Source organism: Exiguobacterium aurantiacum, assembly GCF_001766415.1.
Classification (GTDB): Bacteria; Bacillota; Bacilli; order Exiguobacteriales; family Exiguobacteriaceae; genus Exiguobacterium; species Exiguobacterium aurantiacum_A.
In genome coordinates, this window is record NZ_MKXO01000004.1 from 114,070 (window position 1) to 171,740 (window position 57,671).

Below are 57,671 nucleotides of genomic sequence, written 5' to 3' on the forward strand. Positions count from 1 at the left end.
CGTAACTCGAACGGCCACGTCATCCTGTTCGCCGACAAGATGACCGATTCAATGAAACGGGCGATCGGGGAGACCGACCGCCGTCGGACGATCCAGCAAGAATACAATGAAGAGCACGGCGTCACGCCGCAGACGATCCGCAAAGAAGTGCGCGGCGTCATTCGCGCGACCGTCGCTGCCGAAGAAGAAGTGCTCGAGTCGCTCAGCTCGATGAATCAAGACGAGCGCGAGGCGGCGATCGGCAAACTAGAAGAAGAAATGAAACAAGCGGCCCGCGACCTTCAGTTCGAGCGGGCGGCCGAATTGCGTGACTTAATCTTGGAGTTGAAGGTAGGGAATTAAATGGCTGAAAAGAAAAATGCGATCGTCATCAAAGGGGCGCGCGTCAACAACTTGAAAAACATTGATATCGATATCCCCCGTGACCAGCTCGTCGTCTTGACGGGTCTGTCGGGATCAGGGAAGTCATCGCTCGCATTCGATACGATCTACGCCGAAGGGCAACGCCGTTACGTCGAGAGCCTGTCGGCATACGCCCGTCAGTTCCTCGGACAGATGGACAAGCCGGACGTCGATACGATCGAAGGGTTGAGCCCGGCCATCTCGATCGACCAGAAGACGACGAGCCGGAACCCGCGCTCGACCGTCGGGACGGTGACGGAGATCTATGACTACTTACGACTCTTGTTCGCCCGCATCGGGAAACCCGTCTGCCCACGCCACGGCATCGAGATCTCAAGCCAGACGATCTCACAGATGGTCGACCAAGTGATGGAGCTCCCGGAGAAGACGCGCCTGCAAATCTTGGCGCCGATCGTGTCGGGACGGAAAGGCACGCACGTCAAAGTGTTCGACTCGCTCAAAAAAGAAGGGTTCGTCCGTGTCCGCGTCAACGGGGAAACGATCGAACTGACTGATGACATCGAGCTCGACAAGAACAAGAAACATTCGATTGAAGTCGTCGTCGACCGGCTCGTCGTCCGCGCTGACGTCGAAGGCCGCCTCGCCGATTCACTCGAGACGGCACTCCGCCTCGCGGACGGCCGCGCCATCATCGACAAGATGGACGGGACCGAGTTGTTGTTTAGCGAACACCATGCTTGCCCGATCTGTGGCTTCTCGATCGGTGAGCTCGAGCCGCGCATGTTCTCGTTCAACTCACCGTTCGGGGCCTGCCCGACGTGTGACGGTCTCGGTACGAAACTCGACGTCGACCCGGAGCTCGTCATCCCAGACCCGTCGAAGACGCTGAAAGAAGGAGCGGTCGTCGCATGGCAGCCGACGAGCTCGCAATATTATCCGCAGCTGCTCGCCTCGATGTGTCAGCATTTCGACATCGACATGGACGTGCCGTTCGAACGGCTGTCAAAACGTGACCAAGACCTCGTCTTGCACGGGACGGAAGAAGAATCGTTCTTGTTCCGCTACGAGAACGATTTCGGCCAAGTCCGGACGAACACGATCTTTTTTGAAGGGGTGCTCCGCAACATCGAGCGCCGCTATAAAGAGACGACGTCGGATTACATCCGGGAACAGATGGAGACGTATATGGCGACGCACGCCTGCCCGACGTGTGACGGCTATCGCTTGAAAGAAGAGACGCTCGCCGTCAAGATCACCGACCGCCACATCGGGGAAGTGACGACACTCTCGGTCGAGCATGCGCTCGCCTTGTTCGAGTCGCTCATGGACGAACTGAGCGAAAAAGATATCGCCATCGCCCGGCTCATCTTGCAAGAAATCAAAGAACGGCTCAGCTTCCTGAACAACGTCGGTCTCGACTACTTGACGTTGTCGCGGGCGGCCGGGACGTTATCAGGCGGGGAAGCACAGCGGATCCGTCTAGCCACGCAAATCGGATCGCGGCTGACCGGCGTCTTGTACGTCTTGGACGAGCCGTCGATCGGGTTGCACCAGCGTGACAACGACCGCTTGATCGCGACGCTCAAACAGATGCGCGACATCGGCAATACGCTCATCGTCGTCGAGCATGACGAGGACACGATGATGGCGGCCGACTACTTGATCGACATCGGACCTGGCGCCGGAGAGCACGGCGGAGAAGTCATCGCCGCTGGCACACCGAAACAGATTATGAAGAACCGAAAGTCGCTCACCGGTCAATACTTGTCCGGGAAACGGTTCATCCCGCTGCCGGCCGAGCGCAAAGTGCCGGACGAGCGTTTCATCAGGATCGTCAAAGCAGCAGAGAACAACTTGAAAGAGGTCGACGTATCGATCCCGCTCGGTATGTTCATCGCCGTCACCGGTGTCTCCGGCTCCGGGAAGTCGACGCTCATCAACGAGATCCTGTACAAGTCGCTCGCGCACCATATTAACCGCGCCAAAGCGAAGCCAGGGAAGCATAAGACGATCGAAGGGCTTGACCAGATCGATAAAGTCATCGATATCGACCAGTCGCCGATCGGACGGACGCCGCGGTCGAACCCGGCGACGTATACGGGTGTGTTCGATGACATTCGTGACGTGTTCGCGTCGACGAACGAGGCGAAGATGCGCGGTTACAAGAAAGGCCGCTTCAGTTTCAACGTCAAAGGCGGACGCTGTGAGGCGTGCCGCGGGGACGGGATCATCAAAATCGAGATGCACTTCCTTCCAGACGTTTACGTCCCGTGTGAGATCTGTCATGGCAAACGCTACAACCGGGAGACGCTCGAAGTGAAGTATAAAGGCAAGACGATCGCCGACGTGCTCGACATGACGATCGAGGAAGGACTCGACTTCTTTGACAAGATTCCGAAAATCAAGCGGAAGATCCAGACGATTTCTGACGTCGGCCTCGGCTACATGAAGCTCGGACAACCGGCGACCGAACTGTCGGGCGGGGAAGCGCAACGCGTCAAGCTCGCGTCTGAGCTGCACAAACGTTCGACCGGCAAGACGATCTACATCTTGGACGAGCCGACGACCGGTCTTCACGTCGACGATATCGCCCGGTTGTTAATCGTATTGCAGCGCCTCGTCGAGAACGGGGACACGGTGCTCGTCATCGAGCATAACTTAGACGTCATCAAGTCGGCCGACTACTTGATCGACCTCGGACCTGAAGGCGGGGACGGCGGCGGCGCGATCGTCGCGACCGGGACGCCGGAAGAAGTCGCCGAAGTCACGGCGTCGTACACCGGCAAGTATTTGAAACCGGTGCTCGAACGCGATGCGGCCCGGGCCAAACCGAAAGCAGGAAAAAAGAAATAAGTATAGAAATGTTTAGAAACGGGAACATGATTGACGTGTAACCAAATCGAAGGGGGAAACGAACGTGAAACAAGAAATGCGTGAACTGATTCTCCAGCAAGTGAAAGATGGCAAACTGACGATCGAGGAAGGGATGACCCAACTCGAACGGCTCGAGAAGTTGGAGCCGGAGCGTATCCAAGCGCTTGAAGAGCATCAAGAGACGGAGAAGGTCGATGCCTACTCGGTCGAGTCGCTCACGACGAAACTGACGTCAGCGGTCGATGGACTCGTGACGAAACTTCGCGACAGCGATTTCTCGTTCAGCTCGAACTTCGGGCCGGAAGTGACGTACTCGAAATCGTTCCCGTTCACCGGGAAAGACATTTTGCTCGACTTGTTCAACGCCTCGGCGACGATCGTCTCGTCGGACCACGACGAGTGTGAACTGATCGTCACCGGACGTCCGCTCCGGCAGCAAGACGCGGACAAAGCGCTCGAACAGCTCCAGTCGGCCGTCAAACATTCGGTCATCGGCGACCGTCTCGTCATCTCACTTCGTGACAAGCTCGTCCGGGCCCACGTCGAACTGTACGTCCCGCATCATCATTTCGACCACTTGAACGTCCAAACGTTGAACGGTGAAGTCCGTGCCGACGGGATCGACGTCGAGAGCTTCCGCGTCCAGACGGCGAACGGCCGCGTCGTGCTTCACGAGGTGCACGCTTCAGAGATCCTCGTCAACACGGGCAATGGTACGGTCGAGGTCGAAGCGACCGAGTCTGAGCTCGTCCACGTCCGGACCGGTAACGGTTCTGTCATCGTGAACGGGAAGTATGACAAGGCCTCGCTCAAGACCGGGAACGGCAACATCCGCGCCGAACTCGCGACGGCGCGTCCGGCCAAGTTCGAAATCGCTTCGCTCGCCGGGAACATCCGACTCGTCTTGCCGCACGGCGTCGAGATCGAAGGCGAGCTCGAGACGAACTTCGGTGGGCTCCACTGTAACTTGGACGACCTCGAGATCGTCCGCGACCGTAAAGACGTCGCCCAGCGTCGTCTCGAGTTCTTATCAGGCCGTGGTCAGACGCCGCGCATCGAAGTCGAGGCCGGTACGCGTACTGGTACGATCGACCTCGAGCACGGTTCACTCCACACGCCGTCGACGTTCCTCGAAGAAGACAAGCACGAACCGACGGAACCGAATGATCCGGTCGACCCGGTCAACCCGGTCAACCCGGCCGACTTGAACAACCCGTTCCATCAGCAATGACAATCAACCCCGAAGGCGAGCGCCTTCGGGGTTGTTTTTGTAAAGCGTGAATCATAAGAAGCCCGAAGGCGATTGCCTCCGGGCTTTGTCACGTCATAAATTCATTTCGTTCTCGAACTGTTCCCATTCCATCATCGGGGCGTCATACAACGTGAACGAGCCGATGATAAAGAGGATAAACAGAATCGGTCCAGCGATGAGTAGGAAGATCCCGAGGTTCCGCATTTTTTTCGAGCGGTTCCAGTAGAAGATGATGGCGACGATCATCGAAAGTAACGAGCCGGACAAGAAGACACCGACGATGTTCAGGATGAACAACAGGAGCACCGTCTCGTTCTTCGTCGTCGCATATTCGCGCCACATGTCGATGAGCGACTTGATCAGATAGACGAGCGCCGCGATCCCGACGATGAAAATAAAGACGATGGCAATCCAAAAGAGTGCGTCCATTTTGTTTCACCTCCTTATAAACTTCTATACCCGTTCTAAGCAATTGCCACAAATTAGTTTCATTCCTTTTGAATTGACAAGTTTTGGCTCACTTTTCATTAACGCTTCTCATGAGGAGCTATGATACAATAATGAGCGTGAAAGGGGCAGATACTTATGCAAAATATCGTACGCACGGCTCAACTCGTTGAGCGCTTCAAGCTTCAAGTCATTTCCGGGGAAGAAGGGCTTCACCGTCCTGTCGCCACACCGGACCTCAGTCGACCAGGACTCGTCCTCGCCGGCTACTATACGCACTATGCGAAGAATCGTCTCCAAGTGCTCGGCAAGACGGAGCTCACGTTTTACGCGAGCCTGTCTGAAGAAAGCCGGCGCGAGCGTGCCAAAATTCTTTGCACGGAGTCGACACCGGGCATTCTCATCACGCGCGGCTTCGACATCCCAATCGAGATCGAGGAAGAGGCCGAGGCGGCAAACGTTCCGCTCATGCGCACGAACGCGGTGACGACGTCGATCGAGTCACAGATCACGAACTTCCTCGAGATGGAACTCGCACCGATGACGGCGATGCACGGCGTCCTCGTCGACATTTACGGTGTCGGCGTCCTCATCAAAGGACAGAGCGGCGTCGGTAAATCCGAGACCGCGCTCGAGCTCGTCAAGCGGGGCCACCGTCTCGTCGCCGACGACTCGGTCGAGATCCGGCAGACGGGCGACCAGCTGCTCGTCGGGTCGGCACCAAAACTGATCCGCCACTTGCTCGAGATTCGCGGGATCGGCATCATCGACGTGATGACGCTGTTCGGAGCGGGCGCCGTCCGTTCGCACAAAAAGATCAGCTTGATCATCAACCTCGAGAACTGGGACGCCGGCAAAGTGTATGACCGCGTTGGGCTCGACCATAACACGATGAAGATCATCGACAGTGAAGTGCCGCTACTCACGATCCCGGTCCGTCCGGGACGCAACTTGGCCGTCATCGTCGAAGTCGCGGCGATGAACTATCGCCTGCAAAACATGGGCATCAACACGGCGGAAGAGTTCGCCGAACGACTCGCCAACGCGATCCACGATAACGAAGGGGACATGGAATGATGGTGGAGCCGACGTTTGACCGCGTAGCGTTCGAGATCGGGTCGCTCCCGATCTATTGGTACGGCATGATCATCGCCTTCGGAGCGATGCTCGGTCTCGTCCTCGCCTTGTTTGAGGCGAAGCGACTCAATTATGATTCGGAGCGGGTCGTCGACGTCATCATCTGGGCGATCCCGATCAGTATCGTCTTCGCCCGGATTTACTATGTCGTGTTCCAATGGGATTACTACAGCCAAAACCTCGGGCAGATCATCGATATCCGTCAAGGCGGGATCGCGATTCACGGGGCCATCTTCGGCGCCTTGCTCGTCGTCATCATCTACTCGATGCGTAAATCGATGTCGTTTTGGAAAGTGACCGACATCCTCGCGCCATCGCTCTTGCTCGGTCAAGCGATCGGCCGTTGGGGCAACTTCATGAACCAAGAGGCGCACGGGTCTGAGACGACGAGCCGGTTTTTGAAAGAGACGTTGTTGTTACCGGACTGGATCGTCAACCAGATGTATATCGACGGGGCGTACTACTTGCCGACGTTCTTGTTCGAGAGCGTCTGGAACATCCTCGGCGTCATCTTGCTCGTCGTTTGGCGCATGGTCGGCAATCCACCGCGCGGCTATATCTTCTTGTCGTACCTCGTCTGGTACTCGATCGGTCGCTTCTATATCGAGGGACTCCGTACGGACAGCCTCATGGCCGGTGATCTACGGACGGCACAGCTCGTCTCGATCGCGATGATCGTGTTCGGGATCGTGATGATGGTGTTGCGCCGGAAAGCGAAGCGGTACGATGACCCTTCTGAGAAAGGACTGTTTGATTGATGGATACGATTTTATTTGATTTAGATGGTACGTTGCTCGATACGAACCCGCTCATCCTTGCGAGTTTTCGTCATACGCTCGGGTATTACTTCCCGAACGAGACGTATCGGGACGAAGATATTTTCCCGTTCATCGGACCGACGCTCGAGAAGTCGTTCAAAGCGCTCAATGAACCGGAATGGAAAGAGATGCAGGCGTTCTATCGCAGCTTCAACATCGCCATGCACGACGCGCTCGTCGCCGAATATCCTGGCGTGATCGAAGGACTGCATCGTCTGCACACCAAAGGCTATAAGATGGGCATCGTCACATCGAAAGGCCGGCCGGTCGTCGAACACGGACTTCGCCTGTTCAACATCGACCACTTGTTTGGTGTCGTCGTCACGGCTGACGACGTCGAAAACGAGAAACCGCACGCCGAGCCGGTCGAGCAGGCGCTGCGCGCGCTCGGTTCGACACCGGAGCGGGCCGTCATGGTCGGGGACAACGACACGGACATCTTCAGCGGCAAAAACGCCGGCACGAAGACGGTCGCCGTCGGTTGGGCCTTGAAGGGCCGGGCGTTCTTAGAGACGCTCGAGCCTGACGTCATCATCGAGTCGATGGAGCACTTCGAGACGTGGCTCGACGAGGTCACGGTCAATGCGTAAGACGGAACGGTATCATCTGGACGGGCCCAACCCGCTCTGGCAGATGTATCGGACGATCCGCTTCTTGCGCGTCTTCAAAAATACGACGGTCGTCCTCGTCGGGCGTTACTTCCCGTCCGTCAAGGCGAAGCGTTGGCTGTACCGGAACTTCCTCGGGATGAAGATCGGGGAGTATAGCGCCCTCGCCCTCATGGTGACGCCTGACGTCATGTTCCCGGAGCGGATCACGATCGGACGCAACACGGTCATCGGCTTCAACACGACGATCCTCTGTCACGAATACCTCGTCGACGAGTATCGGATCGGTGACGTTCGGATCGGTGACGACGTCTTGATCGGGGCGAACGTGACGATCTTGCCGGGCATCACGATCGGTGACAAGGCGGTCGTCGGAGCCGGTGCCGTCGTGCATCGAGACGTTTTGCCTGGTGAACGCGTCGTCGGCGCCAAATTGCAAACCGTAGACACGAAATAGACACAATTTAGCGCGAAATCATTTCAAGCTGTTCGATTGGTCTTCGTGTGAAAAATACTTGAGCGGTATCACTTTATTTGAAGGTGATGCCGTTTTTTTGTGTCGTGTCGCGAGGTGAGCCGTCATGTATATTTTTGTCGAAAAACAATTGTCAGACCTAGTAAAATATATTCATTATAGAAGGAATATAGTCCCGATTTTTTTAAACTTTTTCGGTTGCCCTCATGGATTGAGTGCGGTATTCTTAATCCTGCAACTAAAAAAAGATACTAGAGACGATGTGGAGGATTTAGAATATGGAAGCGAACTATGAAGCACTAATGACGCTACCCGAACCAGAATCTCCGCTTGCTGCGGAGCTCCACTACTATAGAGGTCGTCGAGCGTTACGAGAAGGTCGCCTAGATGAAGCGACTTTTTTCATGGCTGAAGCAACTGCTGCGGCAGTCCATCGCGTCGATTACCACAAACAGTACGCTGAACTGTTATTCGAAGTAGGGGAGGTCTACCACGCCAACGATGTGTGGAAACGGGTATTAGAACTCGACCAAACGGCGACAGAGGCACTTTATCACCTCGCGAGCAACTGCGCCTATATCTCACAGTACGAAGAAGCGGCCACGTATGCGAGCCGCTATCTTGAACAGGAAGCGCACGGTCGTTACGCGGAATCGGTCCAATCCCTTCTCGAACTGATCGAGCTTGAACAAGAGCTCGAAGACGAAGAAGAGGACGAGTTGATCACGTGGCACACCGAGGCGCAGCAACACATCGACAAAGGTCGGCTCTTCGCCGCCAAGTCGACGCTCGAGCGCTTGATCGATCAATATCCGACGTTTTGGCCGGCGTTCAACAATTTGGCCATCGTCCACTTTTACCTCGGCAACGACGAATCGGCGTTCGAGACGCTCGAGTACGTCCTCGACCAAAATCCGGGCAACTTGCATGCGATCTTGAACACGATTCTTCTATTACATGAGGCCGGACAGTCGGAAGCGGCGCTGCAACTGTCGGTCCCGCTCACACGCGTCCGTCCGATCCAATTTGAATTGCGCTACAAGCTCGCTACGACGCTAGCTCTCGTCGGCCAGTACGACCATGCCTACGAAGAACTGCGTCTATTGAAAGAACGCGGCTTCCGTGGCGACTCACTGTTCGGGCATTGGCTCAGCGTATCCGCCTACAAGACAGGACGTTCTGAAGAAGCGGCTACCTATTTGAACAGTGACGAGTTGAAACAGTTTGAAGAGAAAAATCCGTTCGATATCCGCGACAACCTCGAGTTCCGCTCGGCGCTCGTCCAAGGTCTGCGCCAAGAGGAAGACACGGCCCGCATCGAGATCATTCGGATCATCTCCAAGCTCGCCGATGACGAAGCGTTCGAGGCGCTCGCCTTGACGAACGGATTGACCGATAACGAGACGGTGATCTCGTTCGCCGAAAAGTGTCGCGCTGAAATTTGCGGTTCTTCGTTCACGGGCGACGCCCGGATCGAACGAGGATACGCCGCCCTCGTCCTCGCCGAAACGGAAGTGACGGAAGCAGAACAGATGAGCCTCGACGGCGATTTCTATGAGCGCTTCTCGCGACTGCTGCTAGCGGGAGAAACGTTCGAAGACGTCACGGCATCGGCCGCGGCGCTCGTCTGGATGTTTTACGCGAAACGCGAATCACTCCTGCTCGAGGAATGCGCCGATACGTTCGGCGTCTCGGTCGACACGCTCACCGGGACGATCCGGACGTTCAAGCGGACACTCGAGCAAGCATAAAGATAGACGATACCTCCCTAGGTTTCTTATACTGAAGTCAATCAATTTCATGCAGAGGTGGAATCACTATGACAGAAGAAAAAATCTATGACGTCATTATCATCGGGGCCGGCCCAGCCGGAATGACGGCGGCACTTTACGCGTCGCGTGCCAATTTGTCGACACTTATGATCGAACGAGGCATCCCAGGTGGACAGATGGCGAACACGGAAGATATCGAAAACTATCCAGGTTACGACAGCATTCTCGGTCCTGACCTATCTCAAAAAATGTTTGACCACTCGAAAGCGTTCGGTGCGGAATACGCGTATGGCGATGTCCAAAGCATCTCGGACGAAACCGAATATAAAGTCGTCCACGCCCATAACCGTGACTACAAGGCACGCGCCATCATCCTTGCTTCAGGGGCGCAGTATAAAAAAATCGGCGTACCGGGCGAAGAAGAGCTCGGCGGTCGCGGTGTATCCTACTGTGCAGTCTGTGACGGTGCGTTCTTCAAAGGGAAAAACTTGTTCGTCATCGGCGGCGGCGACTCTGCTGTCGAAGAAGGCGTGTTCTTGACGCGCTTCGCGGACAAAGTGACGATCGTCCACCGTCGCGATGAGCTACGGGCGCAGAAGATCCTGCAAAAACGTGCGTTCGATAACCCGAAAGTCGACTTCATCTGGAACCATACGTTGAAAGAGATCGTAGAAGCAGACGGGAAAGTCGGCGGGGCCCGTCTCGTCAGCACGATCGACGGCACGGAGTCGGAGCATGAGATCGATGGCGTATTCATCTACATCGGGATGAACCCGATCACTGGATTCGTCAAAGACCTCGGCATCTTGAACGAGCAAGGCTATATCGTCACGAACGAAGCGATGGAGACGACGATCCCTGGGATTTTCGCCGCCGGAGACGTTCGCGACAAGACGCTCCGTCAAGTCGTCACAGCGACGAATGACGGGTCGATCGCCGCTCAAAACGCGCAACATTTCATCGAGGGTCTCCTCGAGAAATTACAAGAACAAAACGCGTGACCAAGGCAGAAGGGATTGCGGGCAACCGCAATCCCTTCTCTTTTTTTCGGGCGTTCGTTATACTGAGGATAAAAGAGAGCCGAACACACGGCTCGGTTGTCAAATTTAAGGGGGCGTCAGCGACATGGAAGACTTTAAAGGATTAGAAGAATTGATCATCATCAGCGGGATGAGCGGGGCCGGTAAATCGGTCGCGATGAATAGCTTTGAGGACCTCGGCTATTTTTGCGTCGATAACTTGCCGCCGGTACTGTTGCCGCAGCTGATCGATGTCATCAGTTCGGTCCGTCCGAAGATCGCGGTCGCGATCGACACGCGCACGCCGGACTTCATCGATAGCTTGTTCATCGTCATCGATGATCTCGAACAAAAGAACGTGCACCCGCATCTGCTCTATCTCGACACACGGGACGACGTGCTCGTCCGTCGTTATAAAGAGACGCGCCGGTCGCATCCGCTCGCCCCGGAAGACGCACCGCTCGTCGGCATCAAGATGGAGCGCTCGCTGCTCGAAGGGTTCCGTGACCGGGCCCACACGCTCTACGATACGAGCGACTTGAAGCCGCAAATGCTCAAAGACCGGATCTTGCTCCAGTTCAACGAGGAACGGATCCCGTTCACCGTCAACTTCATGTCGTTCGGCTTTAAGCACGGCGTGCCGCTCGACATCGACTTGTTGTTCGACGTCCGCTTCATCACGAACCCGTTCTACATCCCGGAGCTAAGGCCGCTCACCGGGCAGACGGAAGCAGTCCAGACCTACGTCATGTCGCATCCTGAGGCGCGGGCGTTCTATAAAAAAGTGATCGACATGCTCGAGTTCCTGTTGCCGCAATATAAGCGGGAAGGGAAAGCGCAAGTCGTCGTCGCTTTCGGTTGCACGGGCGGGAAACACCGCTCGATCACGTTCGCTGAAAAAGTATCGGCCCATTTCGCCGAGCGCTACAACGTCAAGACCGTCCATCGCGACCTCGTCCACGCGACGAAGGAGAAGTGAGATGAGACGCGAGAGAAAAGTTGTCGCCATCGGTGGCGGGACGGGGCTATCGACGCTCGTCCGTGGTCTCAAGCATTATCCGCTCGCGATCACGGCGATTGTCACGGTCGGGGATGACGGCGGCAGCTCGGGACGGCTCCGCGACGAGTTCCATATGCTCCCGCCCGGGGATATCCGTAACGTCATCTTGGCGTTGTCTGAAGTCGAGCCGCTCATGGACCGCATCTTACAGTATCGGTTCGACAGCGGCTACGGGCTCGAAGGTCATTCACTCGGCAACTTGATGTTGACGGCGGCGACACATATTTGTGAAGGGTCGTTCGTCAAAGCGATCAACGTGCTGTCGCAGCTGTTGAACGCCCAAGGGAAGGTCTTGCCGGTCACGGAGACGCTCATGACGCTCGCCGCTGAATTTGAGGACGGGACGATCGTCAAAGGCGAATCAAAGATCCCGCTCGTCGGAAAAGCGATCAAGCGCCTATTCTTGCTAGAAGAAGGCATCAAAGCAGCACCGGGTGTCGTCGAAGCGATTGAACAGGCGGACGTGATCGTCCTTGGTCCGGGAAGCCTGTATACGAGCATCATTCCGAACTTGTTGATCCCGGAAGTGCGCGACGCCATCGTCCGGGCCGGCGTCCCGATCGTCTATATTTGTAACGTCATGACGCAACCGGGTGAGACGCAAGGCTACGACGCGATGCGGCATTTGAAGTCGGTCGAGGCGTACCTCGGGAAGTCGACGGTCGATACGATCGTCGTCAACAACGAACCGATTGAAGATATTTATTTAGAGCGCTACCTCGAAGACGGATCGGAAGAAGTCCGGTTCGATCGGAAGAAGCTCCGCAACTATGGCACGAACGTGCTCGCCGGGGACATCGTCGACTATAACCGTGACTATATCCGTCACGATTCGGATGCGATTGCCGGGCTCGTCATGCAACGCGTGCTGCGGATCAAGAAACCACGCTCGTACCAGGAGCTTGAACTGAAATAGCAGGAATGGAAAGGAGGGGACCGAGATGAGCTTTGCCTCAGAAGTGAAAAAAGAACTGACGCAACTCGACGTCAACGATGCCGAGGCGAAAGCAGAATTGTCCGCGCTCGTCCGCATGAACGGTGTCATCTCGCTCGCTTTAGGACGGGGGATGACGCTTGACGTCTCGACCGAGAACGCCGCGATCGCGCGCCGCATCTACTCCCTCATGAAACGTCTGTACGACCATCACTTGGATCTGTTCGTCCGGAAGAAAATGCGGTTGAAGAAGAACAACGTCTACATCGTCCGTGTCTCGCAACGCGCCGAGACGATGCTCCGTGACCTAGAGATCCTCGGGGAGAACTATGAGATGATCCGGACACTCAACTCGGATATGACGCGCAACCAGAACCTGGCCCGCGCTTACTTGCGTGGTGCGTTCCTCGCCGGGGGATCGATCAACCATCCGAAGACGTCGTCGTATCATCTAGAGGTGTACAGTCTGTATGAGAACCATAACCAGGCGCTCCGTGACCTCGCCAACCGCTTCGGCTTGAACGCGAAGACGCTCGAGCGGAAAAAAGGGCATATCCTCTACATCAAAGAGAGCGAGAAGATCTCCGACTTCCTTAAACTGATCGGGGCGACGCGCGGCATGCTCGATTTTGAGGACGCCCGCATCATCAAAGACATGCGCAACTCGGTCAACCGGCTCGTCAACTGTGAGACGGCGAACTTGAACAAGACGGTCGGGGCGGCGCTCCGGCAAGTCGAGAATATCAAGTATCTCGAACGGACGGTCGGGCTTGAAGTTTTACCGGTCAAGCTCCGCGAGATCGCCGAGCTTCGGGTCACCCATCAAGACGTGTCGCTCCAAGAACTCGGGGAGATGCTCGAGACGGGACCGATCTCGAAGTCGGGCATCAACCACCGGCTTCGCAAAATCGACCAGATTGCGGAGAAAGTTCGCAGCGGCGAAGAAATCGGGTCATCCTGACACCGGTTGCGCCAAAAGCATTCTTCCTATATAATTAGCAATTGTGTATAGGAATTTGAAATGTAAACTAAAGGAGCTTCAACATTATGTCGAATGCAAAGAAAAGACTCTCGCTCACGATTGACGCTGAGCTAGACCGGGTCATCACGGACCGGGCCAAAGAAATCGGGATTCCGAAAAGTGCGCTCGTGACATTCGCGACAAGCCTCTTCCTCAACCAGTTGCGTGCTGAAGAGATGTTGTCGGGTGATACGAACGCGATTTACCAAGTTATCCGTAAAGACTATGAACTGCTCACGAGCGTTGATAATTTAAGCAAATGAGAAAAGGGCTGACCGCGGTCAGCCTTTTTTGGTTGCATCCGTCACAGAAATTTGGAATAGTGGAGTTACTGAATTGGAATGGAGGTCGATCCTATGGGACAAGCGAGCCAACTCTTGCTCATTTTATTATTACAATTACTATTTGTACCGGTGCTCACGCTTCGGACGATCATGCTCGTCAAAGGGAAAACGGTGATTGCGGCCATGTTCGGGACGCTCGAGACGCTCATCTACATCTTCGCGCTCGGTATCGTCTTTCAAGATTTGACGACGCTCGGGATGATCGTGTATGCGGTCGGGTTCGGGCTCGGTATTCTTCTCGGCGGTTTCGTCGAGCGGAAACTTGCGATCGGCTACAACATGATCCAAGTCCACACGCAAGAGTTTCCGGCTGAGCTCATTCAAAAGATGCGCGACAGCGGATACGGTGTGACGCACTATCAAGGCCAAGGCCGTGATGGAACGCGTTATCGTCTTGATGTCTTGGCGGCTCGGACGCGGATGAAAGAATTGCGCCGACTGGTCGAGGAGTATGAACCGAAGGCGTTCCTCGTCGCGTTCGACCCGGTCGATTTCAAAGGTGGATATATGTTGAAAGGGCTACGACGCCCGAAATGAACGGAAGACTCACGAAAGTGGGTCCTTTTTTGTGGAGTGGGGAATAGACAGGGAAAGGAGATGAGTGCGTTGAAGCGAAAAGGGCGATGGGTGTTAGTGATCGGGTTACTGGTAGTCGGGGGAGGATTGCTCGCGATGTCCCTTTGGAAAGCAGAATCGTCGCTGCGCCCGCCACTGCCGACGGTCCGGGTCGGTTCGGTGACCGCCGAAGTGAGACAGTCGACGTTTTGTTGGTCCGATCAGGGACAAGGGGTATGTGAAGACCACGGGTTACCGGTAGCGGACGACCTGCAGCTCGTCCCGGTCAAACCAGGTGCTGAAATCGACGTGACGTTCCACGCCGAGCCGTCGAACTTTTCATTCAATCAGATTGTCGACGGGGAACTCGTCCCGTCCGAGCAAGTCGTTCCCGATGAACCGGGCGTCTATTTGTTCGAGACGGGCGGGGACTGGGCACAAGGCGACAGCCGTTACGTGTTCGGCGTCAAGGTCGAAGAGTAAATAAAAAACCCATTCTCCGCTGAGAATGGGTTTTCGTGTTAACGTGTCATGACTTTATCGATGAGACCGTAGTTGCTCGCCTCTTCAGCTGACATGAAGTAGTCGCGCTCTGTGTCGCGCTCGATGACTTCAAGCGGCTGTCCTGTGTTGTCGGACATGATTTGGTTCAACTTCTCACGCATCTTGATGATCCGTTCAGCGTGGATTTTAATGTCCGACGCTTGACCTTGTGTTCCGCCGAGCGGTTGGTGGATCATGATCTCCGCGTTTGGAAGCGCGAAGCGTTTACCTTTTTCACCGGCTTGGAGCAAGAAGGCACCCATCGATGCGGCCATTCCGATACAGATTGTCGATACGTTCGGCTTGATGAAGTTCATCGTGTCGTAGATCGCCATTCCGGAAGTGATCGAGCCACCCGGGCTGTTGATGTAGAGTGAGATGTCCTTATCTGGGTCCTCAGCTGCAAGGAAAAGAAGCTGGGCGACGATCGAGTTGGCGACGTTGTCGTCGATCGCGCTTCCGAGAAGGATGATCCGGTCTTTAAGCAAGCGTGAGTAAATGTCGTACGCGCGTTCCCCGCGACCTGTTTGTTCGATAACTGTTGGAATTAACATTGAATTTGCCTCCTTGTATGTATCGTGTAAACCTATCATAACCGCTATAGTCAATGTTGGTCAAACGATAGTCTTTGTTTCTCACATATTCCACCGTTCGGCCAATTATAAACGACAAAAGAGGCCAGGCATCTGCCTGACCTCTTGATTTGATACACCCGGAGAGATTTGAACTCCCGACACCTGGCACCGGAAACCAGTGCTCTATCCCCTGAGCTACGGGTGCATGTTCTCTGACACGATTTATTATACAATTGTTTTTTTGAAAAAGCAATCCTGTTGTTATGTCTTTTTTTGCAAGCGCGTTCGGCGACCATTCGTTACAATTAGAAGTGAGAGGGGTGTGACCGATGCAACGGCAAGAACAGCAACAACTGCAGAAGCTTCAGCTGACACAAGACATGGTCCGGCGTCTGCCGGTTCTTGAGGCGGACCGGGTCGCGCTCGAGTGGCAGCTCGCCCGGTTGGCTAAACGAAACGCGCACGTCACAACGGGCGGTACGGTCGAATGGATTGCGGACGCGGCGGGCGGTTTTGAAGCACGGCTATTTGAACAGATTGACGAAGGAAGCGGGACCGGGGCCCAAAAGCAGCTTCAAAAACAACTCGTCATGGCGCTCGACCATCGCGGGCTACTGCCGGAGACCGATGCCGTCCTCGCGAAGCGATTCGGTGTCGAGATGACGGACGTCGATTTGGCCCGGCGCGCACTGTTATTTTTAGAGCCGACCGGGATCGGTGCGATTTCAGAACATGACTGTCAATACCGTCACGCGATCGAGCATGACGATCCACACGTGCTCGACGTGTTCGAGGCGCTTGACGCAAAGGTCGAGCATGTAGCGGACAGGCTCGGGATGACGACCGACGAATACGAGCGAATCAGCCGAATCGTCGCCACGCTCCCGAGGACACCAATATTATATGAAGAAACCGAGCATATTCTGCCCGAACTCGAGGTCGTCGTTCAAGACGGGGAACTCATCACGACGTGGTTCAGCCCGGTGATCGCCTTAGACGTCGGTTCGGACCGGGAGGCGAAGTGGTGGCAAGAGACGCTCGCGATGCGCGCAGAGACGCTCCGCTCTGTGTGGGCCGTTATCGAGCGACGCCAGGCGGACTGGCTCCGCGGCCAACTCGTCCTGCATCCGCTCACACGAAAAGAAGTCGCCATCGAGATCGGCAAGCATGAGTCGACGGTCGGCCGCGCGATTCAAGGCAAGTACGCCAAGACCGCGGGCGGCGTGATGGAGTGGCGTCACTTCTTCGTCCGCGCCACATACCACGGCCAAGCCCCGTTCATGATTAAACGGGCGCTCGCCGAGCTGATCCAACAAGAGACGGCGCCTTTGAGCGACCAGGCGCTCACCGATGAGCTGGCCCGGATCGGCTACACGGTGACGCGGCGGACGGTCGCGAATTATCGTGAGGCGCTAGGTTTTGGCAATTCGCGGGAGCGGGAAAGACAGTTATGGAAAGGGGAGACATGACATGGTACTGACGTTATATCGCCGGGAGAACTGCTCGCTTTGTGAGGAGGCGCTCGTCATGCTCGAATGGCTACAGGAAGATTATCCGTTCGAGCTCGAGCAAATCGACATCACGGGCGACGCGTTGCTTGAAGAAAAATATTTATTTGAGATTCCCGTCGTTGTACATGAAGGAACCCTTATCAGTCAAGGGCGATACGATGATGAGAAAGTTGAAGAATTTGTTAAGTATACGCTTACATCGAAAAAAAACGTTTGAAGGGGTTGCCAGACGGTAAGGTGATTGGTAAGATGAACTCGTAGCGGTGGGACGTAAAAATAAAAGTGGGACAATTTTTGTCCACACTTTAAGTCGAGGGGGAATGAGCATGATCCAGCAACTGATTCAAGTTCAGAAGCAAATCGTCCCTGACCTGCTCGACACGCTCCGACATCGTTATGACATCTTACATTATGTCCGGCTCATGCAGCCAATCGGCCGCCGGACGTTGGCCACAAGCCTCGGGCTGACGGAACGAATCTTAAGACGAGAAGTCGACTTTTTGAAAGACCAAGGTCTTCTCACAGTCGCGACCCAAGGGATCTCACTTACAGAATCGGGCCGAAACGTTCTCAGAGACTTGCACGAGGTCATGGGAGAAATCCTAGGGATTTCACAAATCGCACGAGTTCTCGAGCAAAAACTAGGCGTTCGCCAAGTCGTCATCGTACCGGGAGATTCGGACGAGACGTTCTGGGTCCAGCGAGATATCGGTCGGGCCGCCGTCACGCAGCTAAAAGCGCGACTGGCACCTGACGACAATATCATCGCGGTCACAGGCGGGACGACGATGGCATCGGTTGCGGCAATGATGTCGCCCGATAAAAAAGAACGACCGATGCATTTCGTGCCGGCACGCGGCGGGCTCGGCGAAACGCTCGAGTTACAGGCGAACACCGTCTGTTCTCGGATGGCGGACCGGGCCCACGCCGACTATCATTTACTCCACATTCCGGATGAGGTTTCACAAAAGACGTTTGAACGGATGGTGGAGGAACCAAGCATAAAAAATGTGCTGGAAATGATTAGAGCGGCTCGAATAGTGGTACATGGAATTGGTGAGGCCGAAACGATGGCAAAACGTCGTCACGCCACACCGGAGCATTTGCGGATGATCGAACGGCACGAAGCCGTCGCCGAAGCGTTCGGATATTATTTCAACGCAGAAGGCGAAATCGTTCATCGGGTCAAGACGGTCGGCATCCAATTAGAGGAGCTCGACGACATGGACACCGTCATCGCCGTCGCCGGAGGAAAGTCAAAGGCACAAGCGATTGCCGCATATGCGAAACATAGGCCGAACATCATCCTCGTCACAGACGAAGGTGCGGCCACAGAATTATTAAATCGTTATTAAAGAGTTGACCCCCGTTGGCTCTTCTAATAAATAGCTTCTACCCTAAGGAGGAAATTAACTATGGCAGTAAAAGTTGGTATTAACGGATTTGGACGTATTGGTCGCTTGGCATTCCGCGAGATCATCAAGAACGAAGGAGTCGAGGTTGTTGCAATCAACGACTTGACTGACACGAAGATGCTTGCTCACCTTCTCAAATATGACACGACACAAGGTCGTTTCGACGGAGAAGTTGAAGTACACGACGGTCATTTCCTCGTAAACGGCGAGAAAGTCGTTACACTTGCTAACCGCAACCCAGAAGAACTTCCATGGGGCGAGCTCGGTGTTGACATCGTCCTCGAATGTACTGGATTCTTCACAGACAAAGAAAAAGCGGAGCTTCATTTGAAAGCTGGCGCGAAAAAAGTTGTGATCTCGGCTCCGGCTACAGGTGACATGAAGACAGTTGTTTACAACACGAACCACGAAATCCTTGACGGTTCTGAGACAGTAATCTCTGGTGCTTCTTGTACAACAAACTGCTTGGCGCCAATGGCGAAAGTTCTCCAAGATCAGTTCGGAATCATCGAAGGTCTCATGACAACAATCCACGCTTACACTGGCGACCAAAACACACTCGACGCTCCACACCCTAAAGGTGACTTCCGTCGTGCACGTGCGGCAGCAGCGAACATCGTACCGAACACAACTGGTGCGGCTAAAGCGATCGGCCTTGTTATCCCAGAACTTCAAGGTAAACTTGACGGCGCAGCACAACGTGTACCAGTCGCAACTGGTTCATTGACTGAGCTCGTAACAGTCCTTGACAAAAAAGTTTCTGTTGACGAAATCAACGCAGCAATGAAAAAAGCAGCGAACGAGTCATTCGGTTACACTGAAGACGAAATCGTATCTTCTGACGTCGTCGGAATCACTTACGGTTCACTCTTCGATGCGACACAAACGAAAGTCATGACAGTCGGCGACAAGCAACTCGTTAAAACAGTTGCATGGTACGACAACGAAATGTCATACACTGCACAATTGGTTCGCACACTCAAGCACTTTGCTGAAATCGCGAAGTAAGTTCGTGAACTAAATAGAACCAAATAGGAGCGGAAACAAGAGATTGTTCTCCGCTCTATTTATGAAATTTAAACGCACGACATATGGAGGCGAAGTTTATGAACAAAAAGTCTATTCGTGACATCGATGTAAAAGGGAAGCGCGTCTTTTGCCGCGTTGACTTCAACGTTCCAACTAAAGATGGCGTCATTCAAGACGAGACGCGGATCCAAGCAGCTATTCCGACGATCAAGCATTTGATCGACGGCGGCGCGAAAGTCATTTTGGCGAGCCACCTCGGCCGTCCAGGCGGCGAGAAGAACGAAAAATACTCGCTCGCACCGGTTGCAAAACGTCTAGGTGAGCTTCTCGGCAAAGACGTACCGCTCGCTGAAGAAGCGTACGGTCCAGTTGCAGAAGAAGCCGTTTCAAAACTTGGTGAAGGTGACGTCGTCGTTCTCGAAAACGTCCGTTTCTACCCTGGTGAAACGAAAAATGATCCAGAACTCGCTAAAGGCTTTGCGGCGCTCGCTGACGTCTTCGTCAACGACGCGTTCGGTGCGGCTCACCGTGCCCATGCCTCGACGGAAGGGATCGCGCAAAACGTCGACACGGCGGTTGCTGGTTTATTGATGGAGAAAGAACTTGAAGTGCTCGGCAAAGCGCTCTCGAACCCGGATCGCCCGTTCACGGCTATCATCGGCGGTTCGAAAGTTGCTGACAAGATCGGGGTTATCGACCACCTTCTCGACATCGTTGACACGCTCATCATCGGTGGCGGACTCTCGTACACGTTCTCGAAAGCACTCGGGAACGAAGTCGGAACGTCACTTCTTGAAGAAGACAAGCTCGACCTCGCTCGTGAGTTCATGAAAAAAGCAGAAGACAAAGGCGTGAAGTTCTTGTTGCCAGTCGACGCTGTGATTGCGAAAGAATTCGGCGAAGAAACATACGTCGGACCAGTCGATATCGACTCGATCCCTGCGGATCACATGGGTCTCGACATCGGACCGAAGACGGTCGAAATTTACGCGGAAGCGATTCGCGAATCGAAACTTGTCGTTTGGAACGGACCGATGGGCGTATTCGAACTCGATAAATACGCTAACGGAACGAAAGGTGTCGCTCAAGCACTCGCAGACAGCGACGCGTATTCAATCATCGGTGGTGGCGACTCAGCCGCGGCAGCAGCCAAGTTCGGCCTTGCTGACAAGATGAGTCACATCTCAACTGGTGGCGGCGCTTCACTCGAATTCATGGAAGGCAAGAAACTTCCAGGCGTCGAAGCGTTGAACGACAAGTAAAACTGAGGAGGATTATCGATGCGTAAACCGATTATTGCAGGTAACTGGAAAATGAATAAAACACTCTCGGAAGCGGTCGCTTTCGTAGAGGAAGTTAAAAACAATATCCCGTCAACGGACAAAGTTGACGCGGCGATTGGTGCACCAGCAGTATTCTTAGCCCCAATGGTAGAAGCGGCTAAAGGATCGAACTTAAAGCTTAGTGCGCAAAACATGTACGACAAAGACAGCGGGGCATACACAGGTGAAACGAGCCCGGCGATGATCGCCAACCTCGGCGTCACTTACGTCATCCTTGGACACTCGGAGCGCCGTGAGTACTTCGGCGAGTCAGATGCGTTCATCAACAGCAAAACGAAAAAAGCGTTCGAACACGGTCTTACGCCAATCGTTTGTGTCGGTGAAACACTTGACGAGCGCGAAGGCGGCAAGTTCGAAGAAGTCATCAAGACGCAAGTCGAAGGTGGCCTCGCCGATCTTTCAGCTGACCAAGTCAAACAACTCGTCATCGCGTACGAGCCAGTTTGGGCAATCGGTACTGGCAAATCAGCGGACGAAGCAGACGCGCAAAGCTCATGCAAATACGTTCGCGACGTTGTAAAAGGCCTTTACGGTGAAGACGTGGCGGCTGCGGTTCGCATCCAATACGGCGGTTCAGTCAAACCTGAGAACATCAAGGAGTATATGGCTCAAGAAGACATCGACGGCGCACTCGTCGGCGGTGCTTCACTCGAAGCTGCTTCGTTCCTCAAGTTGTTGGAGGCGATTTAAATGGCAAGACCTGTCGCCCTTATCATCTTAGATGGTTTCGGTATGCGGAACGAAACGTTCGGTAACGCGGTCGCTGCGGCGAACAAACCGAACTTCGACCGTTACTGGGAGACGTATCCACACACGCTGTTAAACGCGCAAGGTGAGTACGTCGGTCTCCCGGAAGGTCAGATGGGCAACTCGGAAGTCGGTCACTTGAACATCGGTGCCGGCCGGGTCGTCTATCAGTCACTTTCACGCGTCAACAACGCCATCAAAGACCGGTCGCTCTTCGACCGTCAAGCGATGAACCATTTGGCGGGACATGTGAAGAAGTATGATTCAAGCCTCCACATCATGGGGCTCGTCTCAGACGGTGGGATCCATTCCCACATCCAGCACATGTTTGCCATCGTCGAGTTCGCGAAACTCCACGGCATTGAAAAAGTATTCATTCACGCTTTCACGGACGGCCGTGACTGTGATCCGAAATCAGGTGCAAGCTTCCTCGAACAGACGGAAGCGAAGCTCGCTGAACTCGGTGTCGGTCAAGTCGCTAGTGTGTCTGGACGTTACTATGCCATGGACCGCGACAACCGTTGGGAACGCGTCGTAAAAGTTTACGACGTCCTCGTCAACGCGAAAGGCGAAGTCGGAACGAATGCGGTCGACGTGCTCAACAAGTCGTACGCAGACGGTTTGACAGATGAGTTCGTCTTGCCGACGGTCATCGAGAAAGACGGTCAACCGGTCGCGACGATCAAAGACAACGACGCGATCATGTTCTTCAACTTCCGTCCGGACCGGGCGATCGAACTCGCGAAAGTGTTCAAAGAGAAGACAGGCTTCAAAGGGTTCGAGCTCTCGAGCGCGCATCCGGAGAACGTCTTGCTCGTCTCGATGACGAAATTCTCGGATGAGATCGATACGGATATCGTCTTCCCGCCGGAAGATTTGAAAAACACGCTCGGCGAAACGCTCGCCGCGCAAGGGTACAAACAGCTCCGCGCCGCGGAAACTGAGAAATACCCGCACGTCACGTTCTTCTTGAACGGACAACAAGAAACACCGTTCGAAGGTGAAGATCGCTTCCTCGTCCCGTCGCCGAAAGTAGCGACGTACGACTTGAAACCGGAAATGAGCGCATACGAGCTCACAGAAGGTCTTCTCGAGCGCATCGAATCAGACACGTACGACGCGTATATCATCAACTACGCGAACCCGGACATGGTCGGCCATTCCGGTATGCTTGAACCGACGAAAAAAGCGGTCGAAGTCGTCGACGAATGCCTCGGTAAAGTAGTGGACGCACTACTCGCCAAAGGCGGCGCGGCGATCATCACGGCGGACCACGGGAACGCTGACCTTGTCACGAACCCGGACGGCTCACCGATGACGGCCCATACGACAGAACCTGTACCGTGTATCGTCACGAAGCCAGGCGTTGAACTGAAACCAGTTATGAAAGGTTCGCTTTGCGACCTCGCGCCGACGCTCTTACACCTCCTCGGAGGAGAGCAACCGGCTGAAATGACCGGTACGTCAATCGTTAAGAAGTAAACTACATTTTCCAAACAAAAAGGAGCGATTTTTATGTCAATGATCACAGAAATTTACGCACGCGAAATTTTGGATTCACGCGGTAACCCAACAATCGAAGTAGAAGTATTCACAGAAGACGGCGGCTTCGGTCGTGCCCTCGTCCCATCAGGCGCATCAACTGGTGAGCACGAAGCAGTAGAGCTTCGCGATGGCGACAAGTCACGTTACCTTGGTAAAGGCGTACTCAAAGCCGTTGCTAACGTAAACGACACAATCGCACCTGAACTCATCGGCTACGATGTCTTCGACCAAAACGCACTCGATGCGAAAATGATCGAGCTCGACGGTACGAAAAACAAAGGTAAACTCGGCGCAAACGCGATCCTCGGTGTCTCAATGGCAGCAGCACACGCAGCAGCAGACGAGCTCGGCCTTCCACTTTACACGTACCTCGGTGGATTCAACGCGAAGACGCTTCCAACTCCAATGATGAACATCATCAACGGTGGTTCGCACGCTGACAACAACGTTGACTTCCAAGAGTTCATGATTATGCCTGTAGGCGCGCCAACGTTCCGTGAAGCGCTCCGCATGGGTGCAGAAGTATTCCACGCCCTCAAATCAGTTCTTTCTGGTATGGGTCTTAACACAGCTGTCGGTGACGAAGGTGGTTTCGCACCAAACCTTAAGTCGAACGAAGAAGCGATCACAGTTATCCTTGAAGCGATCGAAAAAGCTGGTTACAAAGCTGGCGAAGACATCTACCTCGCAATGGACGTTGCATCGTCTGAGTTCTACGACAAGTCGACTGGCAAGTACGAACTCGCTGGCGAAGGCAAGTCAATGACAACTGCTGAGCTCGTAGACTTCTACGCTGAGCTCGTTGACAAGTACCCAATCATCTCAATCGAAGACGGTTGCGACGAAAACGACTGGGACGGCTTCAAATTGCTCACTGACAAAATCGGTCACAAAGTTCAGCTCGTTGGGGATGACCTCTTCGTAACGAACACTGAGAAACTTGCTGAAGGTATCGAAAAAGGCATCTCGAACTCGATCCTCATCAAAGTTAACCAAATCGGTACGCTCACAGAAACATTCGACGCGATCGAAATGGCTAAAAAAGCTGGCTACACAGCAGTTATCTCGCACCGTTCTGGTGAAACAGAAGATGCGACAATCGCTGATATCGCAGTTGCGACAAACGCTGGTCAAATCAAAACTGGTTCACTCTCGCGTACAGACCGTATCGCGAAGTACAACCAACTTCTCCGCATCGAAGACATGCTCGGCGATGTAGCGAAATACGACGGCATCAAGTCGTTCTACAACCTCAAAAACCTCAAAAAATAATTGATTGATTGTTTCAGGTCCGCCTTATGGCGGGCCTGTTTTTTGTTGTCGACACTTCATCAGACGGTGGGACGCTTTCCTGGGGTGATGCGGATGCCTCCGCAGCGCCTTCGCGCTTTACGGGGTCATCCTTGCATCACTCTCCCCAAGGAGTCGCCCACAGTCTGATGCCGTTGACGTCAACTCGGACCGGTTATTTAAGCGTTGGATGCGAGTGACAACGAGACGAATTTATGTTCCAAGTGACACCGTCCGAGCGGCACTGCTAGATTGCCTGCAGACAACAGCGGTGGCGGCTTTACACACGTATGGACGATTGGAAATGGTCGTGACGCATGTCACGGCCGTTTTGAGCGTGCGTGAAAGTCGAATTTTTGGGTATAATCATCTACATAATGAAAAAAGGAGATACGTTCATGAAACGTGTACGCAAAGCCATCATCCCAGCCGCTGGTCTCGGCACGCGCTTCTTGCCGGCGACGAAGGCGATGCCAAAAGAGATGCTCCCGATCGTCAACAAGCCGACGATCCAGTTCATCGTCGAGGAGGCGGTCGCCTCAGGGATCGAGGACATCATCATCGTGACCGGGAAGAACAAACGTGCCATCGAGGACCATTTTGACCGGGCCATCGAGCTCGAACAAAACCTCGAGTCGAAAGGGAAGACGGAGCTGCTCGAGTCGGTCCGCCACTCGTCAAACCTCGCCAACATCCACTACATACGCCAACAGGAGCCGAAAGGACTCGGCCACGCGATTTGGTGTGCCCGCAAGTTCATCGGCGACGAACCGTTCGCCGTTCTGCTCGGAGATGATATCATCGAGGCAGAAGTGCCGGCGACACGCCAGCTCATCGAGCAGTACGAGATACATGAACGCTCGATCATCGGGGTCCAACGTGTCCCGTATGAAATGACGAATCGATATGGTATAATTGACCCGCTTGCCGTCGAAGGGAAGCTGATCCCGGTGCGGACGTTCGTTGAGAAACCGCCCGCCGGAGAAGCACCCTCGAACCTCGCCATCCTCGGCCGCTACATTTTGACGCCTGACGTCTTTGAGGCGTTATCGGCCCAAGAAATCGGTACCGGGGGCGAGATTCAATTGACGGACGCCATCGCGCGCTTGAACGAGGCGCAGACGGTGTTCGCCTACGAATTTGACGGACGTCGCTTTGACGTCGGGGAACCGATCGGCTTTATCGAGGCGACGATTGCCTATGCGTTATGCGACCCAGATTTAAAAACCAACGTCCATAAGCTCTTGAAACGGTTCGTGGACGAACTCGAACAACAGTAAGGTGTGTTATTTTTGAAAACAATGTTAATGGTGTGTCAAAACTATTATCCGGAGATCGGCAGCGCCGGCAACCGGATGCAAAATATTACGCATCTCATGAAAGAACGCGGCTACGAGGTCGAGGTCATCACGGCCGCCCCGTCGTATCCGAACTTCAACTTGTATAAAGACGACCGGTTCTGGAACGACACGGAGCTGAACAACCAACCGTTCATCAAGCGGTTGATCACGAAACAGCGCAAGCATACGTCGAACATGTTGAGCCGGCTCGCCTTGTTCCTCGAGCAGATGATCAAAGGTGTCGCCGCCGTCAGAGCACTCGATACGAAACCGGATGTCGTCTTCGCGACGACCCCGTCTTTTTTTATGGCGTTCGTCGGGGTGTATGCGAAGCGAAAACATGGCGTCCCGTTCGTACTCGACGTCCGTGACCTGTGGCCGGAGTCGGTCAAAGGTGTCGGTGTGTTCAAGTACGACTGGATGCTCACGCCCGCGTTTTGGTTCGAGAAACGTCTCTACAAGTCGGCCGATGCGATCATCATCAACTCGGAAGGCTTCCGCAGCTATTTGCGCCAACGTGGTGTCGACAATGGCATGATCCACTATATGCCGAACTCGATCCGTGTGAGCGAGCGCAACTTGGAGCGGACCGTTCCCGAAGACGACCGGATGGAGATTTTATACGCCGGCAACATGGGGCTTGCCCAAGACGTGTCGCTGTTGCTTGAACTCGCGGAGCGGTTCCGAGACGAGCCGCGTGTCCATTTCAAGCTGATCGGCTACGGTTACCGGAAGAACGAATTGAAAGCAACGATTAAAGCCCGCGGATTCAAGAACTTCCTCTTCCTCGAGGCGATGCCACGGACGGAGGCGTTCCAAGCGATCAAAAATGCCGACGTCGCGTTCGTCAGCTTGATCGACCAAGACGTGTTCGACACGGTCATCCCGGGTAAATTAATCGATTATATGGCGGTCGGCAAACCGATCGTCGCTGCGGTGTCAGGCCATGCGGCGAATGTCATCGAAGCGGCGGAAGTCGGCTACGTGTCACGGAAGCGTGACATCGACGAGATTGAACAGTCACTCAGGACATTGCTCGATCGTCCGGACCTGCGCGATAAGTTCGGGGCGAACGGTATCCGTTACGTGAAAGACAACCTGTGCTGGGAAAACAATATACACGTCCTCGATGACGTGATCGAAAAGTTATTGATGGAGGAACAACGATGAAGGTATGTATGTTTGTTTGGAACCACTTTACGAATGACGCCCGTGTCCTTCGCGAATGCTCGGCGCTCGCCGAGGCGGGGTACGAGGTCGATTTGATCGCCTTGCAAGACCCTAAAAATAAAGATCTTCCGGCCGAAGAGATGCGCCCAGAAGGTTTCCGCGTCATCCGGGTGAAACGTCAACCGTCGATTCTCGTCAACGGGATGAAGGCGTTGAAATCAGTCCGGACGTGGGTGTCGGAGAAGAAGACGCGCCAACTCGGGGCTGGACTCGTCGGGGCGGGATTAGTCATCCTCGCGCCACTGACGATGCTCGGTCTCGGCGCGGCAGCGGGTGCGATTTTGCTCCCGCCGGTCCGTAAAAACATCGTCAACGCGAGCGCGATGCTCGAGATGGTGTTCGCCTCGACGAAGAAGTCGTACGACTTCTATCACGCGAACGACTTGAACACGCTCCCGCAGGCGTTGATCGCCGGCAAACTCGTCAATAAAGGCAAGATCGTCTACGACTCGCATGAGGTCCAGACCGACCGGACCGGTTACGGCTACATCCAAAGTAACCTTGAGGGCTGGTTGTTGCCATACGTCGATTCGATGATGGTCGAGAACCATACGCGTGCGGCGCACAACGAAGAGTTGTACGGTTTCTATCCGTACGTGCTCCATAACTATCCGTTCTACCGTCCGCTCGACTTCTCGCTCCGGAAAGACTTGCACGCCTTGCTCGATTTGCCGCAAGATGAGAAGATCTTGCTCTATCAAGGCGGCGTCCAAGCGGGACGCGGTCTCGAACAACTCGTCTTGGCGGCGAAAGACTTTAAAGAAGGCACGCTCGTCATGATCGGCGATGGGAAACTGAAGCCGGTCATCAAACAGATGATCGAGGACGAAGGCGTCAGTGACCGCGTCAAGATGATTGATAAAGTGCCGGTCGAGGCGTTACCGTACTACACGATGAACGCATATCTCGGTTTCCAGGTCTTGAACAACGTCTGTTTTAACCACTACTCGGCGTCATCGAACAAGCTGTTCGAATACTTGATGGCCGAAGTGCCGGTCGTGTCGTGTGACTTCCCTGAGATCGAACGTGTCGTCGCCGGCAACGACGTCGGCGTCGTCGTCGACTCACACGATCCACAATCGATTGCGGAGGGCGTCAACCGCCTGCTCGAAGATCAAGAACTTTACGCCCGTGTCAAAGAGAACACGAAGACGGCGCGTGAGAAATATAACTGGGATTTGGAAAAAGAGGCACTCTTGAACGTCTACGAAAACGTCGCAGACCGCAAGTTGCCGATTATGAAAGACGGTGCGCCAAAGCCAGTACAACGTTAAGACTGCGGCTTTTGCCGCGGTCTTTTTTATATGCAAAATGGAAAGGGGATTTTTTATGAAACGTCAGCAACAACATCTTTTGCGTCAACAAGTTTGGCAAAAACTCCAATCGATCTCATTGAAGGACATCGCCTGGATCATCGCCGGGTCGTTCATCCTCGCCTTTGGGGTCAACTACTTCACCGTCCCGAACGCCTTCTCGGAAGGCGGCCTGCTCGGGGTCACGATCATCTTGTACTACTTGTTCGGTTGGGACCTCGGTATCACGTCGATCATCGGGAACGGCCTGTTGTTCATCGTCGGCTATAAGTTGCTCGACCGCCGGACGATGGTCTATTCGGTCGTCGCCGTCGTCGCGACGTCGTTCTTCCTCAGCTTGACCCATAACTGGGGCAGCCCGGCCGAGGATAAACTGCTCGCGGCGATTTATGCCGGGATCTTGATCGGTGTCGGCATCGGCATGGTGCTCCGCGTCGGCGGGACGACCGGGGGCGGGGTCATCATCGCCCGGCTCATGGAACGCTATCTCCACATGAGCGTCGCCGTCTCGATGTTCATCATCGACGTCATCGTCGTCGGGGCGTCGGGCTTTTTCCTCGGGGAACAAGTCGTGCTTTATACGCTCATCGCCATCATCATCGGCTCGTGGGTCATCGACCTCGTCGCCGAAGGGTTGAACATCCGGAAAGCCGTCACGATCATCAGTGACAAGCACGAAGAGCTCGCCGCCGTCTTGACGGAGACGCTCGGCCGCTCAGCGACGATCATCCACGGTCACGGCCATTATTCGAAGCAAGATAAGAACATGTTGTACATGATCGTCGACAAGCGCCAAGTCGGTCCGCTCAAGAAAATCGTCGAAGTGACCGACCCTCGTGCGTTCGTCGTCATCCACCAAGTGAAAGAAGTGATCGGGGAAGGGTTCAGCTACCCATCCCGTTAATTTGAAAGCTGGCGTTTTTATCACAACTTCTATATAATAAGAAGCGTGTAAAAAGAAGGAGGAACTGACTATTATGCAAACGATCGCTACAATCAGCCTGCTCGTCGTGGCTGTTTTATTGATTGTCGTCGTACTGCTCATGTCAGGTCGGTCGCAAGGTCTTGGGGCGATTGCAGGTGGCGCGGAGCAGTTGTTCGGCCGCCAGAAAGCACGCGGCTTTGACGCTGTTTTGAACCGAACTGCAGCTGTACTAGGCACATTGTTTTTCATTTTAGGATTACTAGTCGCATCACTATGATGAAAGGCTGATCGTTCTCGGTTTTTACGTGAGGCGGTCAGCTTTTGTTTTTTTGCATTATTTTTTGGGAATAATGGAATGTATGAGGAGTTGACTTGGACGATGAAAGTGAGTGCACCGAAACCGTTCTTCTTCGAAGGCGGACCACGTGCCGTGTTAATGTTACATGGCTTTACAGGATCGAGCGCGGACGTCCGCATGCTCGGTCGTTTCCTACAAAAAGAAGGCTACACGTGCATGGGACCCCAGTACCGGGGACATGGCGTCCCACCAGAAGAGTTGCTCGAATTTGGACCGAACGACTGGTGGCAGGACGTCCAAGACGCCTACCAAGCGTTGAAAGACAAAGGCTACGACGAAATCGTCGTCTGTGGCCTATCGCTCGGCGGCGTCATGTCGCTCCGTCTCGCTTCAGAAGCGAGCGTCAAAGGTGTCGTGCCGATGTGCGCACCGACTGAAATCGATGCCGAGGACCGATTGTATAAAGGAGTCCAGGCATACGCCCGAGAATATAAATCAAGGGAAGACAAATCGACCGAACAAATCGAACGGGAGATGGCGGACTTCAAACCGATGCCGACACTCACCGATTTACGTGCGTTCGTCGAGGAGACGACGTCTCGGCTCGAAGATATCTTCGTACCGGCGCTCGTCATCCAAGGAGCGAAAGACCGCATGGTCGATCCTCAATCTGCACACGAGATCTACGAGGCGATCAACGCGTTCCAAAAAGAACTGCTCATGTACGAGCATTCGGGACACGTGATCACCCTCGACAAAGAAAAAGAGAAACTGCACCAGGACGTGCTCGATTTTCTCGAAACGTTAGACTGGTCAGTGTGAAAAAGGAGGTGTCACGTTGAATTTACGTGACCAACTACTAGAAATCATCCAGGCAAGCGACAAAGCGCTGACTGTAGACCAATTGACCGAGCGTCTTGCGCTCGAGTCGACGGATGCCTTTAAAGAGCTCATCCGCACCTTGAACGAACTTGAAGCGGAAGGCTTGATCGGCCGGACGCGGACGAACCGTTACGGCACGCTCGCCGTGCTCGGCCAAGCGGCCGGGATCATTTCGATCCACCAACGCGGCTTCGGCTTCTTGTCGGTCGAAGGCGAGACAGAAGACGTGTTCTTGCCACCGGACCAATTGAAAGACGTCTATCACGGCGATACGATTCTCGTCAAAAAACGCGAGGATAACCGTGGCAAGACAGAAGGCGTATTGCTCAAAGTCTTGAAGCGCGGCCTATCTGAATTTGTCGGGACGTATACACTCCCGAGCGGCCGCCTCGACCAGTTCGCCTTCATTGAACCGGACGACAAACGCATCAACTTCTGGCCGATCGTCAACACAGACAAATCGCTCGGTGCCGTCGAAGGACACAAAGTCGTCGTCCGCATCACGAAGTATCCGGATGGACGTTTCGCCGGAGCGTGTGACGTCGTCCGTATCATCGGACATAAGAACGACCCTGGCGTCGACATCTTGTCGATCGTCTACAAGCACGGCATCCCGACGGAGTTCCCGGAAGACGTCATCGACCAGGCGAACGCCGTGCCGGAAGAGGCGGACGATAAAGACTTCATCGGCCGTGTCGACCTGCGTAACGAGACGATTTTCACGATCGACGGCGAAGACGCGAAAGACTTGGACGATGCCGTCCACGTCAAGAAACTGAACAACGGCAACTATGAACTCGGTGTCCACATCGCCGACGTGTCGCACTACGTCAAGGAAGGCTCACCGCTCGACGTCGAGGCGTTCGAGCGCGGGACGAGTGTGTATCTCGTCGACCGTGTCATCCCGATGTTGCCACACCGCTTGTCGAACGGGATCTGTTCACTCAACCCGCACGTCAACCGCCTGACGCTCAGCTGTGTCATGGAGATCTCGCCGCAAAACGGGAAAGTCGTTAGCCATGAGCTGTTCCCGAGTGTCATCAAGACGACGGAGCGGATGACGTATACGAACGTCCGTGAAATCATCGAACGTGACGACGAGGAGACGCTCGCGCGCTACGAGCCGTACATCGGTGAATTCGACCTCATGGCCGAACTCGCGGAAGTACTTCGTGCACGCCGTAACTCGCGCGGTGCCATCAACTTCGACTTCGCCGAGGCGAAAGTCATCGTCGACACGGAAGGGAAAGCAGCCGATATCGTCTTGCGCCCACGCTCGGTCGCCGAGAAGTTGATCGAGGAGTTCATGCTCGCGGCCAACGAGACGGTCGCCGAACACTTCCACAAGATGGACGTCCCGTTCATCTACCGTGTACACGATAACCCGAAATCAGACAAGCTCGATTTCTTCTTCGACTTCGTCGCCAACTTCGGCGTGCATATCGAACGCTTCAAAGGCCAAAAAGTCGAACCGAAGACGCTTCAGAAGATCTTGAAAGCGATCGAAGGTCAGCCGGAAGAGCCGGTCATCAGCACGATCATGTTGCGCTCGATGCAACAGGCGAAGTATGACGACGTCTCGCTCGGTCACTTCGGTCTTGCGACCGACTTCTATACGCACTTCACGTCGCCGATCCGTCGTTACCCTGACTTGATCGTCCACCGTCTCATGCGGACGTACGCCTTCAACCAGGACTTGTCGGACAAGACGATCGCCAAGTACGAGGAACGTCTCAGTTCGATCGCCGAACAGACGTCGAGACGCGAACGTCGCTCGGTCGACGCTGAACGGGAGACGCAAGCGCTCAAGAAAGCCGAGTACATGGAGTCACGTCTCGGTGAAGAGTTCGACGGTGTCGTCAGCGGTATCACGAACTTCGGGATGTTCATCGAGCTCCCGAACACGATCGAAGGGCTCGTCCGTCTTCAAACGATGGATGATTACTACCACTTCGACGAGTCACAGCTCATGTTGCTCGGCGAGCGGACGAAACGTCAGTTCCGGATCGGGGACTCGGTCCGGGTCAAAGTCGACGCCGTCAACCTAGACGAGCGCACGATCGACTTCACGGTCGTCGGTATGCCAAAACGTGAACAGACACGTCGTCGCCAACCGACGACGATCAAAGCGACGGAAGGTCGTCCGAAGAAAGACGATAAGCGCGGTGGACGCGGTCGTGACGACAAACGTCCGAAACGCGGTAAGCCAGGCAAGCCTGGACAACCAGGAAAACCGGGCCAAGCGAGCAAGCCGAGTAAGCCAGGTGAGAAGCCGAAATCGTCACAAGGACGTTCGGCGCTCGATCTGAAGAAACAAGACGGTCAAAAACGAACAGGCGACGCGAAACGCGGAGCGAAGAAACGTCGCTGACGGGAGGGGGAGACCCCTTCCGTAATTTGATATAAAGGACTGAGTAATATGGCCAAGAAGAAAGATTCGAACGCGCTCGCGCAAAACCGAAAAGCGTCCTTCGATTATGCGATCGAAGATACGATTGAAGCCGGCATGGTGTTGACCGGGACCGAGATTAAATCGGTGCGCCAGTCGAAGATCAACATCGCTGACGCGTATGTCCGCTTTGACGGTGGCGAGGCAACGCTTCACAACTGTCATATCAGCCCGTTCGAGCAAGGGAACCGGTTCAATCACGAGCCGCTCCGTATCCGAAAGCTATTGTTGCATAAAAAACAAATCAACCAGCTCATCGGCGCACAAGGCCGGGACGGGTATACGATCATCCCGCTCAAAGTGTATCTCAAGAACGGCTTCGCTAAATGTCTCCTCGGCATCGGGCGCGGGAAGAAGAAGTATGACAAGCGCGATGACTTGAAGAAGAAAGACGCGAAGCGTGACGTCGACCGGGCACTCCGGGACCGGCAAAAATACTGACAGCGAGACCTGATTGTGGTATAGTTGTTGTAGTACCAATTACCACCTCGGGGACGTTATGGATTCGACGGGGGTAGGTCGGTCGTATGTGGCGTGTCGAGGGGTCGGCCTCGTTAAAACGCAAACGCCTATAACTGGCAAAACTAACACACAACTCGCAGCAGCCTAAGTGCCCTGCGGATCCTGACATCCATCGCTTGTGTGGATGACTTTCAGGGTCTCAAACTAAGCAAGCTACGCTTCAACCTCGCCGTCTGAGGGCGCGAAGAAGAGATGAATCAGACTGGATGGGACAACGCCTGTTTATCGGCAGTGTCACATTGAGATCCAATAGATAAACTACACACGTAGAAGCATGCGTTACGATGCCTTCGGACGCGGGTTCGACTCCCGCCGTCTCCATTAACTAGGCTTAATTTAAAGTCTTTGAAGGTCAAAACTCTTGAAATATTAGAGTTTTGACCTTTTTTTATAGAGTATTATTGAATTTCATTAAGTATATAGTTAACTTTATATATTCAAACAAGGAGTTTTAGAGGGGGATTTATAAATGCAATTAGAAGACGTTTTTGGAATCTCGCCAGAAATATTAGAAAAATCCTATGTTGATCGAAAATTATTAGATAAAAAAATGCAAAAAATTCTCAAACAAAAAAAACATATAACAATTTACGGATCGTCAAAATGTGGAAAGTCTTGGTTTAGGCAGAAGAACATACCTAAAGCATTAACTGTTCAATGTAGGCATGGAATGAAAATGATAGATATATATGTCGATGCTCTTTCTCAGCTTGAAATTAGATTCAAAGTTGAGGAGTCTTCCGAAAACAGGATCAAAGGGATGATAGAAGCGACGGGAGATTTCGGATTCGCTCTTTTATGTAAAATTACAGGTAAAACACAATTGAGTGGGGAAAAGGTCGGGGTAGAAAAATATGAAATTGTAGGTCAAAATATTGACGATTTAAGATATATTGCAGATATTATAAATCAATCGGAACGAAAACTAGTCATTGAAGATTTTCATTATATGAATTCAAAAGAAAAGGAGAAATTTGCCTACGATTTAAAAACTCTTTGGGATTACAAGTGTTATGTTGTTGTGATTGGTGTTTGGTCACAAAGTGGATATTTAAATACATTAAATCCTGATTTAGCTATTAGAACTAAAGAAATTTCTATTATTTGGGATGTTGAAGATCTTGAACAAGTTATTTTAGAAGGTTCTAGTGCTTTAAATGTTAAAGTCAGTGATAACATTGTAAAGGAAATAGTTAATGATTCTTATGGCAATGTAGGAATATTGCAAAACTTAGTGTACAACTTATTTCAAAATGCAGGAATTAATGAAAAAAATCGAGGTCAGTTTAGAGAAATAAGCGATATGGATTATTATTTAGAAGCTACTAACGAACTCGCTGAAGATTTAAATGCTATATACCAGCACTTTGCAAAGGTTGTTTCAAAAGGTCTTAGGAATAGAGGGAGTTCTGCAACTGAAATTTATGCACATGCATTGGCTGTTATTTTAGAATCGGATGATAATGATTTGATAATTGGTATACATTTAGATGATATATTCCATATCTGTCATTCTCGTCAACCTCGAATTATTAAGCCTAATTTGACTAAAGCTCTGGGTAAAATCGAGGAATTGCAGGTGGACGGTGAGAATAGAGGTCTAGTTTTAGCCTATAACGATAACGAGAAAATTGTTTTAATTATTGATAGACAATTACTATTTTACAGAAAGTATCGAACAGTAAATTGGCCATGGCAAGAATTGATTGATGAGTCAAATAGCTAACTAAACTAATTACTCATCACATTACACTTTCGGGCTTAATTTTTAGTGAATACCAACGCATCTACCAAGACTTTGACATATATCTAGTCCTTTTGGTTGATAAAGCTGGAGGGAATAACCTCTATAAAAAAGGTTGTTCTCTCCAGCTTTATATGGAACGAGCTTGATGTACAATTTTCATTTGATTAAAATTAACGTTTTTGCTTTTGAGATTAGTGAATATAGTAGTATATGATTTAATTACTTTAAGATGATGTTTTATTTTGTGGGGAACTTACCATCTCCATATATCTGAATCAGATGTAACTGAATTGTTTGCTAGTGAAAACCCATCAAGATCTGGATAGATTGTTTCTGTTCTGATATCAAATACTTCGGTAAGGAGTTTCCTTAGTTTCTTTTTCATTTGTGGAGAAATTGCTATGAAAATGTTGGCTGACAAATTTTGTGGAAATTTAAAACTTCCTTTTGAGTTCGATAAAACATCACTATAAAGAAATATAGCGTGTTGTGCTGATATTCTTTGTGATACGATAGTTGGCTCTACAATAAACGGATAGCTACATGAAGGAAGTTTTTTTATACTATCATCGTAATTTAAAGATTCTTCCAGCGAACCTTCGTTCCCTCCTACAAAATTGGAATGAATCCCTAATAACAAACCCGTTTTGTCTTTATTGGAATCAACGCAAAACCACAAAGCAATGAGAACATTTTTGGAAAAATCAACAAATCTAGTTGCAGCTCCATGATGTTGTAATCGCGCTAACAATTCAATATCATTTAACCTTCTACCCTCTAAGAATCCTAAACCCCTATGTCTAGCTCTTTTAAGTAAAGCAGTTTCATAAAAAACTAAGTCTTTTTCTGAAACTGTTTTATTTCCAGAGTTCAAAAGTCTTCTATATGCCCCACTATGTACTGGCCATCTTATATCTCCTTGTCCTCTCCAAAAATTCACATTGAAATTAAAATCATTAGGGTTCTCACTTACCAATTCCATAAGTTCTACAAAAGTTTCAGGTTCTATTATTTCTCCAAATATGGCACTTTTATATTTTTTCATAATTACTCCGATTCTAATTTTAAATTTGTATATATGAATTCTATAATTTTGATATTGTGATGTATACTATCACTTCATTGTTTATAATTCTCTATGTTTTTCTATGTATAAGCAAAATTATAATTGAAGTATCATGCTTATGTTTCTTTAAAGACTAATTAAAATATGTCAAAATCAATCAAGAGAAACTGTTGATGGTAGGTAAATGGCTATGGGATGGAACTTAAAAGTTGCTGAAGCAAAAAGCGAGTATTTAACCGAAACAGATTTGTGGCGCTTTACATAAAAAAATAATGAACGCGACATATGCGACGACTTACAAGAGTTTGATTATGAAGACGTTGCTCGAATGCGCGACCATATTGAGCGATTAAGGTGTAGTGACATTCTAGTAAATTTCGAGGCTTAGACGAATACTTATTATGATTGGATTGTGACTAGCGGATTGCGCTAAGTGAATCAACTTGAGAATTGAGCTCGACCAAAAAACGATGCTCACGTTTCAAACGACACATGAAATTCCGTCCACTTGAAACTCTGAGCGTCTGTTTATTCAATCGAAAAGAAGAATGGGTCAAACTTGTAATGAGCTGTGTGATTTTTTTAAGAAAGTGACTATGCTATATACAATGGGTTTGTTGCCGATTCAATTATATTTATTTGGGATCTATCATAAGTAAATAAAGTTTATAGAAGGATTATTTATGACATTAGTTTAAACTTATTATAAAATTCTTTAAATGTTTTAGCCGTTAGTTTAGTAGCGGTTTATTAAATCTCTCTGCTAGAAACATTCCGTTTTTAAATATAAATTGATAAAGTTTAAATAACGTCTTCTTTTGTATGATTTAATGTGTTTTGAAAAAAATATCAAAGATGTTCTCAGTTATTAAAAGAAATATTTAGTACTATTAGTAATCATGAAAAAGATAATGAGTTATGGGGTGAAATTTTGATTTATACAATAGATGCAAAAGGAAATGGTTTGCTTGAAGTAATGGAAAAACATTTATTGCTAGAAAGTATTGAAATGAATATTGAAATTAATAAAATGTTTCAAAGACTAAATAAAATTTTATTATATAAAGGTATAAATTACAAAGATTTAAAAAACTCATTAGTTCCACAAAAGAACCGCAAAGAGATTTTACTAGTTTTTGATTCTACAAAAATAGAGGAGAGTTTTTATGGCAAAAAAATAATAGAGGATTTATTACCTCAGTTTGGTGATGATTCAATACATAGCGTTAAAGTTGGTGATTATGTTGGGGGACAGGATCAGTCTTCTAATATATTATTATTAAATTTACTTAAGCAGTATATTTTCCTCCCTGAGAGTATAGTTCATTGCACGCAACTATTTTTTGTTTACGTTAATAATTTGTCAGAACAACAATTTGATAAGTTCCAAAAAGTAGGTGAAGAGATTTCTAGTTGCATCGGTGCAGTTAATTTAACATATTCATCGTACTTAAAAGATTATTGCTCTTTTATACTTTCTGGAGTGTTTATAAAGTATAGAAAAAAAGTAATTTCTTCACACGAAGATGATCGAGATGATGAAGATAATATTAATATTACAGGTTATCCTTTTGAAGATTTTAACTATGAAGTGCTAAGCATACCAGAAAATCTTTACGGTGTTTTTTTAAACTATAAGATTGAATGCAATACCACAGAATCGGATAAAAAAGATATTTATTATTCTTTAACATCTATATCGAAAAAACCAAAAAATATTATTGATTTTGATGTACTGATAGAAGACGAAAAGTTATTATATTTAAGAAACGAAAAAAGGGGAGTACTAAAAAGATTAGATTACATGGGTATTTCAAAATCAGAGATAGAATTACGTATTAAGTCAAAGATCGAATCTAGTTATCTGTATAATTTAAATTACTCGAGCGATCATAACGTATCAAAGTTTAATGTACTATTAGAACTTACAGATTTAGAACACGAAATATATAGAGTGGTTATAAGTCTCCATTACATGCTAGAAGAAAAAAAACTACGGGTTATCACATTATATTGACTATGAGGTAATTAGTTGCAGATATCAAATTGTTTTGACGTTGTCCTCCGTATACTATGATGAAAGTAACTATTTTCTGTTTATTCTCCGATAAATATCATCATAGTTATGAAATAAAAAAATACGGTTTGACCCTTTACTAAAGTGAACACCAAAAATATTAATGGAAAATGAAATCAAAGTGTATATTAAATTACAAAAATTAACATGAAAAAGAGATATATTAGAAATTTTTAATATAAAAACCGGTATAAATGTTTTTTAGTCTATAATTAAGGAGTGTACAATGAGTTCAAATTTCAAACAAAATTTATTGAACTTGAGTGAAGACTTTGATGAGTTCTTTAATACATTACAAAAAAGTTATAGTGATGAAAAATTAGCTGGATGGGTGTCTACTTTACTTTTAGCGCCCTTCACTAAAAAGAATTTCTGGAGTCTTATAAAATCTTTATTTCCTTTTATTCTTGGTGTTATTATTAACTTCGGAATATTTTTTTTACCTGAAACCTCCATTATTATTAAAATAATAAGTGGAATTTCCACTCTGTTTGTGGCTCTCCTTCTCACGTACGTTTTGCATTTTTTTAAAATGATTAATCCTAAAGATACTATTAATTTCCATATAGGAGCCTATAGAGTTGCTAAAAAACAAGAGTATGAGCTATTTGTAAAATATTTACCGTATAATTTTTCTTTCAACGGGCTTTATGATGAAGTTGTTACTCATAATCCTAGTAGGCAGGAGCTATTGATAAAAGAACAACAAATCTACTTACAAAAAGAACAACATGAAAAATACGTTAAAGAAGCTGAGAAGAATTTTCTGGAGCTTAAAAATGAATTTAAAGATTTACAAGAGCAAAATTTATTAGTGGTTGAACTATTTAAAGAAATTGTAACAGTTTTTTATCAATTTCTTAATAATCACTTCCATATTTACTCACTTAAATTCTTTTCTGGTTTTACTATTTATGAGGTAAGTAATACAAAAAAAAATTATCTTTACAAGATTGCTGATATTGGTACTTCAGGACATTCGCCTGAAATAATTGACATTCCTGAGGTGATTAGCGAAACTGATTTTGCAGTTTTAAGAGCTTTAAAACCAAGACAAGATAGGTACGAACCAGAATTTGATATACCATATAAAAATCGGTTTATTGTATCACTTAGTATGCAAATGAATAATAATAATACATGGGTATTTAATTTTCATGCAGATAAGGACAATACTAAAGCTTTGTTTTTCCTTCTTACAGATAGTATAATGGAGACAAGGGAAGTGTACCGATTAATTCACTCACTTTGTTTGAATTTAGAACAAAGAAAGGGGCGAAGAAGATGTGGAAAGAAGCTGCATTAGATAAAATTAATAGTAGTAGAGGTAGCCTAACCTTCAAAACTCAGCGCGAAATTAACGTAGATCAAGAAAAAAAGATGGAAGAATTTGATGAGAAGCTATCTAAATTGCGTGATTTGAATATAAGGTTTCATGAAATATCAATCGTTGAAATACCTACTTATGATGAAGCAAGAGTAAATTAATAGTTTACTCAGGCTGTTGACGAACCAAATCGCCCAACACGATTTGAACTGCTCCCTGTTAAGTAGACAGGGTAAATAATGAAAACCAGCCTAGGCGGCTTGAGACCTTTATTCGACAGGGTTCAAGCCGTTTATTCGTTTCTGTAAACGCTCGTGATTGTAGAACGATATGTATTTCTCGATGACCGTCGTAAGTTCGTTATAGGCCTGAAACTCAGGCAAGTAGTACATCTCCACTTTCAAGATGCCCCAAAAACTCTTGATTGTGGCGTTATCGATACAACGTCCGACCCGCGTCTTACAACATGTGTTTGAACCCCTCTCGAGGTATATTGAGACTATCGGTCGCTATGGACATCGGACTCGCTCCTGTACGGAGCCCCGCGATGGCTGGCATTATCGTCTGGAAGAAAAGGGCGTTGTTGTTGGACTTCCCGACACGATAGGCGACGATCGAGCCATCATATAGGTCGATAATCGCGCACAGATATGCCGTCCTCCTCGTACAATTCTTTAATGGCGATATATCTTTTCTGTAGCCGTATCTGGCTAATCACGACCTCCTCTAACTTTTTTAGGAACAGGTTGTCCGCACGAAGAATTTCGTTCTCAAGCTCCATTTGCCGGATACGACGTTTCAGCTTCTCTTCTTCACTTAGTTCGCCCTCTGTCGTACGCCCACGGCGGTCTAGGAGCGCCTCTTCACCGTTCGTGTGATACTACTTCCTGATTTAGCCATAGACCTAGGCATAGGACACCTGAAATTTTTCCGCGGTCTGCTGGTAGTTGCGTCCATTCTCCAAACAATATTTCACAATCTCGAAGCGTTCTTCGGATGTGTTTTTTCTCCCTTTTGTCATAGCTCGGTTCATCCCTTTTCTCGAATCTGTTAACTCGCTATGACTGACTAGTATAATTCTTAACCCATCTTCGAAGAACAAATCAATTACTAATGTGATGTTTGGAGAGTTTTTCCGTCGCAGTGAGACCGTCCAGATAGTCACGGACGGTCGCGATTTTCTGTTCCTTCTTGTAGGGTTTCCATGTATTCATTCCTTTGATGAATTATAAAATTAAGTGCAACACCCTAAAGTGGCGCGTCCAAGACAGTGATGACGGACCGGGGCAAGGGACTCAGCTGTCACGAATTCATCCGACCATCGCTCGGCATGCCGCTCTATTTCCACGACTTCTACTCGTCGTGTTACGAGGAAGCAACGAGAATATCAACAGTCTCCTACACAAGGTCTTCTCCAAAAAAGTGTTGCGCTTAATTTGACAAACCGTTGTTTTATAAAAAAGTCATTTAGATGTAGTTCGAAGAACATCACCACAAGTTAAACAAATCCGCAACAATCGCATCACTTCCATCTTGGAACATGAACAGTCCGAGTGCGATCAACAGACCTCCGATCACGAGAGTGCTGAACCGCATGAGTCCGTTCGTGTTCTTTTTGAATAGGCTGCGAATCACGAGCCATCCACCGATCAACAGCATCAAGAAATACCAAAATCCCATAGCCATTCCTCCTCCGAATGTAGTTGGCTTTAGTTTACATATATTTTCCAATGCATACTGTAGGGCGCGCGACTGATTTAACCTCAGTCCAAGACGGGTACATAACTTCTATGTGCAAAATTAAGGGGAGTGACCAATATGCGGAAAACGATCGTCATCGCGGGTGCGAGCGGCTATATCGGCTCGAACGTGATGGACCATTTAAAAGAAGAATACGACATCATCGCTTTGTCGCGCTCGACGAAGAACAAAGAAGACGAGGCCCATATCACGTGGCGGTCGTGCGATTTGTTTTCGTATGAACAGACGCGCGAGGCGTGCGAAGGGGCGGACTACGCCATGTTCCTCGTCCACTCGATGATCCCGGACGGCGGGCTGACGCAGGCGACGTTCGAAGACATGGACGCGCTCATCGCTGATAACTTCGCCCGGGCAGTGAGCGCGAACGACATCGAACAAATCGTCTATTTGAGCGGAATCATTCCGAAAGAGTCGAAGACGTTGTCACGTCACTTGAAGAGCCGGCTCGAGGTCGAACGGATTCTCGGTGGACAAGGGGTGCCGGTGACGACGATTCGGGCTGGACTCATCATCGGTCCGGAAGGCTCGTCGTTTCCGATTCTCGCGAAACTCGTCAAACGACTCCCGGTCATGATCCTCCCGAACTGGACGAAGACGGAGACACATCCAATTGATTTGCGAGAAGCGGTCCAAGCGCTCATCTCGGTCGTCGGGGCCGAGTCGCTGTACGACCATCATATCGACATCGGTGGTCCGGAAGTGATGACGTATCGGAAGATGATCGAAGATACGGCTGACGTCATGGGCAAGCGTCGCGTCATGATCGACTTCCCGTTCCCGACGATCAAGCTGTCACGGCTTTGGGTCATGGCTGTCACCGGTGAACCGAAAGACACCGTCTATCCGCTCGTCGAGAGCATGGATCACGCCATGGTCGCCAAAGACACGGACGGCGTCAAGCAAGGTGAGATCCCGTTCAAAGAAGCGGTCGAGCACGCGCTCGAGGAAGAAGAGAAACAGATGTCGGGCGGCGGCAAGAAGAAAAAAGCGCCGCAACAGTATACGGTCCGCTCGATTCAACGTTTCGGTCTGCCAGACGATAAATCAGCGGCTTGGATGGCCGACGAATATTTCGAATGGCTCGGGCGGGTCGCGTATCCGCTCATCCAGACGACGAAAGAACAGGATGATTGGGAGATTGCGCTCCTCCGTCCATCACTCGTCGCACTCCATCTGTCGCTTGAAGATGCGGCGACAGACGACATGGCATCATTCGAGATCGACGGAGGACTGTTCGCAAAGTTGACCGAGGACGATAAGACCGGCCGCCTTGAGTTCAGGCGACTCCCTGACTCGGACGAGGGGCTTATCGCCATCCACGAGTTCGTACCGGCCATGCCGTGGTGGTTCTATACGAAGACGCAGGCGAAAGCCCATCTCGTCGTCATGTGGCTATTCGGCCGCCACGTCCGCTTGCTCGGGGAAGAGTCGGACGAGGGTGACCAAGTCGTCGAAGCACCGACCAATTAACAAAGACGTGTCCATCGCGTGATGGATACGTCTTTTTGGTTTGTCGATTATGTAAACGTTTCTTCTGTGACGTTTACAAGAAGCGGTGACAGGCGTACACTGAACTTGTTTTCGAACGAATGGAAAGAAGGAATGCAAGATGGATAATTTAATGAGTAAGCGCGAGGCGTGGCAAAAAGACATCTCGGCCGGGATCACCGTCGGGGTCGTCGCCGTTCCGCTCGCGATGGCGTTCGCGATCGCCTCCGGTGTCGGACCGGTGTATGGACTCTATACCGCCATCATCGCCGGCATCCTCGTCAGCCTGTTCGGGGGCTCGACGTTCCAAATCGCCGGACCGACCGGCGCCTTCATCCCGATCGTCTCGGGAGTCATGCTGGCGCATGGCTACGAAGGGTTGCTCGTGACGACATTTCTCGCCGGGATTTTGCTGTTCCTCATGAGCGTGCTCCGCGTCGGCCGGCTCATCCGCTTCATGCCGCGTGCCGTCACAATCGGCTTCACGGCCGGGATCGCCGTCGTCATCTTCGTCGACCAGCTCGATGAACTGTTCGGCATCACGTTCGCGAAGGCGCCGCACTTCCATGAGAACGTCCTACAGCTCGTCACGTCACTTCCGGAGGCGAGTCTCTGGCCGATCGGCATCGCCGCCATCGGCTTCTTGACGCTCTGGCTCGTCCCGAAACTGCCCGTAAAGTTACCGCTCCTCTTGATGGCGATGCTCGTGCCGACGTTTATCAGCCTCGTCATACCAGGCGAAGTCGCGACGATCGGTAGCGCCTACGGTGGCATCCCGAGCGGACTGCCTGACTTCAACTGGCTCACAATCGACCTCGACTTGATCGCGACGCTGCTCCCATCGGCGTTCGCCATCGCCTTCCTCGGGGCGCTCGAGTCGCTGTTGTCAGGTGCGGTCGCGGACGGCATGGCCGGCACGAAGATGAACCCGGACAAAGAACTGTTCGGGCAAGGGCTCGCCAACGTCGTCGTCCCGTTCTTCGGCGGCATCCCGGCGACGGGTGCGATCGCCCGGACGGCGACGAACATTCAAGCCGGAGCCGTCAGCCGCCGCTCCGGTGTCATCCACGGGTTGACGGTGCTTCTCGCCGTACTCGTCTTGGCACCACTCGCGAGCTACGTCCCGCTCGCCGCACTCGCGCCGATCTTGATGCGCGTCGCTTGGAACATGTCGGAGCGGCACCACGTCTTCGAGATGCTCAAACATCGCTCCGCCGAGTCACTCGTCTTGCTCGTCACGCTCGGCCTGACCGTCTTCGTCGACCTCGTCGTCGCCGTCGAGGTCGGGGTCATCTGTGCGCTCGCCTTGTTCGCGAAACGGATGGCTGATACAATCGACGTCCGCGAACAGACGGAACGTTACGTGACGCGCGACGGCCAAGTCGTCTTCAGCGTCGAAGGGCCGCTCTTCTTTGGGGCGATCGAGATGTTCGAGCACGTCCTGCAACAGATTCATAACGAGCCCGACGTGTTCATCTTCAACTTCCATCGCTGTCCGGTCATCGATGTGACGGCGGTCGAAGAGGTCCGCCGGGTCGTCCGGGAACTGAAAGCGGCGGAGCGCCGTGTCGTTTTCGCCCACTTATCGGAACCCGTGCGGCAGACGCTCGATCACTATGGCGTCCTTGACGGGATTGCGACGTTCGAGACGACGCAAGACGCGATTGACGCGTCTTAACGGACCGACAGGATGTGGCTGAACGGGATGCGGCGCACGTCCGTGTCGAACAGTTCGACTTCGCGTTCGGCGTAATAGATGGCATGGACGTAGCCACGCACGGAGCGGGCGAGACCATCCTCGAACAACGTCAGTTCGACTTGGTCGCCTTCCCGGATGGCCCGTTCGAGCTCGGTCTGCCACAGATAAAGGAGTTGCTCGTCGATGTCGGGCAGCTCGATCTTTTGGACGTGGGCGTAATATTTTTTGAGCAGCGCCACGTGTTCGGGCATGAGAAACGGGATCCACTTCAATTCACCGCGGTCTTTGTAGCGGGTTTGACTCATGACGGTTCACCTCCTTGTTTATGTCCGCCGATCAGGCGTTGCCGCGTGCGGAGCGGACTGTCTTTCAGTAGACTCGAGGCCGGACGGATCGTGCCGCGGCCGAAGCGGACGTTCAATTGATCGACGAGGTCTAAAAAGTCGAACCGACGGGCCCGGGCCCACTCGTCCTCGAACAACGACAGCTGGATGTGGTCGCTCCGGGGCTCGAGCTTGCCGAGGGCGACCGAGACGTAACGGACCGCCTCCGTCTCGTCCCACGCCTCAAGAAACAGTTGGAACAGGACCGGCAAAAACTCACGCTCGTCCGCTGTGAAGCGAGCGAGCTTTTTTTGTTTGCTGAAGCCGCGCTGCTCGCTCGTCCGAGTGTAGCGGACACCGAGATGGATGCTGCCGCCGACGAGTCCCGACTGCCGCGTCCGCATCCCGACCTCGACGGCGATCGCCTGCAAGACGAGTCGGATCGAGCTTTCCGTCGTATAGTCTTTCATGAGCGTGATGCCGTGGCCAATCGTCCGGGGCCGTTGGCGTTTCGCCCCGAACAGCGAACTCGCCGGCAGGACCGTCGGAGACTCGTCGATGCCCCAGGCGTGGTGCCACAGCTCGGCGCCGATGACACCGAACTTATCGTGCAACACGTCGAGCGGATAACGGGCCAGGTCGCCGATTGTGTCGATGCCGAGCCGATGGAGATGGACCGCCATCTTCGCCCCGACGCCCCACATCTTCTCGATCGGCGCCGGATGGATCAATCGTTCGACGTCGTGGAGGGCACAACTGGCGACACCGGTCGTTTTGCCATGCAAGTCGAGGACGAGTTTGGCGAGGACGTTGTTCGATCCGATCCCGATCGTGACCGGGACGCCGGTGTAGCGGAAGACGGTCGAGCGGATGAGCCGGGCAAGCCGCTCATCGCTCCCGAACAGCCGCTCCGTCCCCGTCAAGTCGACGAGCGTCTCATCAATCGAGTAGACGCGGATCGCCTCCGGGGGCGCGAACTGGTGCAGGATGTGGACGATTTGCACCGATACGTTCAAGTAGTGGCTCATCCGGGCCTCGGCGTAAATGACGTGCCGCCGCTCACGCCACGGCAGCCGGTCGATGTGAAACCGCCTTGACCCGGTCTTGATGCCGAGCCGTTTCAGCGGCGGGGTCGCGGCGAGGACGAGGGCGCCGCTGTCCTGTAAGTTCGATAAGACGACGAGCTTCGTCTTGTACGGGTTCAAGTTACGGGCCGCGCACTCGCAGCTGGCATAAAATGAGACGCTGTCGACACAGAAGATCCGCCGGCGCATGATCCCATCTCCTTTTTTACGAACAAATGTTCTGTTTTTCTTATCGTATCACGGTCTCAAACCGTCTCAAATAGAAAAATGAAAATAAACTTGTAAATATATTTTGAAATTTACCCAATTTTTATAGGAATTTCACAATTTAAAAACCATCTTTTAGGAAGTTTTCGTAAAAAAGTCTCCGAAATGAGCAAAATTTCGCTATAATAGACGGGTATGGATTTGACAATGACTGTGAACTAAATGGAGGCTACAACGTGATTCAGTTTGTAAAGCAATTGACGAATGACCAGAGCCGGCGCTTGAAAGGCTATCAGCGACGCGTCGACCGGATCAACCAATTAGAGACAACGATGCAGGCGCTCTCGGACGACGAGATGCGCACATATACCGAAACATTGAAAGCAAAAATCGCCGACGGCGCCAAAGTCGATGATGTCGCCGAAGAAGCGTTCGCCCTCGTCCGTGAGGCGGCGGTGCGTGTCTTAGGCATGCGTCACTATGACGTCCAGCTCATCGGCGGGTTCGCCCTCCTCGAAGGGAACATTTCCGAGATGCCGACCGGGGAAGGGAAAACGCTCGTCGCCGCGCTCCCGAGTTACGTCATAGCACTCGAAGGCAAAGGCGTCCACGTCATCACCGTCAACGAATATCTCGCGACGCGTGACGCGAAACAAATCGGGCAGATCCACGATTTCCTTGGCCTCTCGGTCGGGTTGAACGTTCCTGAGATGGAACAGAGCGACAAGCACGCTGCTTACCAGGCCGACATTACATACGGCGTCGGGACCGAGTTCGGGTTCGACTACTTGCGCGATCACTTGGTCGGGTCACCGGAAGAGCGCGTCCAGCGCCCGTTCCACTTCGCCATCATCGATGAAGTCGACAGCATCTTGATCGACGAGGCGAAGACGCCGCTCATCATCGCCCAAAAAGACCGCTCGCACATCCGCTTGAAGGAGTTGGCGCAACGTGTCGTCACCGAGCTCGACGAGGCGGACTACGAAGTCGACCTCGAATCGAAATCGACGGCGCTCACTGACTCCGGGATCTTGAAAATCGAAGACATGTTCGCGGTCGACAACTTGTTCAGCGCCGAGCATCAAGTGCTCTATCACTACCTCGTCCAAGCGCTCCGGGCGAACGTCTTGTTCGAACTCGACGTCGACTATATCGTCAAAGAAGACAAGATCGAGCTCATCGACTTGTTCACGGGACGGATCATGGAAGGACGCAGTCTGTCGGAAGGGCTCCATCAGGCGCTCGAGGCAAAAGAAGGCGTCACGATCACCGAGGAGAACAAGACGACGGCCGAGATCACGATTCAGCATTATTTCCGGATGTATCCGCTCATCGGCGGTATGACCGGGACGGCCCAGACGTCTCGCCAAGAGTTTTTGAAGACGTACAACATGGACGTCGTCCAAGTGCCGACGAACCGGCCGCGTTTGCGCGAAGACCACCCGGACCGTATCTTCATGACGGTCGACCAAAAGTATGCGGCCGTGACCGACAAAGTCGTCGAGCTGCATGAGATGGGACGCCCGGTGTTGATCGGCACGACGTCGATTGCCCAGTCCGAGGCCATCAGTAAGCACTTGTCGAAACAGCGGATTCAGCATGAGGTGTTGAACGCGAAGACGGTCACGCAAGAAGCGGACATCATCGCTGACGCCGGACGCTTCGGCAAAGTGACGATTGCGACGAACATGGCCGGTCGCGGGACCGATATCATGCTCGATACGAAATCGAAAGAAGTGGGCGGCTTGTTCGTCATCGGGACGGAACGCCATGAGTCGCAACGTGTCGACAACCAGCTCCGTGGCCGTTCGGGACGCCAAGGCGATCCCGGTGCGACGCAGTTCTTCGTCTCGCTCGAAGATGAGATCGTCAAACGCTACGCGATCCAGAAACTAGAGCGGATCGAGAAGAAACTGAAGCCGGACGAACGTGGCGAAGTGTCCGCAAAAGACGCGGCTGACGTCATCGAGTATGCCCAGACGACGATCGAAGGACTCGGCGTCTCGATTCGGGACTACTTGTTCAAGCTCGACGACGTCTTGAACGAACAACGGAAAATCATCTACACGATCCGCGATCAGGCGGTCAACGCCGACGCTGCGGCAATCACGAACAACGTGCTCGGCATGATGCATCTCGCTTTAGCGAACAGTATCGACATGCACGTCTCGGACGAGCTCGTCCCAGAAGAGTGGCCGCTCGACGAGTTGAAGACAGACCTCGTCTACTTGACGACACGCGAGCCGGTCTGGTCAGATGAGATCGCCGACTCGTTGGAATTGAAGGCAGAGCTTGCGCCGTGGATCGACGACATCGTCAAAACGGCCGAGGCCCGTCTTCAAGCCGAGGAAGTCGTGACGTTCGTCAAAGAATCACTGTTACGGGCGTTGGACGGAAAATGGACGGACCACCTCACGACAATGAGCGGATTAAAAGAAGGCATCGGACTCCGCAGTTATGGGCAGGAAGACCCGAGTCGTCAGTTCGGTAAAGAAGGATTTGAGATCTTCGAACAGACGTATGTCAATATTGCCCGTGAAGTGACGACGGAAGTATGTCAGCTCGACCGCTATTTCGTCACGCAATTGGAGGAGGAGTAATATGTTAGGGTTTCGTAAACGTAAACAAATCGATACAGGGAAGACCGAGACAGGGCGTCAACTGACGCTCGTGATCGATAGCGACATGGGGATTCCGAAAGAAGACGAGTACATGTTCCGCTATCATGCGAAGCGGCTGCCGGCGCTCCTCGACAACCAACTGTCGATCGAGCTGTTGCACGCTGAAAACTTGATGGGCGGATTGTCGCTCGTCGCCTTGTTCCGGAACACGCTCCCGAGCTCGTTCGAAGTCAATGAATTGCCGGTTCTCCTCTTGAACAAAGACAACGTTCCGCTCGGGCGGAAAGTATTGAGCCGCGTCGACCTTCCGAGCTTCGAGCCGTGGACGAGCAAACCGGTCTATTTGGACTTTTTCGCGGATGAACTGTTCGGCGAGTTTGAAGCGGAAGAACTGACGTCGATGCGACTCGTCTTCCAAATGAATCCGATCGATCCGTTACAGATGCTTCTAGATGAGGAAGTCGAACAATTTTCGAACACGGCGTGGCAACAGCTCCGTCGCACGAACGTGTCGACACCGCCCGTCGGCGAGAATGAGTTCAACTTGATGCTCGTCTCGGTCGAAACAAGTGAGACGAACGTCACGGCGACGTTGCTTCTCCGTAACGGCTACGAGCATGAACTGAACGTTGAACAGTTACCGCTCGAACTCGTGAGCGGGGACGAGGCGATCGCGAACACGACGATTCGCTTAAGTGAGCCGGTCCAAGGCAAGCACGCCTATCCGGTCTCGGTCGTCTTCGAAGACGTCACCGCGGACGGTCCGTTCACGGTCCGCATAAAACAATAAACAGTGACAAAAGACCTGATTTCTGTAAAGAAAATCGGGTCTTTTGTTTGAAAAAATTTAATAGTTGTGCTCTCATTCTGGTGGTATATTGAAGACGGTGAGACCAATTTGATTCAAAAGGGGAAACAAACATGAAAACTGCTCTGAAATGGACAATCGCGACCGCACTCGTATTGCCTTCGACGTTACCGCTCCAAGCACCGAACGTCTTGGCGTCGGACGAAGACCTCGTCAAACTTCGATTTTTAGAGACGACCGACTTACATACGAACATTACCAACTATGACTACTTCCAAGACAAGGTCGATGAGACGATCGGGCTCACGAAGACAGCGACGCTGATCAAATCGCACCGGATACAGGCGGGGGCGGCGAACACGTTCTTGTTCGATAACGGGGATACGATTCAAGGGACACCGTTCGGAGACTACATCCGCGAATTGCATCAACAAAATCCGGGCACGTTCGAGCACCCGATGTACAAGGCGATGGCTTCGCTCGACTATGACGCGGTCACGCTCGGCAACCACGAGTTCAACTTCGGGCTCGAGTTCTTGTATGACGCGATGGAAGGGTCAAAAGGCAAGCTTCGTTTCGTCAACTCGAACGTCAAGGATTTAGAGGGGAATCCAATCGTATCGAAGTTCAACGTTGACGGACAAGAGGTCCAAATCATCGAGCGGACGGTCACGGACACGGACGGGGAGACGCATACGATCAAAGTCGGCGTGTTCGGTGTCGTCCCGCCGAAGATCATGTCGTGGGACTCGGGGAACCTCCAAGGCCGCGTGACGGTGGATGATATCATCCCGTCGGCGCGTGAAGCGGTCAGCAAGTTGAAAGACCAAGGGGCGGACGTCGTCGTCGCGCTCGCGCACTCAGGTATCGGGGAGAGTGCGGCGCTCGCCGACGCCCAACTCGATAGCGAAGAGAACGTCGGCTACGCGCTCACGAAAATCGACGGGCTCGACATGGTCATGACGGGGCATCAACACGGTCGCTTCCCGGATGCGAAAGGCATGTTCGCCTCGTTCCCGAACGTGGACAATGAAAAAGGGCTCATCAACGGCAAACCGGTCGTCATGGCGAACAACCAAGGGAAAGACCTCGGCGTCATCGACTTCGAGCTCGAGAAAGTCGACGGCAAGTGGCAAATTCTCGACGCGTCGGCGAAACTCGACACGGTCACGGCTAGCACGCCGGTCGATGCCGAAACACACGCACTGATCGACACGGAGCACCGGGCGACGATCGACTACATCAATCGTTCCGTCGGTGAGGTTCAAGACGACATTCAAAGCTACTTCGCGCTCGTCCGCGACGACGCTTCGGTCCAGTTCGTGACGAACGCACAACAATGGTACGTCGAGAAAGAGCTCGAGACGAATCCAGACCTCGCCCCGTACAAAGGGCTGCCACTCCTGTCAGCGGGCGCCCCGTTCAAAGCAGGTGGCCGTGAATTGACAGATGCCGGATACTACACGAACATCCCGAAAGGCCAAATCGCCTTGAAGAACGTGGCCGACTTGTACGTTTATCCGAACACGCTCGAAGTCGTCAAAGTGACAGGAGCGGACGTGATGGACTGGCTCGAGATGTCGGCTGGGGTGTATAACGAGATCGATGCGGATAGGGACGAACTATTGAACCTTCAATTCCGCAGCTACAACTTTGATATTTTGGACGGCTTGACGTATGAGATCGACGTGACGGGACCGGCGAAGTATGACGGCAGCGGGAAACTGCTCGACGCGTCAGCGAACCGGGTCAAAAACGTCGAGTATGACGGAAAAGCGATTACGATGGACCAAGAGTTCTTGGTCGCGACGAACAACTACCGGGCTGGGTCGAGCTCGTTCCCAGGACTTGGCGGCGGAAAGAATATCGTCTACCGCTCGGCATATGAGACGCGTAACGTCATCTCGGACTATATTATCGCGAGTAAAGGTGCCGTCGACTATAAAGCTGACGACAACTGGAAGATTGTCGCGGACGCGAAGCGGACCGTGAAGTTTGAGACGGCGGACGCCGGCAAGCAGTACGTCGACTTGTATGACGGGATTGAAGCGACAGACGCGACACGTGCCGATGCGGCAAACCGCCTCTTCCGGACGTATACGGCCGAACTTGAAGTAGCGGCCGTCGATGTGACGCTCACAATCGATGTCATCAAGCCGGGAGCGAAGCAAGTCACAGGTGTGACGGCATCAGGGGCGAAAGTGACATTAAAAGACGGGAACAAAGTGTTGGCTACGACGACAGCCCAGGCAGACGGAACGTACAAACTTGCTGTCAAACCGCTCAAACTTCGTCAGTCATTGACGGTCGTCAGCGAGTTGAACGGACAAACGATGACTGAAACGAAAGTCGTCGGTGCCGGGTTCGTCCGCACCCCTGCCTTATCATCGAAGTATACGTATACAAACACGAACACGTTTTACGGGAAGTCTTCACCGGGGGCGAACGTCACTCTCAAGCAGAACGGCAAAACAATCGGGACCGTGACAGCAGATGACTCGGGCTCATTCAAGTTCATGAGCCGTTCAGGTTTCACAGCAGGTAAATATGAAGTGACGAGTAAAGAGATCTCTGGGAAAGTGATGAAGCAGACAGCGTTCACCCTCAAAAAACTAGTCGTCGAGACACCGAATGTATTACGTGGGGCGAAAGCGAACACGAAAGCGCTTGGTGGACGTACGACGAGTGGCGCGACGGTCGTCTTGAAAGACGCGAAAGGCAAGAAAATCGCCCAAACGAAAGCGAACTGGGCCGGTTGGTATACGTTCACATCGAAAAAAGGATTGGCGAAAGGGAACTATACCGTCATCGCGAGTGACTATAATGGATCAGGTGCGAAACAAGCGAAAATCGTACTTAAATAATGGGGTGGAGACGGCGTGTACAGCGCCGTCTTTTCTCGTGTTAAAAAAGTGTCGAAAAAGTGAACGAAACCCCTTACGAAACGTTGGGAATTGCTGTATAATCAATCACGAAAGCGTTTACATTATATGCGTAAAACATCAGGATTCATTTTTCGGGGCCGATGGGGATCGGCTACACAGTTTAAAAGGGGATAGCACACATGATTACATTCTTTATCGCCCTCGCGATTCTACTCGTCGGGTACATCGTCTACGGCCGTTACGTCGAGAAGACGTTCGGCATCAAGGAAGAGCGGACGACGCCCGCCTATGCGTCGCAGGATGGCATCGACTACGTGCCGATGGGGAAAAAACGGAACTCGATGATCCAACTGTTGAACATCGCCGGCGTCGGTCCGATCTTCGGTCCGATCATGGGGGCGCTCTACGGTCCGGTCGCCTTCCTGTGGATCGTCTTCGGATCAATTTTCGCAGGTGCCGTGCACGACTACTTGACGGGGATGATCTCGCTCCGTAACAACGGTGCACACTTGCCGCAGCTCGCCGAGAAGTTCCTCGGCCGCTCGCTCCGCCATATCGTCAACGGGTTCGCCCTGTTACTGCTGCTCCTTGTCGGGACGGTGTTCGTCACGTCACCGAGTAACATGATTAACAACTTGTTCGACGGCAACGCGTCGACGCTCGTGTTCGTCGTCTTTGCGATTTTCGCTTATTACATCTTAGCGACGCTCTTACCTGTCGATAAGATCATCGGCCGCATCTATCCGTTCTTCGGGGCGCTCCTCATGATCAGCGCCATCGGGATCGGGGTCAGCTTGTTCGTCCAAGGCTATCAAATCCCAGAGATGACATTGACGAACATGCACCCGGACGGCTTGCCAATCTGGCCGCTCTTGTTCTTCACGATCTCGTGCGGCGCGCTCTCAGGCTTCCACGCGACGCAGTCGCCGATCATCTCGCGGACGACGATGAAAGAAAGTAATGGCCGCAGCATCTTCTACGGCATGATGATCGTCGAGGCCGTCATCGCGATGATCTGGGCCGGAGCGGCCATGGCCATCTTTGAGCCTGGTGAGTTGCTCGGCATGATTCAAGCGGGGACACCGGCGCTCGTCGTCCAAGAAGTGGCGACACTCATGCTCGGCAGCATCGGCGGCACGCTCGCCATCCTCGGCGTCATCGTCTTGCCAATCACGTCAGGCGACACGGCGTTCCGGAGCGCCCGGATGATTATCGCCGACTACTTGAAAGTCGCACAGAAGAACTTCTCGTCACGCCTTTGGATCGCACTCCCGTTGTTCGCGATCTCGTACGTGCTCACAAACATGGACTTCCAAATGCTTTGGCAGTACTTCAACTGGGCCAACCAGACGACAGCGGTCATCGCCTTGTTCGTCGGTGCGATGTACTTGTATATCAAAGGACGCAATCACTGGATCGCACTCGTCCCGGGGACGTTCATGCTGTACGCGGTCTGGTTCTACATTCTCACAGCGCCGATCGGCTTCAAGATGGATGGGGTCATCCCGTACGTCATCGCGACGATCGGTACGGTGACGCTACTCGTCTTGTTCCACATGCGCGCACGGGCGATGCGGGCACAAAATATGGAATGTGACGTTTCGGTGAAGGAAGTCGCATAATCAAGGACACGGGTTTTTACAAACCCGTGTTTTTATTTGCGCCAAAATCGGGAAATGACCATACTAGAGGAAGGGAAATGAAAGGTGGGACCTGTATGGATCAAGAGAAACTAAAAGACATGCTTCATGCCGATACGCTCGGCGAAGAGATCGCGAGCGCCGTCACGCACGGGTTAGGGGTCATCTTCAGCATCGTCGCTCTCGTCCTGCTCGTCACGACCGCGACAGAGACCGGGAGCACAGGCAACGTCATCGCGGTGAGCGTGTTCGGGGTATCGATGATCTTGTTGTACTTGTTCTCGACGCTCATGCATGCGATCCCGCATCCACGGGCGAAGCGGGTGCTCCAAGTGTTCGACCACGCTGGGATTTACTTATTGATTGCCGGGAGCTACACGCCGTTCGCACTCGTGTCGCTTCAGGGAACGCTCGGATGGGTGTTGTTCGGCATCGTTTGGGGCGTCGCCATCTTAGGCATCGTCTGGAAAATGTATTCGACCGGGAAGTACATGTGGGTATCGAACGTGACGTACCTTGGGCTCGGGTGGATTTGTATCATCGTGATTCGTCCGCTCTACGAGTCGCTCGGCCATCAAGGGTTCATGTTGCTGCTTGCTGGTGGGCTCGCTTATTCGGTCGGGATCGTGTTTTACGTCTGGCAGAAACTGCCGTTCAATCATGCGATTTGGCACTTGTTCGTGCTCGCCGGGAGCGTGTTCGTCTTCCTCAGTATTTTGCTCTACGTCGCACCGAATACAGGCCTGTGAACCAGACGTCCGTGAGGGCGTCTGCTTTTTTATAAACTTGGCCAATGAAGTGTTGGAAACGGTTACAAAACTAAAGACGAATTGACGTTTGTATGTCATAATAATTTCAGACATCGTCATAGAGATAGATGAGTGTAAACGCAAGGGGGAAAATCTGATGGAAAAAGTGTTACGTGATGGCTTTATTTACATGTCTCAAAACAAAGCACTCAACAGTTTGGCTAAAAAGTATGGGCTTCGGTTCGGGGCGTCACGATTTGTGGCGGGAGAAGATTTCAAGACGTCGGTGCCGACGATTCGCGAACTGAACGCGAAAGGGCTATCGGTCACGGTCGACCATCTAGGGGAATTCATTAACACGGTCGAAGAAGCGAACCAAAACCGTGACGAGATCATCCGTGCCATCGAGATCATGGCCGAAGAGAAACTCGACGCCTATATGTCGCTCAAGCTCACGTCACTCGGATTCGATATTTCGGACAAGTTGATCGAGAACAATATGCGCCAGATCTTGACGACGGCTAAGTCGGTCGGCGTCTTCGTCGCCATCGATATGGAAGACGAGTCGCGCTGCGAGAAGACACTCGACTTGTTCAAGAAGTTGAAAGCGGACTTTGACGGACTCGGGACGGTCATCCAATCGTACTTGTATCGTTCGGAAGATGACATTAATCATCTCGCGCTGATCAAGCCGAACCTCCGTATCGTCAAAGGGGCTTACAAAGAGCCGGCGACGGTTGCTTTCCCGGAGAAAGAAGACGTCGACCACAACTACTTGAAGCTCGTCAAACTCCATCTTGCGAACGGGAACTACGCCTCTATCGCGACCCATGACGACCATATGATCGATGCCATCATCGAGCATGTGAAATTGAACAACATCCCACTCGACCAGTTCGAGTTCCAAATGCTGTACGGCATCCGGGTCGAGCGTCAACTCGAGCTCGTCCGCCAAGGCTATAAAGTCCGTGTCTACGTGCCATACGGCCGTGACTGGTACGGTTACTTCATGCGCCGTCTCGCGGAACGTCCGGCGAACGTGGCGTTCGTGTTAAAAGGTATGGTCAAGAAATGAGGAAAGCACACAAGTTCATATCGAACTTGTGTGCTTTTTTATGGAGTTCTTATGAGGCGTTATTCCTGCTCGTCATCTTCTCGATTTTCGACCCAGAAATCTGGACCGATTTGATCAGATAGCCAGAAGAAAAGCTCTTTTTCATGTTCTGGATGTGAATCATGCAAGGCACCCGGGTCAAATACATACTGTTTATTTTGAATGAACTTGTCTCGGATGTAATCGGTCATATGATACGGGCCATACCCATAGGAAGTATTTATATCAGGCGAAGGATTTTCTTCCATGCGAATGGACATATGTGTTTCGGCTAAAAACGTAAACATTCTCGCGAGGGCGAGATAGCCTTCTGCGTTGCCGACGAAATTGACCCCAGCTGCATTCAGACTGACTTCCATTTTAGCCTCATGAGAAAAGTAAGGATCGAACTCTAACCTGTCTTCATCGTACGCTTCATACTCATCATCGCTGTGCTGGTTTGTCATCGATTGGCCTCCAGTTTTACCTATTAGTCATTAGTATACTCGTCAGATGACATATTACTTTCCACGTTCGGCCTTGTCTTGTAAGAGTCGTTCAATAACTAGAACATACACTAGAGCAACAAGAATGCCTACTGTACCTGGTAGCACAGCAACCAGGGGATCAGCGAGAGCTGCTTTTGGGAGTAGATAAGTCAACAATGATTTCACCCCGAAGAGTATCATAAGGGACGAAAGCAAGACGAACGTGATTGTTTTCTTATGTATGTTCCCAAAAAACTGCCGTCCCGTTTCCTTTTCTTTCGTTATGCCTAACCAAGATAGCATGTACAGCACCTCCTAAAGTAATAGACCACTCTATTAAATCGATTTTTTAATCAAAAGATGTTTTCCTAATAAGCGGTCAATTTCGCTTTGCTCGACTTCAGTGATTCCAGCTTTCGATTTCGGAATAATCAACGCTTCATCGTCTTCAAAATATAGAAAGCGATGCGTCTCGTTCTCGTTCACTTTGAGAATGGACGTCCAAGGGACTTGAGTCGTTCGATTGATTTTGCCATGAACGACATGCATCTCGACGTGACTGTCAGAAAGTTGGAGCGTGATGTCTGTTGGCCAGGCACTGTCTTTATTAACTAGACGAAATTGCCGAAGGGCGAATGGTGCATATAAATCCTTCAGGAGCGGTCTGAGCAACAGCGCAAACAAAATCCCTACACCGATTACAGTGAGTGAAAATAAAGCGATCGACTCGGGGGGAGGTAGAATAAAAGTTGTAGCTAAATATCCGAGCAGGAATGCAGGGGCACTCATAAAAATCAACCATATTTTGCGGCTCTTCTTATGTTGATTTGAATGGTGAATCATGTCCTGTTGAAATGATAGAACATCTTCAAGCGTCAGTTTATACGTGGTGACCATTTGAGCTACTCCTTTCTGATCAAGTCATATACGTGTAAGTCTAGAAACATTGGACCATGTCTGTCTTTAGGTGA

Annotated in this window: 52 protein-coding genes, 1 tRNA gene, 1 other RNA gene and 1 pseudogene (1 of these 55 running past the window's edge); 44 read left to right on the forward strand and 11 right to left on the reverse strand. The window is 51.6% G+C overall.

What is annotated here, in order from left to right:
• From uvrB to BJU60_RS09715, 3 genes are all read left to right on the forward strand, one after another.
• Positions 1–342, forward strand: partial view of an excinuclease ABC subunit UvrB gene (gene uvrB, locus BJU60_RS09705; RefSeq protein ID WP_302050627.1) — the 3' end only. The gene continues 1,635 nt to the left of window position 1, outside the view; 342 of the gene's 1,977 nt are visible here — the last part of the coding sequence; its start codon lies off the left edge, out of view; its stop codon occupies positions 340–342.
• On the forward strand, positions 343–3,216 hold the full coding sequence (gene uvrA / locus BJU60_RS09710) for an excinuclease ABC subunit UvrA (protein WP_070328684.1): 2,874 nt from the start codon (positions 343–345) through the stop codon (positions 3,214–3,216).
• Between the two features lie 64 nt (positions 3,217–3,280).
• A complete protein-coding gene (locus BJU60_RS09715; RefSeq protein WP_070328685.1) occupies positions 3,281–4,468 on the forward strand; it encodes a DUF4097 family beta strand repeat-containing protein in 1,188 nt (395 codons plus the stop codon).
• 93 nt (positions 4,469–4,561) lie between these two features.
• On the opposite strand, the gene BJU60_RS09720 is transcribed toward BJU60_RS09715, so the two are convergent.
• The gene (locus tag BJU60_RS09720) at positions 4,562–4,918 is read right to left on the reverse strand and encodes a hypothetical protein (RefSeq protein ID WP_070328686.1); all 357 of its coding nucleotides are present in this window, start codon (positions 4,916–4,918) and stop codon (positions 4,562–4,564) included.
• A gap of 156 nt (positions 4,919–5,074) precedes the next feature.
• Between BJU60_RS09720 and hprK the strand changes: the two genes are divergently transcribed.
• From hprK to BJU60_RS09785, 12 genes are all read left to right on the forward strand, one after another.
• Positions 5,075–6,013, forward strand: coding sequence for an HPr(Ser) kinase/phosphatase (hprK, locus tag BJU60_RS09725; protein WP_070328687.1), 939 nt, complete (start codon positions 5,075–5,077; stop codon positions 6,011–6,013).
• Positions 6,010–6,831 carry a prolipoprotein diacylglyceryl transferase gene (gene lgt / locus BJU60_RS09730; protein WP_070328688.1) on the forward strand — a complete coding sequence of 274 codons (822 nt, stop codon included), beginning with the start codon at positions 6,010–6,012 and terminating at the stop codon, positions 6,829–6,831. The genes hprK and lgt overlap by 4 nt, the downstream gene beginning before the upstream one ends.
• Entirely contained in the window at positions 6,831–7,481 is a 651-nt protein-coding gene (gene ppaX / locus BJU60_RS09735; RefSeq protein ID WP_070328689.1) for a pyrophosphatase PpaX, read from the forward strand. The genes lgt and ppaX overlap by 1 nt, the downstream gene beginning before the upstream one ends.
• Positions 7,474–7,956, forward strand: coding sequence for an acyltransferase (locus tag BJU60_RS09740; RefSeq protein ID WP_070328690.1), 483 nt, complete (start codon positions 7,474–7,476; stop codon positions 7,954–7,956). Before ppaX ends, BJU60_RS09740 begins: the two co-directional genes overlap by 8 nt.
• 296 nt (positions 7,957–8,252) lie before the next feature.
• Positions 8,253–9,725, forward strand: coding sequence for a tetratricopeptide repeat protein (locus BJU60_RS09750; RefSeq protein ID WP_070328692.1), 1,473 nt, complete (start codon positions 8,253–8,255; stop codon positions 9,723–9,725).
• A 68-nt stretch (positions 9,726–9,793) separates the two neighbouring features.
• A complete protein-coding gene (gene trxB, locus BJU60_RS09755) occupies positions 9,794–10,747 on the forward strand; it encodes a thioredoxin-disulfide reductase (protein ID WP_070328693.1) in 954 nt (317 codons plus the stop codon).
• Between the two features lie 124 nt (positions 10,748–10,871).
• Positions 10,872–11,744, forward strand: coding sequence for an RNase adapter RapZ (rapZ, locus tag BJU60_RS09760; protein ID WP_070328694.1), 873 nt, complete (start codon positions 10,872–10,874; stop codon positions 11,742–11,744).
• A 1-nt stretch (position 11,745) separates the two neighbouring features.
• Positions 11,746–12,741, forward strand: coding sequence for a gluconeogenesis factor YvcK family protein (locus BJU60_RS09765; RefSeq protein WP_070328695.1), 996 nt, complete (start codon positions 11,746–11,748; stop codon positions 12,739–12,741).
• 25 nt (positions 12,742–12,766) lie between these two features.
• The gene (gene whiA / locus BJU60_RS09770) at positions 12,767–13,720 is read left to right on the forward strand and encodes a DNA-binding protein WhiA (protein WP_070328696.1); all 954 of its coding nucleotides are present in this window, start codon (positions 12,767–12,769) and stop codon (positions 13,718–13,720) included.
• 86 nt (positions 13,721–13,806) lie between these two features.
• Positions 13,807–14,043 (forward strand): hypothetical protein, encoded by a 237-nt coding sequence (locus BJU60_RS09775; protein WP_016508644.1) that lies wholly within the window; start codon positions 13,807–13,809, stop codon positions 14,041–14,043.
• Between the two features lie 93 nt (positions 14,044–14,136).
• Positions 14,137–14,661 (forward strand): DUF2179 domain-containing protein, encoded by a 525-nt coding sequence (locus tag BJU60_RS09780; protein ID WP_236633352.1) that lies wholly within the window; start codon positions 14,137–14,139, stop codon positions 14,659–14,661.
• Positions 14,662–14,721: 60 nt separating this feature from the next.
• Positions 14,722–15,162 (forward strand): hypothetical protein, encoded by a 441-nt coding sequence (locus BJU60_RS09785; RefSeq protein ID WP_070328698.1) that lies wholly within the window; start codon positions 14,722–14,724, stop codon positions 15,160–15,162.
• 38 nt (positions 15,163–15,200) lie between these two features.
• Here BJU60_RS09785 and clpP read toward each other — a convergent pair whose 3' ends face one another.
• Together clpP and BJU60_RS09795 are read right to left on the reverse strand one after the other, a co-directional pair.
• A complete protein-coding gene (gene clpP, locus BJU60_RS09790; protein WP_269089713.1) occupies positions 15,201–15,815 on the reverse strand; it encodes an ATP-dependent Clp endopeptidase proteolytic subunit ClpP in 615 nt (204 codons plus the stop codon).
• 114 nt (positions 15,816–15,929) lie between these two features.
• Positions 15,930–16,002: transfer RNA gene (locus BJU60_RS09795), tRNA-Arg, on the reverse strand.
• A 124-nt stretch (positions 16,003–16,126) separates the two neighbouring features.
• Here BJU60_RS09795 and BJU60_RS09800 point away from each other — a divergent pair.
• The 18 genes from BJU60_RS09800 to BJU60_RS09885 all read left to right on the forward strand — a co-directional run bounded on the left by BJU60_RS09800 (position 16,127) and on the right by BJU60_RS09885 (position 35,362).
• Complete coding sequence (locus BJU60_RS09800) at positions 16,127–17,266, forward strand: Fis family transcriptional regulator (protein ID WP_070328699.1); 1,140 nt, start codon at positions 16,127–16,129, stop codon at positions 17,264–17,266.
• Position 17,267: 1 nt separating this feature from the next.
• Positions 17,268–17,525: a glutaredoxin family protein gene (locus BJU60_RS09805; RefSeq protein ID WP_070328700.1), complete on the forward strand. Its 258-nt coding sequence runs from the start codon at positions 17,268–17,270 to the stop codon at positions 17,523–17,525.
• Between the two features lie 112 nt (positions 17,526–17,637).
• Entirely contained in the window at positions 17,638–18,663 is a 1,026-nt protein-coding gene (locus BJU60_RS09810) for a sugar-binding transcriptional regulator (protein ID WP_070328791.1), read from the forward strand.
• A 60-nt stretch (positions 18,664–18,723) separates the two neighbouring features.
• Positions 18,724–19,731, forward strand: coding sequence for a type I glyceraldehyde-3-phosphate dehydrogenase (gap, locus tag BJU60_RS09815; protein WP_070328701.1), 1,008 nt, complete (start codon positions 18,724–18,726; stop codon positions 19,729–19,731).
• A gap of 98 nt (positions 19,732–19,829) precedes the next feature.
• A complete protein-coding gene (locus BJU60_RS09820; protein WP_070328702.1) occupies positions 19,830–21,014 on the forward strand; it encodes a phosphoglycerate kinase in 1,185 nt (394 codons plus the stop codon).
• Positions 21,015–21,032: 18 nt separating this feature from the next.
• The gene (gene tpiA / locus BJU60_RS09825) at positions 21,033–21,785 is read left to right on the forward strand and encodes a triose-phosphate isomerase (protein WP_070328703.1); all 753 of its coding nucleotides are present in this window, start codon (positions 21,033–21,035) and stop codon (positions 21,783–21,785) included.
• Positions 21,786–23,324, forward strand: a complete 1,539-nt coding sequence (gene gpmI / locus BJU60_RS09830) for a 2,3-bisphosphoglycerate-independent phosphoglycerate mutase (RefSeq protein ID WP_070328704.1) — start codon at positions 21,786–21,788, stop codon at positions 23,322–23,324. It begins immediately after the preceding gene.
• Positions 23,325–23,357: 33 nt separating this feature from the next.
• The gene (gene eno, locus BJU60_RS09835; protein WP_070328705.1) at positions 23,358–24,659 is read left to right on the forward strand and encodes a phosphopyruvate hydratase; all 1,302 of its coding nucleotides are present in this window, start codon (positions 23,358–23,360) and stop codon (positions 24,657–24,659) included.
• A 416-nt stretch (positions 24,660–25,075) separates the two neighbouring features.
• Positions 25,076–25,957 (forward strand): UTP--glucose-1-phosphate uridylyltransferase GalU, encoded by an 882-nt coding sequence (gene galU, locus BJU60_RS09840; protein ID WP_070328706.1) that lies wholly within the window; start codon positions 25,076–25,078, stop codon positions 25,955–25,957.
• Between the two features lie 21 nt (positions 25,958–25,978).
• Positions 25,979–27,187, forward strand: coding sequence for a glycosyltransferase family 4 protein (locus BJU60_RS09845; RefSeq protein WP_236633718.1), 1,209 nt, complete (start codon positions 25,979–25,981; stop codon positions 27,185–27,187).
• The gene (locus BJU60_RS09850) at positions 27,184–28,521 is read left to right on the forward strand and encodes a glycosyltransferase (RefSeq protein WP_070328708.1); all 1,338 of its coding nucleotides are present in this window, start codon (positions 27,184–27,186) and stop codon (positions 28,519–28,521) included. The genes BJU60_RS09845 and BJU60_RS09850 overlap by 4 nt, the downstream gene beginning before the upstream one ends.
• 55 nt (positions 28,522–28,576) lie before the next feature.
• Complete coding sequence (locus BJU60_RS09855) at positions 28,577–29,464, forward strand: YitT family protein (protein ID WP_167615727.1); 888 nt, start codon at positions 28,577–28,579, stop codon at positions 29,462–29,464.
• Positions 29,465–29,537: 73 nt separating this feature from the next.
• A complete protein-coding gene (secG, locus tag BJU60_RS09860; protein ID WP_012726902.1) occupies positions 29,538–29,762 on the forward strand; it encodes a preprotein translocase subunit SecG in 225 nt (74 codons plus the stop codon).
• Between the two features lie 102 nt (positions 29,763–29,864).
• Positions 29,865–30,605 carry an alpha/beta hydrolase gene (locus BJU60_RS09865; protein WP_070328793.1) on the forward strand — a complete coding sequence of 247 codons (741 nt, stop codon included), beginning with the start codon at positions 29,865–29,867 and terminating at the stop codon, positions 30,603–30,605.
• 16 nt (positions 30,606–30,621) lie between these two features.
• Positions 30,622–33,036 (forward strand): ribonuclease R, encoded by a 2,415-nt coding sequence (gene rnr, locus BJU60_RS09870; RefSeq protein ID WP_070328709.1) that lies wholly within the window; start codon positions 30,622–30,624, stop codon positions 33,034–33,036.
• Between the two features lie 48 nt (positions 33,037–33,084).
• Complete coding sequence (smpB, locus tag BJU60_RS09875) at positions 33,085–33,555, forward strand: SsrA-binding protein SmpB (protein WP_070328710.1); 471 nt, start codon at positions 33,085–33,087, stop codon at positions 33,553–33,555.
• A 49-nt stretch (positions 33,556–33,604) separates the two neighbouring features.
• Positions 33,605–33,960, forward strand: a transfer-messenger RNA (tmRNA) gene (gene ssrA / locus BJU60_RS09880).
• Between the two features lie 145 nt (positions 33,961–34,105).
• Positions 34,106–35,362 carry a hypothetical protein gene (locus BJU60_RS09885; protein WP_070328711.1) on the forward strand — a complete coding sequence of 419 codons (1,257 nt, stop codon included), beginning with the start codon at positions 34,106–34,108 and terminating at the stop codon, positions 35,360–35,362.
• A gap of 274 nt (positions 35,363–35,636) precedes the next feature.
• On the opposite strand, the gene BJU60_RS15025 is transcribed toward BJU60_RS09885, so the two are convergent.
• Positions 35,637–36,428, reverse strand: coding sequence for an FRG domain-containing protein (locus BJU60_RS15025; RefSeq protein ID WP_083274100.1), 792 nt, complete (start codon positions 36,426–36,428; stop codon positions 35,637–35,639).
• Between the two features lie 952 nt (positions 36,429–37,380).
• Here BJU60_RS15025 and BJU60_RS09890 point away from each other — a divergent pair.
• The 3 genes from BJU60_RS09890 (at position 37,381) to BJU60_RS09900 (ending at position 40,014) form a co-directional block, all read left to right on the forward strand.
• On the forward strand, positions 37,381–38,466 hold the full coding sequence (locus BJU60_RS09890) for a hypothetical protein (RefSeq protein WP_083274101.1): 1,086 nt from the start codon (positions 37,381–37,383) through the stop codon (positions 38,464–38,466).
• A gap of 286 nt (positions 38,467–38,752) precedes the next feature.
• Entirely contained in the window at positions 38,753–39,832 is a 1,080-nt protein-coding gene (locus tag BJU60_RS09895; protein WP_070328712.1) for a hypothetical protein, read from the forward strand.
• Positions 39,811–40,014, forward strand: a complete 204-nt coding sequence (locus tag BJU60_RS09900; RefSeq protein WP_070328713.1) for a hypothetical protein — start codon at positions 39,811–39,813, stop codon at positions 40,012–40,014. The genes BJU60_RS09895 and BJU60_RS09900 overlap by 22 nt, the downstream gene beginning before the upstream one ends.
• 108 nt (positions 40,015–40,122) lie before the next feature.
• Here the strand turns inward: BJU60_RS09900 and BJU60_RS15030 are convergent.
• Positions 40,123–41,076 (reverse strand): annotated as a pseudogene (locus BJU60_RS15030) (helix-turn-helix domain-containing protein); the annotation flags it as partial.
• 265 nt (positions 41,077–41,341) lie between these two features.
• Complete coding sequence (locus BJU60_RS09910) at positions 41,342–41,533, reverse strand: hypothetical protein (protein ID WP_070328714.1); 192 nt, start codon at positions 41,531–41,533, stop codon at positions 41,342–41,344.
• 138 nt (positions 41,534–41,671) lie between these two features.
• Here BJU60_RS09910 and BJU60_RS09915 point away from each other — a divergent pair, with 138 nt between their 5' ends.
• Both BJU60_RS09915 and BJU60_RS09920 read left to right on the forward strand, forming a co-directional pair.
• Positions 41,672–43,084, forward strand: coding sequence for an NAD-dependent epimerase/dehydratase family protein (locus BJU60_RS09915; RefSeq protein WP_070328715.1), 1,413 nt, complete (start codon positions 41,672–41,674; stop codon positions 43,082–43,084).
• 139 nt (positions 43,085–43,223) lie between these two features.
• Entirely contained in the window at positions 43,224–44,780 is a 1,557-nt protein-coding gene (locus BJU60_RS09920) for a SulP family inorganic anion transporter (RefSeq protein WP_070328716.1), read from the forward strand.
• Here BJU60_RS09920 and BJU60_RS09925 read toward each other — a convergent pair.
• Positions 44,777–45,106, reverse strand: a complete 330-nt coding sequence (locus BJU60_RS09925; protein WP_070328717.1) for a YolD-like family protein — start codon at positions 45,104–45,106, stop codon at positions 44,777–44,779. The two genes, BJU60_RS09920 and BJU60_RS09925, sit on opposite strands and share 4 nt — an antisense overlap.
• Complete coding sequence (locus BJU60_RS09930; protein WP_070328718.1) at positions 45,103–46,398, reverse strand: DinB/UmuC family translesion DNA polymerase; 1,296 nt, start codon at positions 46,396–46,398, stop codon at positions 45,103–45,105. The genes BJU60_RS09925 and BJU60_RS09930 overlap by 4 nt, the downstream gene beginning before the upstream one ends.
• Positions 46,399–46,652: 254 nt before the next feature.
• Between BJU60_RS09930 and secA2 the strand changes: the two genes are divergently transcribed.
• From secA2 to BJU60_RS09960, 6 genes are all read left to right on the forward strand, one after another.
• Positions 46,653–49,016 carry an accessory Sec system translocase SecA2 gene (secA2, locus tag BJU60_RS09935; RefSeq protein WP_070328719.1) on the forward strand — a complete coding sequence of 788 codons (2,364 nt, stop codon included), beginning with the start codon at positions 46,653–46,655 and terminating at the stop codon, positions 49,014–49,016.
• A 1-nt stretch (position 49,017) separates the two neighbouring features.
• Positions 49,018–49,827 carry an SLAP domain-containing protein gene (locus tag BJU60_RS09940; protein ID WP_070328720.1) on the forward strand — a complete coding sequence of 270 codons (810 nt, stop codon included), beginning with the start codon at positions 49,018–49,020 and terminating at the stop codon, positions 49,825–49,827.
• 131 nt (positions 49,828–49,958) lie between these two features.
• A complete protein-coding gene (locus BJU60_RS09945; protein WP_070328721.1) occupies positions 49,959–52,709 on the forward strand; it encodes a bifunctional 2',3'-cyclic-nucleotide 2'-phosphodiesterase/3'-nucleotidase in 2,751 nt (916 codons plus the stop codon).
• A 200-nt stretch (positions 52,710–52,909) separates the two neighbouring features.
• Positions 52,910–54,352, forward strand: coding sequence for a carbon starvation CstA family protein (locus BJU60_RS09950; protein ID WP_070328722.1), 1,443 nt, complete (start codon positions 52,910–52,912; stop codon positions 54,350–54,352).
• 95 nt (positions 54,353–54,447) lie between these two features.
• Positions 54,448–55,119 (forward strand): PAQR family membrane homeostasis protein TrhA, encoded by a 672-nt coding sequence (trhA, locus tag BJU60_RS09955; protein ID WP_070328723.1) that lies wholly within the window; start codon positions 54,448–54,450, stop codon positions 55,117–55,119.
• 157 nt (positions 55,120–55,276) lie between these two features.
• A complete protein-coding gene (locus tag BJU60_RS09960) occupies positions 55,277–56,194 on the forward strand; it encodes a proline dehydrogenase family protein (RefSeq protein ID WP_070328724.1) in 918 nt (305 codons plus the stop codon).
• A gap of 59 nt (positions 56,195–56,253) precedes the next feature.
• Here the strand turns inward: BJU60_RS09960 and BJU60_RS09965 are convergent, their stop codons facing one another.
• Genes BJU60_RS09965 through BJU60_RS09975 form a run of 3 tightly spaced genes read right to left on the reverse strand, consistent with a single transcriptional unit; the run spans position 56,254 to position 57,597 of the window.
• Positions 56,254–56,679, reverse strand: a complete 426-nt coding sequence (locus BJU60_RS09965) for a hypothetical protein (protein ID WP_070328725.1) — start codon at positions 56,677–56,679, stop codon at positions 56,254–56,256.
• 54 nt (positions 56,680–56,733) lie between these two features.
• On the reverse strand, positions 56,734–57,003 hold the full coding sequence (locus BJU60_RS09970) for a hypothetical protein (protein WP_070328726.1): 270 nt from the start codon (positions 57,001–57,003) through the stop codon (positions 56,734–56,736).
• Between the two features lie 33 nt (positions 57,004–57,036).
• The gene (locus tag BJU60_RS09975; RefSeq protein ID WP_070328727.1) at positions 57,037–57,597 is read right to left on the reverse strand and encodes a YcxB family protein; all 561 of its coding nucleotides are present in this window, start codon (positions 57,595–57,597) and stop codon (positions 57,037–57,039) included.
• Between the last annotated feature and the right edge of the window lie 74 nt (positions 57,598–57,671).

Bases quoted from the DNA above. Each gene is read 5' to 3' on its own strand.
- BJU60_RS09965 (WP_070328725.1), bottom strand. From the start codon at position 56,679: ATGACAAACCAGCACAGCGATGATGAGTATGAAGCGTACGATGAAGAC.
- BJU60_RS09970 (WP_070328726.1), bottom strand. From the start codon at position 57,003: ATGCTATCTTGGTTAGGCATAACGAAAGAAAAGGAAACGGGACGGCAG.
- BJU60_RS09975 (WP_070328727.1), bottom strand. From the start codon at position 57,597: ATGGTCACCACGTATAAACTGACGCTTGAAGATGTTCTATCATTTCAA.
- BJU60_RS09920 (WP_070328716.1), top strand. From the start codon at position 43,224: ATGGATAATTTAATGAGTAAGCGCGAGGCGTGGCAAAAAGACATCTCG.
- ppaX (WP_070328689.1), top strand. From the start codon at position 6,831: ATGGATACGATTTTATTTGATTTAGATGGTACGTTGCTCGATACGAAC.
- BJU60_RS09910 (WP_070328714.1), bottom strand. From the start codon at position 41,533: ATGGGATTTTGGTATTTCTTGATGCTGTTGATCGGTGGATGGCTCGTG.
- BJU60_RS09950 (WP_070328722.1), top strand. From the start codon at position 52,910: ATGATTACATTCTTTATCGCCCTCGCGATTCTACTCGTCGGGTACATC.
- BJU60_RS09940 (WP_070328720.1), top strand. From the start codon at position 49,018: ATGTTAGGGTTTCGTAAACGTAAACAAATCGATACAGGGAAGACCGAG.
- BJU60_RS09845 (WP_236633718.1), top strand. From the start codon at position 25,979: ATGTTAATGGTGTGTCAAAACTATTATCCGGAGATCGGCAGCGCCGGC.
- BJU60_RS09900 (WP_070328713.1), top strand. From the start codon at position 39,811: ATGTGGAAAGAAGCTGCATTAGATAAAATTAATAGTAGTAGAGGTAGC.
- secG (WP_012726902.1), top strand. From the start codon at position 29,538: ATGCAAACGATCGCTACAATCAGCCTGCTCGTCGTGGCTGTTTTATTG.
- uvrA (WP_070328684.1), top strand. From the start codon at position 343: ATGGCTGAAAAGAAAAATGCGATCGTCATCAAAGGGGCGCGCGTCAAC.
- BJU60_RS09740 (WP_070328690.1), top strand. From the start codon at position 7,474: ATGCGTAAGACGGAACGGTATCATCTGGACGGGCCCAACCCGCTCTGG.
- whiA (WP_070328696.1), top strand. From the start codon at position 12,767: ATGAGCTTTGCCTCAGAAGTGAAAAAAGAACTGACGCAACTCGACGTC.
- BJU60_RS09960 (WP_070328724.1), top strand. From the start codon at position 55,277: ATGGAAAAAGTGTTACGTGATGGCTTTATTTACATGTCTCAAAACAAA.
- clpP (WP_269089713.1), bottom strand. From the start codon at position 15,815: ATGATAGGTTTACACGATACATACAAGGAGGCAAATTCAATGTTAATT.
- BJU60_RS09720 (WP_070328686.1), bottom strand. From the start codon at position 4,918: ATGGACGCACTCTTTTGGATTGCCATCGTCTTTATTTTCATCGTCGGG.
- BJU60_RS15025 (WP_083274100.1), bottom strand. From the start codon at position 36,428: ATGAAAAAATATAAAAGTGCCATATTTGGAGAAATAATAGAACCTGAA.
- BJU60_RS09865 (WP_070328793.1), top strand. From the start codon at position 29,865: ATGAAAGTGAGTGCACCGAAACCGTTCTTCTTCGAAGGCGGACCACGT.
- tpiA (WP_070328703.1), top strand. From the start codon at position 21,033: ATGCGTAAACCGATTATTGCAGGTAACTGGAAAATGAATAAAACACTC.
- BJU60_RS09850 (WP_070328708.1), top strand. From the start codon at position 27,184: ATGAAGGTATGTATGTTTGTTTGGAACCACTTTACGAATGACGCCCGT.
- trxB (WP_070328693.1), top strand. From the start codon at position 9,794: ATGACAGAAGAAAAAATCTATGACGTCATTATCATCGGGGCCGGCCCA.
- BJU60_RS09785 (WP_070328698.1), top strand. From the start codon at position 14,722: ATGAGTGCGTTGAAGCGAAAAGGGCGATGGGTGTTAGTGATCGGGTTA.
- BJU60_RS09780 (WP_236633352.1), top strand. From the start codon at position 14,137: ATGGGACAAGCGAGCCAACTCTTGCTCATTTTATTATTACAATTACTA.
- BJU60_RS09800 (WP_070328699.1), top strand. From the start codon at position 16,127: ATGCAACGGCAAGAACAGCAACAACTGCAGAAGCTTCAGCTGACACAA.
- BJU60_RS09855 (WP_167615727.1), top strand. From the start codon at position 28,577: ATGAAACGTCAGCAACAACATCTTTTGCGTCAACAAGTTTGGCAAAAA.
- BJU60_RS09895 (WP_070328712.1), top strand. From the start codon at position 38,753: ATGAGTTCAAATTTCAAACAAAATTTATTGAACTTGAGTGAAGACTTT.
- BJU60_RS09805 (WP_070328700.1), top strand. From the start codon at position 17,268: ATGGTACTGACGTTATATCGCCGGGAGAACTGCTCGCTTTGTGAGGAG.
- BJU60_RS09765 (WP_070328695.1), top strand. From the start codon at position 11,746: ATGAGACGCGAGAGAAAAGTTGTCGCCATCGGTGGCGGGACGGGGCTA.
- BJU60_RS09820 (WP_070328702.1), top strand. From the start codon at position 19,830: ATGAACAAAAAGTCTATTCGTGACATCGATGTAAAAGGGAAGCGCGTC.
- gpmI (WP_070328704.1), top strand. From the start codon at position 21,786: ATGGCAAGACCTGTCGCCCTTATCATCTTAGATGGTTTCGGTATGCGG.
- BJU60_RS09930 (WP_070328718.1), bottom strand. From the start codon at position 46,398: ATGCGCCGGCGGATCTTCTGTGTCGACAGCGTCTCATTTTATGCCAGC.
- eno (WP_070328705.1), top strand. From the start codon at position 23,358: ATGTCAATGATCACAGAAATTTACGCACGCGAAATTTTGGATTCACGC.
- galU (WP_070328706.1), top strand. From the start codon at position 25,076: ATGAAACGTGTACGCAAAGCCATCATCCCAGCCGCTGGTCTCGGCACG.
- trhA (WP_070328723.1), top strand. From the start codon at position 54,448: ATGGATCAAGAGAAACTAAAAGACATGCTTCATGCCGATACGCTCGGC.
- BJU60_RS09925 (WP_070328717.1), bottom strand. From the start codon at position 45,106: ATGAGTCAAACCCGCTACAAAGACCGCGGTGAATTGAAGTGGATCCCG.
- rapZ (WP_070328694.1), top strand. From the start codon at position 10,872: ATGGAAGACTTTAAAGGATTAGAAGAATTGATCATCATCAGCGGGATG.
- lgt (WP_070328688.1), top strand. From the start codon at position 6,010: ATGATGGTGGAGCCGACGTTTGACCGCGTAGCGTTCGAGATCGGGTCG.
- BJU60_RS09885 (WP_070328711.1), top strand. From the start codon at position 34,106: ATGCAATTAGAAGACGTTTTTGGAATCTCGCCAGAAATATTAGAAAAA.
- smpB (WP_070328710.1), top strand. From the start codon at position 33,085: ATGGCCAAGAAGAAAGATTCGAACGCGCTCGCGCAAAACCGAAAAGCG.
- gap (WP_070328701.1), top strand. From the start codon at position 18,724: ATGGCAGTAAAAGTTGGTATTAACGGATTTGGACGTATTGGTCGCTTG.
- BJU60_RS09945 (WP_070328721.1), top strand. From the start codon at position 49,959: ATGAAAACTGCTCTGAAATGGACAATCGCGACCGCACTCGTATTGCCT.
- BJU60_RS09915 (WP_070328715.1), top strand. From the start codon at position 41,672: ATGCGGAAAACGATCGTCATCGCGGGTGCGAGCGGCTATATCGGCTCG.
- BJU60_RS09750 (WP_070328692.1), top strand. From the start codon at position 8,253: ATGGAAGCGAACTATGAAGCACTAATGACGCTACCCGAACCAGAATCT.
- hprK (WP_070328687.1), top strand. From the start codon at position 5,075: ATGCAAAATATCGTACGCACGGCTCAACTCGTTGAGCGCTTCAAGCTT.
- BJU60_RS09775 (WP_016508644.1), top strand. From the start codon at position 13,807: ATGTCGAATGCAAAGAAAAGACTCTCGCTCACGATTGACGCTGAGCTA.